The following is a 57,671-nucleotide window of genomic DNA, read 5'->3' as shown; positions in this document are numbered from 1 at the left end:
AACGCCAACTATTTTCCCTACCCAAGATGATATTTTCAGTCACAGTTAACTGAGGCACAAGCATGAAGTGTTGATATATCATACCGATGCCTAGTTTTATGGCTTCATTGGGAGAATTTATTTTTATTGCCTGATCTTGTAAATATATTTCTCCTGCATCCGGTTGATATAGACCACTAATAATATTCATTAAAGTGGTTTTACCAGCGCCATTTTCACCTAGAATTGCATGAATTTTACCAGCGTCAACACTCAGGCTAATATTATCATTAGCGACAAATGAATTAAAGCGTTTGCTAATATTTTCTAAACGTAAATACATTTAGGCTTTTTTGACACAACGTGTATTTTTACCAGCTTCCTGACAAGTTGCAAAAGTAATTTTTTGAGCAACAATTTCCTGTTTTATTTTTAAAGCATTTTGTTGTATATCTTCCGATACTGCTGCGCCAAATTTACCTAAAAATAATATATCTTCTCGTTCTAAACCAATAGTATATATCTGTCCTTTGAGTTGTTTTTGCTGCGCGATTTCGGCTAAATAGGCTATGGCTATATCTAATCTTTTAACTGCACTGGTTAACACTGCTTTGGGGGCAATATCTAACTGGTCTTTGGTATTGCCAAAGGCGTAAACTCCCTTGTCACTGGCTGCTTGTAAAACTGCGGGTGCGGCACTATCAAACCATTGATAAATGACATCAACACCGGAGGAAATTAAAGCTAATGTTGCTTCCTTTGCTTTAGCAACATCACTCCAATCACCTGTAAATGTTGAGACAATTTGTATATTGGAATTAACAGATTTTGCTCCTAATTCAAATCCTCTTAGTTCTTCCTGTGTGGCGGTAAATTCTTGTCCAGCAATATAAGCTAATTTATTTGATTTAGTTACAGACGCGCCAATGATGCCACATAAATAACTACCTTGTAAGTGGTCGATTCGCAAAGAGGCAATATTTTCGGCTTTGGTATTACCATTAACACCCACAAAAAATGTATTGGGAAATTGCGGCGCAACTTGTTCTATCGCTGCATCAAATTGTCCACCGTGGGCGAATACAAGATTATAACCCTTACGGGCAAAGTCTGTTAGTGCTTCTGTTTGGTCGGCTTGGGCGACTTGTTCCACATAGGCGACTTCTGCATTGAGCTTTTGTTTAGCTAAGTTTAGTCCTTCATAGCCAGACTGATTCCAAGCTTGGTCTGTGATAGCTCCAGGTAGGGCGATCGCTATTTTAAACCCTTCCGCTCCACTACTAGCCGTTGGCGTGGGAGTTTGATTACTACAAGCTTTTAGTAATAGGCTAGTAGTAAAAGTAGCTGCACCATATAATACAAATTTACGACGGCTAAAGTCTTGCTGCATATACTGCCTTTCAAGGTGTAGTCATTTTAGTAACTACCATACTTTAATATTGCCAGTAATATTTAGCAGATTTTAGTTGGTGGAACAACAGGCACTCCCACACTTACCAAATAACTGGCTATTTTAGTCTGAGAGGGACAAAAGTTTTTCGCGTTTTGGGCGAGAGGAGAAAGGCATAAAATAGTACTAAGTACTGGAGATAACACGCACAACTCGAAAACCATTAATTCTATTCTCGAAAACTAGGTCGTCGATGCGAGAAGCACAACGACAGTCCATAGCAATGTCTCTCCAAGAACCGCCACGTATCACTTTTGTACTACCAGTACCACTTTCTACCCATGCACTACCGTTATTCGGTGCGCCTTCATAGCTATCATGCCAATCATCCTCGCACCACTCCCACACATTTCCGTGCATATCATATAGTCCAAAATTATTCGCTACTTGAAAATATCCCACTGGTGTTGTTTGTCTTCTATATCCCCCTTTCACTCCGCCTTCATAAACATTTTCACCATTGTAATTAGCTAATTCTGTTGTGATTATTTCCCCAAAATGAAATGGTGTGCTTGTTCCCGCTCTACACGCATATTCCCATTCTGCTTCTGTCGGTAAGCGATATTCTCTCCCTGTTTTTCTGCTTAATCTTTCACAAAATTCTTTCGCTTCTTCCCATGTCACTGTTTCCACTGGTCTTGTCCATCTATCTATTCCCTGATAATCTTCTTTAAAGTTAGATAGGTCTGGGTCTAATTCCATGTCTATTTTTTCCCATTCCGCTACTACCCGCCACTGTGCTTGCGTTATTGGATATCTCCCCATGTAAAATTTACCCACCGTTACTTCATGTTGCGGTGATTCATACCTCAATCTTGCTTCCTCACTGTCTGGTGAACCCATGAGGAAAGTTCCCCCAGGAATGAGCATCATATCTAAGCCAATATCATTTCCTAATTCTTCGGTGTAATACTGTGCTGGTTTTTTTTGTCGCCGGATAATTCTTTGATTCATAACTTAACCAGTTCAATATCTATGACTCAACCTGATTTTTACTTTTCCTCTGCCTAGTAGTTCACCAACCCAAAATTGCTAGACTAAGGCAAGCGGGGGGAGTAAGGAGAGCAGGGGACGCAGGGGGAGAAAGAGATTTTTTTTGCTGCTATTAACCTTGCAAAGTTCTTTTGGCAGACTAAGAGAGGGAAAAAACAGGGTTAATTAGCCCATTAATATAAGTCTCTAAAAGTTTAATAAAAATCTTATATTAATAATTGCGTTCATTTATTTTTAATTGTTAATTGTTGCAGCATACTTGGCTACCAAAACCCCCAAATTTAACCTTATTGTCAGATGAAGTTCATCTCTGGCGCATTCCCCTTGACCAACCAGAATCACAGCTACAGGATTTAGCCGCTACCTTATCTAGTGACGAATTAGCCCGTGCAAACAGATTTTATTTTCCCGAACATCGCCGGCGTTTTACTGCTGGTCGTGGTATTCTCCGCAGTATCTTGGGGGGCTATTTGGGTGTGGAACCAGGGCAAGTTAAATTTGATTATGAATCCCGTGGTAAACCAATATTAGGCGATCGCTTTGCCGAGAGTGGTTTATTATTTAACTTGTCACACTCCCAGAACTTGGCCTTGTGTGCAGTCAATTACACGCGCCAAATCGGCATCGATTTAGAATATCTCCGCCCCACATCTGATTTAGAATCCCTTGCCAAAAGGTTCTTTTTACCGCGAGAATATGAATTATTGCGATCGCTACCCGATGAGCAAAAACAAAAAATTTTCTTTCGTTACTGGACTTGTAAAGAGGCTTATCTTAAAGCAACGGGTGACGGCATCGCTAAATTAGAGGAAATTGAAATAGCACTAACTCCCACAGAACCAGCTAAGTTACAGACAGCTCCAGCGTGGAGTCTCCTAGAGCTAGTGCCAGATGATAATTGTGTTGCTGCTGTTGCCGTGGCGGGTTTTGGCTGGCAGCCAAAATTCTGGCATTATTGATCTGATCAAAACCTCATTCCCTAAGCAACTGCGGAGTCATGAGCGATGAGACTCAACAGCTACATAGCCGTCTTTGACTCTATTTTCCGCCCGTTTTTGGTTGAAATCCACTACACCGAACCAACGATAAATTCTGTCCACCGAAGTGGGAGAAATTTGTCCCACAGCCAACATCAATTTTGTCAAACTTTCCGTGATGGGATTTTGATTGACAATTACTTCGGTTGTTTTATTTTTAATAGCTTTAACAACGGCATTAGCTACACTTTTGGGCGTAGAAATACCTGCTAATTTGGGCGCAGAGACACGAGTATCAACAGTCATCCCAGTTTGCGAGACATAGCCTGGACAAACCACCGAAATGTTGACACCAGTACCAACTAATTCCTGACGCATCGCATCAGTCCACATAATCAAACCTGCCTTGCTAGCTGAGTAAACGCTGTTGAAAGCAACGCCCTTTTTACCAGCTAAAGAAGCAATATTGACAATCCGACCACTACCGCGTTCCATCATGCTGGGTAGTAACAAACGTGTTAATTCCATAGCAGCCAATAGATTAGTGTTGAAGATTGATTGGATTTCCGCTAGAGAGTAATTCGCAAAAGTTCCGTTAATTTCGATGCCAGCATTGTTAATCAAGACATCAATAGGGCCGACAATATCTTGAGCCTGCTGGACAAGAGCCGATAATTGTGATGTGTTCCTCACATCAAAAGGAATAGCGATCGCTTTACCACCAGCAGCCTTAACCGCATTACACGTTTGGGCTAATCCTGATTGAGAACGAGAAACACAAACTACCGTTGCCTGTTCTTTCGCCAAAGCACGAGCAATGTAGACACCAAGACCGCGTGAAGCGCCGGTTAAAAGTACTGTCTTACCTGTAAGAGTTGTCATTGTAACCTGCTAGTCTCCAAATTCTGAGCCGCAGGATTTACGCATCGATATCTTGGGTAAACTCTGTGTAGCCTAATCCAGTATTTTCGGGACTGGGGACTAGTGACTGGGGACTAGGACAGCAAAGAAAAAATATCTTGCTTACAACCCATCACTTGTCACTTATCACTCCAAGCCACAACACAGACATTTGAGATCATCAAACTACCCACCCATCCACAACTAAATGCGATAAAGACAGCTACACTTCAAACTAGCTCATAGAACTTACGCGCGTAGACTGCACTTGCTTGACAAAAACCAGGATAACTCACTCATAACAGTGTTGATCGCCTATGTTGCAGAACAGGCATTCATTTATTTAAGTTAGGGATTTGTTCAATGAGGTTTAACCCGAATTCAACTCCATTTATAGCATTTATTTAAGGAGGGTAGTGTTATTGATAAACCTTATTTAATATCATGCAACAGGAAAAACCCAGTTTCTCAGCGAAACTGGGTTACACGCATGAAATAAACCATCTGTAGAGACGCGATTCATCGCGTCTTCTCCTCACGCCAAGGTTAAGAACCCGGTTTGAATCAAGTAAGCTGTGTAGGTCATGAATAATTTGCCATCAATGGGCGGACAACCTATAGATGTACCTGCTAGAGCTTTGAGGGTGTCTTGACAGCTAATGTGGGGTCTTTTGGCTTTGAGGTACAAATCGGGGATGGTGAGTTGTTCATCAGACCAGCGTTCTAGGAGGAAGGGACGCAAGGTGTATAAAGGATTATCTACAGAAGTGGCATTATTGATTAACTCTGCTTGCCATTCTTCGTAGGGAAGAGTTTTAATCTCGTAGCCAAAGGAACGTACCCAGTCAACTAAGACACTTAAGGATACTGGTTCTGGGTGTTGTAGGTGGAAAGCTTTACCTAGCGATTCCTTCTGCATAGATAGATGCACGATCGCTTTGCTGACATAATCTACAGGAGACATATCTAGCATATATTCTACATCGGGGAAGCATCCCATTTGCAGACAACCCTTAACCATCAAATTAATAAAGTCGTGGGTGTTACCGATACCAGTCTCACTATCTCCACCAATTAAGGGTGGTCTATGGATAGTAACAGGTAAACCGCGATCGCCTGCAATCTTCACCAACTTTTCTGCCACCCATTTGGTTTGGGAGTAACCAAGGAAAATCCCTTCCCAATGGCTAAAATCATCACTTTCCTTGACTACCTTACCAGCATAGACAGGTGATTCAAACACCGCCACGCTAGAAACATAATGCACAGGCTTGACTTTAATTTGGCAAGCCAATCTTAAAACTTCTTGAGTTCCCAACACATTCGCAGCCTTCAGGGCTGAGTAAGGGAAAACATAATTCAACAACGCGCCACTATGATAGATAGTGTCAATTTCCGCCGCCAAAGCTTGGAACTGTGTGGAACTTAAACCCAAAAGTGGTTCCGCTAAATCCCCAACAACAGGAATAATTCTCGACTCATATTCTTCCTGCCAAATTGCGTAACCTTCCAGATTGGTTTGGATTTTGGCTTTACCTGCTTGAGCATCAGCAGCGCGTACCAAACAATAGACATCAGCCTGAGTTTGTTGTAGCAATTCCCGAATTAAGAAAGCGCCTAAAAACCCAGTCCCACCAGTCAGAAACACTTTTTTCGGTTGAGTCACCGGAAAATCAACAGGAATCGCACCACCAGGATGAATTACTGGGTCAAGAACTACCTCAGCTTGTAAATCGAGGACTGGTGTACCATTACTGTGGTTAGCAGTAGCAGAATCTGTATTTTGTTCCTCAGATTGTTCTTCCAATTCTTCAGCTAAACGTTCAGACAACGATTCAATAGTGGGGTAATGCCACAACAACAAAGGTGATGGTTGAAATCCCAACAATTGCTCTAGTTTACTAACTAGTACCATTGCCTGTGCCGAATCCAAACCATAGCTTTCTAAATTGACAGTAGCATCGATTTCATCACCATCTACTCCCAACAATTCAGCTAGATTAGATATCATCCAAGCTTGAATATCTGCTGCACTATAATTTTGTTTTAGACTCATTATGAAATCTCCGAATTATTTAGTAAGTCAAGTTGCCTATAATCTTGGTGATTGGTAATTGGCGGTTTATCATGAATCTTTCAACCATTACCAATTACCATTTCTAGTAACGAACCGGATGATATTGACAGTAGGAATCAGGTATTTGCATTCCTTGAATTTTCAGACTTTGAATGCGATATAAAAACGCCGCACCAGTCATAATGTGATGAGCAACATCAACAACGTGCCGATTATTTGCTTCTGCCAAATAAGAACCACGCACCCAGTCATTAAACCCACCCATCGCCGGGCCGCACCAAATTTGATAATCTACTTCTCTGCCTTTTTCCCCAGCACTAGACCAACGGGAAGACAAACCTAAATACCAACGGAAAATCAACGCCATTTTTAATTTAGGATTATTAACTGCCTTACCCAATTTCTCAGGATTTTTCTGAGATAAATAAGCCGCAGTCCCTTCCCAAACCTCAGCAATTGTCTTGCGAAAAACTTGTTTTTCTAACTTCTCTCTCTCACCCAAAGGAATCGCTTCAATCGAGTCATAATTGCGGTACAATTCATACAACTTTTGCGCCCGCATAGCAAACATCGTCCCGCGTTTGAGGACTTGTAATTTCACTCCCATTTCAAACATATCGGCGGCGGGAGCCATAATTACATCAGCCATTTCCGCTTGCGCTAATAATTGCTTGGTATGGTCACAAGCACCAGATTCAATACAAGCTTGATTCACCGAACCAGTCACCACATAAGCAGCACCCATAATAAAGGCTGCTAAAGCTGATTCTGGTGTGGCAATTCCTCCGGCTGCACCGACTCTAATAGGTTGCGAGTAATTATATTGTCTTTGAATTTCATCCCGCAAAGCAATGATAGAAGGTAACAAACAAACCAAGGGACGATTATCTGTATGACCGCCAGAATCAGCTTCGACGGTAATATCATCAGCCATTGGTACATTAGCTGCCAGCTTTGCTTGCAACTCAGTAATTAAACCTTGTTCCAGCAATTCTTTAATAATTCTGGCTGGTGCAGGCTGCATAAATTTACTCGCAACTTCCCGGCGAGAAATTTTGGCAATGACTTTATTTTTAATTTGAATTTGATTGGCATCATCTAAACTTAATCCTGCCACGCGATAATAAACAATGTTGGCAGTTAAATCTAAAAATGCTGAAGCTTCTACAGTTGTCACCTCATATTTGAGGTATAAATCCACAGCCCGGCGTTCAATTGCCATATCATTGGGACTGTGAATTAAATTGAAGGCGTAAGGGCCATGAGGTAGCGCTTGTTGAATCCGATTAATAGCTACTTCTAAACGTTCTGGAGGTAAACCACCTGCACCAAAAGAACCGAGAATTTTCTCTCTACCTAAAGCAATGACCATTTCTTCCGAGGCAATACCACCAGCCATTGCTCCAGTCATATAGGCAGACTGTACGCCATAAAACGAGAGAAAACTGGGGTCGCCCAATTGTTGAATGCGGATAGATGAGAGAGATGTTAAAAGTTCTACTTGTCCTGTTGTTCCAAGTTCAGCAGCAGATAGATAACCGTCATTTGTGACACCAATTTTGCCAGCAACCTTCACAATATAACAAGGTTTATCTAAAGCCAATAGTTTATTTTTTATGGCTGTGTGTTCAAAAGATATGCAGTCTAAAGAACCTTTCCAAGCTAGATTTTGATATGAAGTATAAGCTAAAAAGCCTAAACCATTATCATATTTATTTATCAACGCATCAACAGTGGTCACGGTCGTTCCCTCGCACGATTAGCAATGAATTACTACCTATTGGTAATGGGTAATGGGTAATAGGTAATGGGGAGTAGAGAATGACCAATTATCTATTACCAAATTTCCCTCAAACTAAAACTCTTAAGTTGTCCTTGCTTTAACTTGCACATCTTTTCATTTTGGCTGTTAACAGTTGACGGTTAACAGTTAACTGCCAACTGTTAACAAACTATGCAAGTGACTATGTAATTTAAAGGCGTAATAGCTGACTAAACTAGTTCCCGTCGTTATTCAATAAATCTTCGGCACAAACCATTTGTAATTGAATAATTTCACTCATTTGCTGACTAAAATCTTGTCTGGCTTTTAAGAAGGCTGTGTGATTTTGCGTTATTTGCAAATTGTTCGCATTCAGTTTTTGATACTGAGCCTTATTTAAATCCAACATATTGATGATGGTCGCAAATTCGATATCGGTGGTGGTATTGGAGAGAAAATCTGGCGGTGTGGCTGGTTGAGTTGCAGTTAACTCAGACGATTTTAATGGTTCTTCTGGCTTTAAACCGTGTTCAATGATATTTTCTGCGGAAAACGGTTTTGGCTTTGGTAGACTTTTTTGATGAGATAAATACGTTGAATTAATACCTAAAGTATTACTAGGTGTTACTAAATTCTGCTGCTTTTTCTCCCTAATTTCTGCAAATAGCTGGAGGTTTTCTGGACTCAAGATTTTGCCACTGATGGAGTCACCACCCAAGGTTATGTTCCGTAGCATGACTTTATTTAAGTTGCTAGTTTCAATAACTGGGCTGTACAGTGGTGACAAATCCACATTCACCCGATGACTGACAAGTTTAGCTAAAGCTTTGACAAAAGAAGTATGGTCATCGATTCCCCGACGATTGAGGGAAACTGTGATGTGTTCTTTGTCTTCTAAAATTTTGTCAATCCAGCGAGAACAAACGCTACCAGGGCCAGCCTCAATAAAGATTTTTGCCCCGTCGTCGTAGATGCGGTTGACTAACTTGGGAAAATCTAGTTCTTGAGACAACCCAGTCGCCAGACTGTTAGCAACAATTCCAGTCTCCAGCTTTATCGGTTGATACTCAGCCGCAGAGTAGAAGGTGATATCAGCAATATCTTGGACTGGTAAACTGTTTAATTCAACAAACTCATCATACTCCGATCGCATGGCTTGACAGTGAATTACATGATCAAAGGGTGCTGTGAAAGAATTACAGCCAATAGTTTTAATCACCCTTTGACAAGCGGCTGGGTCGCCAGCAATTAATACTTCTTCCGGTGTATTAATTTGCGTCAGATATACGCGGGGTTCGTTTCGGATAGCATCCCGCACTTGGAGGGGACTAGCCATCAATACATAATTACCCCATAAATTATCACCTGAAGCCGCAGCAGCTTTTGGTAATCCCCAATACTCACGCACTGCATTTTTCGGCCCGGATAATCTATCACCAAATAAAGTTGATGAGTTAAAAGAGTTACTAACTTCCGAAAAGTTGCTCCAAATCCCTTGAGCAACCATCATACTGGTTTCACCCAAGCTGTAGCCAAACACATATTTGGGGTGGACTTGAAAATCATCCCGAATAATTGTCGTCAGCAATCTGGTGCAGAAAATTTCCGCCTCAAACATGGCTAAAGAATCACTCAAGAGTTTTTTCTCTAGCTGTTCTAACTGCCTAGTCGATAACTTATTCAAGCTTCTGGGGAAAACCAATCTTTCAATATCCGCCGCCCGCTTGTAGAGGCTTTTGACGAAGGAATTATCGTGGAGTTTGGGGAAGAGGCGGAAAAGATTACGCCCGATACCTATATAGGAATTCACCGCCGCCGGATACACGTAAGCTACTTCACCCTTTTTTCCCAAGGGTTGGGCTGTGAAATAACTACCTACAGGAGTTTGCCAATCTGTACCTTTATCGAAAGCAGCGTTAATGCCTTTCCGTGCAGATTCGATTTCTCGGAGCAGTTCTTTTTTGTTCCGCCCCGTAATTGATACCGCGTAGTTAGCTTGAGATTGCTGCTGGAAAGTAGTAAAAGCTAGGCTTGCACTACGAGAAAAATCAGCACTCTCCGCAATACTCTTTTGCAGCTTATCTAAAGCCTCTAATAGGCTTGTCCGGTCATCACCAGCCACCGGGAACAGCAAAAAGGGCATCTGTTCCAAATACTGATTCGGGCGTTCAGCTTGATTGGTTTCTTCCGACAAGATGACATGGGCATAACTACCATCACAGCCCATACCATTAATCGCCGCAATGCGTCGTGAGGCGTTCTTGCTCAAAAACCAAGGTCTAGATTCGGTGACTACATAGAAGGGACTACCCTCAAATACTTGGGGAGTCTTCACACCAGACCAATTAGGCGTAGCCGGAATATATCTGTAATACAGACACAAAGCAGTTTTAATTAAACTGGCAATTCCCGAAGCCACAAAAGTATGACCAATGTTCGCTTTGACACTGCCAATGGCACAGTGCAAGCCATCACCCACCGATGGATAAGCCTGAACTAAACCAGCGATTTCCGCCTCATCTTCCTGGGGAATCCCACTGGCGCAAACCTCCACATACTTGACTTGCTCAGGTGGTACACCCGCCATCTTTAAGGCTTGCTGACAGGCTTGATTAACACTTTCCCCATCTACTTTTGTATGGGATTGTCCAATACTAATAGCATCAATTACAGCATAAATGCGATCGCCATTTTCTATCGCTTGCTGATGACGCTTGAGAACAACTGCACCCGCACCTTCTCCCACCGTCCAACCATTGGCTTTTTGGTCATAGCTGAGAGTATTTATCCCCGTATTAATTGGTGCTGCTTGACTGCGTAATAATACGTTTTCCACGCCGCCAGCCAAATCTACCGCACCCACAACCACTGCATCTACTTCTTGAGTCATCAACAGCATTTGGGCAACTTCCACCGCCTTAAAAGCTGAACTTTCTACAGCCGTGAGAGTGAAAGAAGGGCCGGTGAAATTCCACAAAGAGGAAATCCGACTAGCCATGATATTGGTGATGTAGCTTAAATACTCACCAATTTCCACTTGATGGTGAACGCTGTCTTTAACGATACTTTCCAGTTGGGAAACTTGTGGTGATGGTAAGGTAATTTCCGCCGCGTTCAAACCATCTTTAACTTGCCAAGATGAATCCCAGCGTTGTTGTAGCTTGTGTACAGACAATTCAGCTTCAGCCGCAATAATTACAGCGACATTGCCACCTTCAGGAATTTTCGCATCTTTCAGGGCGCGATCGGCCACTGTCAACAGTAGCAATTGTTGAGGGTTGAGTTTTTCGACTTCGTTGGGAGGAATCTTATAAGCGAGAGTATCTAAGTCAAAATCTTTGATATAAGCACCTACAGGGGCTTTAGCATCAGTTAAACCATACTCTTGGAGTAAGTCTTTCTGCTCGTCAATGCCATACCATCTTTTCGGCGGTAGGGTAATGAAATGCTGCTTACCATCATAAATACTGCGTTCAAAAGCGTCTAAGCCATTGCACTCACCAAAGAAGGCATCCATACCTACAATGGCGATTTTTGCTGTGTTGTTATTTTCTGCTGCAAACATGACTTTACTATTAGCCTGTCAAGGTTGAATGGAGAATTAATGGCGTTGTTGATTGGTGGGATGATTTTTGTCTCACGCATTCGCCCTTGGCGTTCCCGAAGGGTAGGCGCAAAGACGCAAAGAGTTTAAGAAGATGTAGGGTGCGTCAGTGCAATAAGACTTAAACATACCCAGAAATTATTCATACTGACGCACCCTCTAAACTCATTAGCAATGCCTATTTTTTGGTGTTCCCTCAGATGGCTACAAATCTGTTGTTTTTTCCAAAATTAGATGGGAGTTTGTACCACCAAAACCGAAAGCACTTAAAGCCGCGTGTTTAGTTCCGGTATTGTTAGGCCAGGCTGTGGGAGTCCGAACAATGTTTTGGGGAGAAATGACATTGTTATCAGTAGCTATGGGGTCATTGACATTAATCGTGGGTGGAATCACACCATAATTCATGCTGTAAATGGCCTTCGTCAAACTCACCATCCCCGCCGCAACTAACAAGTGACCCACATTAGCTTTGGTTGAACCTATTAATGGTGCGGCTTCATGTGCGCCAAAAAAGGTTTCGATGGAATTAAATTCCGTCGTATCTCCTAACAAAGTGCCGGTAGCGTGACACTCCATATAATCTATAGCTTTAGGGTCAAGTTGGGCTTCTTTATAGGCTCTCTCAAAGGCTGTAACTTGTCCTTTGGTGTTGGGACTGAGCAAATGCTTACCTTTCCCATCATTAGAAAGCCCATTACCGCAAACTGTAGCCAAAATTTTATCCCCATCTCTCACAGCATCGCTATACCGTTTCAGCATTACCATACCAATGCCTTCGGATGTAACTAAGCCCCTGGATGATTTATCTAAAGGAGAACTAATGCCATTTTCTGGATAGCCTTGAATCCCAGAGAACAACATCCGCAAAAATAGAGGGTCTGAGCAACTAATAGCACCAGCTAACATCACATCAGCCTTACCTGTCCACAGATAGTGAGATGCCAACTTGATAGTATAAAAAGCAGAAGAACAAGCCGCATCGATACAGAAATGAGTACCTGATAGAGAAAAAGCCTGAGCAACTAATGCGGCTGGTAAACCAGATATCATCGCATTATGTAGAGATGGTTTAGTTGCTGTGGGTAAAGCAGCCAGATGGAAATCTTGATTTTGTAAAAGTTCGGCAACAGCAGGCTCTATAGTTTGTCGATAAATAGGTGTAACCAGTTGAGTAGAAAGCTTAGTTGGGAAAGAGAGAGTACCTAAAATGACTCCACATTTAGAGAGGACATCTTGATTTCCCCAATAACCACTATGTTTTATTGCTTGTTTAGCCGCATATAGCGACCATTTGAAGGTATTATCCAAGCTTTCCACATATTCTGATGGCAGATTGTATTCACTAGCATCAAATTGGAAGTTTTGAATAAATCCACCTTTGAGAAAATAAAATTTTTCCGGCTTGCCTTTTACTGGGTCGTAAAATATTGTGGGATCTACACCCATTTGGTCAACAGTTACAGATGATGTCGAATCTTTCTGCTCGGTGAGATTCTGCCAAAATTGCTCAGGATTGTTAGCATCAGGAAAGAGGCATGATAAGCCAATGATGGCGATTTTTTCCACTACTGATATCCTCGTTAGGGTATAACGAATTACGAATTCTTGGATTTACTAAGCCCCGTTGGGGTGGGTGTAGGGGTGTAGGGGTATAGGGGTGTAGAGAAAAAAGACGCTTCCTCTACACCCTTATATCTTTAAGACCCCTAATGAAGCTATTCCCCAAACTTAATAGAATAACCTGCTTTGATTTTTGTCCGCGCAGTTTGGCGTAGCTATACTTACTCATACAAATAGTAGGAAGTAAGAAAGAAACCTGTTTGGATTCTGGGCAGTTTTGGCAAAAATCAAATCGCAGTCTTATAGGATTTACGGTACTTTACAGACAAGCAAAGATATGCGGCTGATTTCGTTTCGGCCTACTATAGCAATCCTAAATCATTTAGGATGTTTTGAGGGTTTTATTTTAAGAATTGGGGAGTGTGTAAGGGTTGATGATTTTTATCACGCAGAGGCGCAGAGAGGATTAAGAATTTGATAATTTTAGCGCATCAAATTCATCCCCTGCTTCCTACACCTCTGGCTTTGGTTAGTGTAAATTCATCGGTGCAATGATGGCTTTTGCTTGGTAAATACGGAAGTAGATTTTTCCTTCTCGGTCATGGAGGATGATATCGGCTGTGACACCAGATGGTGTTTTGTGTTCAATTTCGCAAGAAACATAAAATGGTTTGTTGCGAGGGATGGCTCGAAACTGTTCTGATTTGGTGATTTGTCCTGGTAAGCATACTTCTTGATGTACATGACTCAACCATAGCCATAGGGGTTGTGTACTCAAATCTGTGGCGTAAGGATTGTGCCATTTGACGGGGAATTGTCCTTGAGTTTCTAGGGGAATTTCTGCCCAACAACATTCAACGGTAATTTTCTGGGAATTGATATTTAAAACTCTGGTGATTTGTTGGAAAGAGATGCCATGAAATAGGGATAAACCGCCCTTTTGATAAAAATCTTTACCGATCGCTCCAATGGTATGATCTTCAGTCATATCGAGAGATTCATACACTGGCGCTGCTGGTAACTCTCGCACTATGGTGATGTGAGCGCTGAAATGATAATGAATTTTCCCTTCAGGTGTCTTGCTAAGTACCTTGGTCTTAAATTCGATGGATTCAGAACCATGTTTAGCAACTTCTTGTATTTCTAAAATATGTTCGCTAGCTACCTTGTCATTGAAAGTAATACCCTTCAAAATTTTAAAATCTTGACAACGGAAATACCTGTAACCGGGATAACACTCCTCACAAGCATTAATCATCCAAGACATCCCACAGGTAGCGGGTAATACTGGAGTACCAGCAATCACATGGTCTAGGAGAAAGGGATTAGCCTCTACAGTCATGCGGCGACGGATGCGATAGCTGCGTAACTGGGGGTCAATGTTTCCCGGCGCAGGAATAATGGGGCTACCAATGACCACTTGTGTAGAATCATGGTGACTAGGATGTAATTCATTCACCAGCATCTTTGTTCCCACATCCACAGGGATAATATCAATTCCCCGTTCTGCAAAGGCTTTTTTCAGTTCTGGTGTCACCATCCCACTATCCCAACCGCCCCAATTGATAGCCACAACGTGACACTGGGGATAGTTTTGCTTAATTAAATGGGCAGACTTATTGAGAATTTCATTAGCGATCGCATAATCCGATTGCCCCATATTCCCATAAAAACCAGCCACTGAAGAAAACAACACCAAATGTTCTAACTGATTAGCATCCACACAAGACAGCAGATTTTCTAACCCTTGCACCTTCGCCGTATAAACCTTCTCAAAATCCTGGTCTGTCTTCTTCTCAATCAACTTATCCGCCAAATTACCCGCACCGTGGATAATACCCGTAATTTTCCCCACATCCGCTAACTTCTGCCGTAACTCAGCCACATTAGTCACATCAACATCAATATATTCTACCTGTGACCCCGTCGCCGCGATCGCCTCCAAAGTCGCCTTAATTTCTCGACTAGAAACAATCTTGTGATAAACCTTCTGCACACTCATTGGCGTAGGCTTTTCCCCTTGCGCCAACAAATGCTGCATAATCGCCTTTTTTAAAACCGACTCCTCAACACAATCACGAGCAAAATCCGGCTCATTTTCAATAACTTCCGACCGACCAAGGAGAATAAAACGACAAGGCTGGTGCTGCGCCAATTCAATCACACACTGCGCCGTAATGCCCTTCGCACCACCACTTACAACAAAAACCGAAGCAGGACGAACTTGAGTGAGTGTAGTCATATAATTGAGTTGTAAAAGTATCTCATTTATCTCTCTGCTCCTCTGCGTGAGGTAAAAAAGTATATTTTTCAACGCAGAGGAACGCGGAGGTAAGCGCTGAGGAACGCGGAGTAATTAACTGATGAGGGTGACGCGTCCTTGGGAACCGTAAGCGACTTCAGGGATATAAAGGTTGGAGTCGTGTAGTTCGTCGAGAATAAACTGTGCTGACTGCTGAGGGTTCAACGCGGGGCTTAAGTCAATCCCTCTGGTGAAGACATTTGGCCATTCCCATCTGAGAGTTTTCACTAGTCCAAACAAACCGCCAGCGATCGCCCCAAAATTGGTGTTATGCTCTAAGCCAAAGGCTCCATCCAATTGAGTCACTGCCACAAAACAACTACGCTCATAACGTCCGGCTTCCGTCAGGGATTTCTTCAAGTGTTTCGCCATAAAGAAGACGTGCTTGACAATTGACTTTTCTTGTGATATATAAATCCCCAAATTTTGGAACACCGGGTGGATGTGGATGAAAGCGCCAATCTTGCCGTAGTTTGAGGCGATCGCTGATAATTTGTGTTGGAGTAGTTCTTCACTCATATCTGCGAGGGTGACACGGTTCACATTGGCGGGTAAGGGCGATTGCTGGGGAACCAGGGATTGGGGGAAGCTTAAGACTACAACTTTCCAACCACGCTCTGTCAGAGATTGCGCTACTTGGGAGGTGGTGAGGGAACCATCATCGGTAATTAAACAGATGTGTCCCTCTGGTAAAGAAAAGTCCAAGCTATCCGGTGTTGGCAGGTATTTGAGTTTGGCTGGACGGCGTGGGACGTTCCCGATTATACTGACTGGCTGCCAGTCCCGCTCAGACTGAGACTTTTTTTTTCACCTCCCGCCAGCTTCTGGAGGTAGTCAACAATTTGCCGAATGGTGCGGAGGTCGCCTAATTCCTCAATGTTGGGCTTGGGTAGGTTGGGGTAAGTTTCTTGCATTGCTCCCAGGATTTCTACCCGTTTGATGGAGTCAATCCCCAGGTCTGCTTCCATGTCCATATCGAGTTCTAGCATTTCCACTGGGTAGCCAGTCTTATCGCTAGTAATGTTGAGTAGGGTTTGCGCTAAGTCTGCGTAGTCGGTGGTGTCTGCGACTGCTTCCGGCTCTGGTGTTGCAGGAATAGCGACTGGCTCAGGTGCAATGGGTGTAGGAGCAACTACAGGTTCCGGTGCAGCTATACTTGCAGTAACTACTGGTGCTGGTATCTCGGCTGCTTGTTGCGCTTGCTGAATTGCTATGCCTACAGATTGGCTAATAGCGGTGTTAGCTTTGAGATAATCAACAATCTGCCCGATGGTGCGTTTTTCTGCCAGTTCTTCTAAGTTGGGCTTGGGTAGGTCGGGATACACTTCTTGTAATCCCCCTAAGATTTCTACCCGCTTGATGGAGTCAATCCCTAAATCTGCCTCCATGTCCATTTCCAGTTCCAGCATCTCTACTGGATAACCAGTCTTATCACTGATAATTGCTAGGAGGTTCTTATCCAAGTCAGCAACATCAATGGCTGGTGCGGCTACAGGTGCAGGTGCGGAAGTAAATTCTACAACTTGGTTGACTACGGGTGCAGCTACGGGTGCTTCAATTACTGGCTCAGGCTCAATGGTAGAGACGACAGAAGCGGTTGCTGCAACTACAGGTTCAGACTGAATTTGCCAAGCTGTGGGTGCGAGGGTAACTGGTGCATCAACAATGTTGAAGCCATTTTTGACCACAGACTCAGGTTGAGGCTCAACGATTTTTGCTGTGGGAGTTACGGGTGCTTCAATGGTGAAAGCAGGAGTTTCCTTGACTGGTGTCTCAATGACTGGCGTATTCACTTGACCAGACAACACCATTGAATATTGTTGTTGAATCAGTTCAAAAAAGTTTCTAGCATAAGCCACCTGTTCTTGGAGGTATTTCTCATGGATGCGGAGGGTTTCACCTTGTTGGGAGTGAAACTGCATCATGCTGCGATCCAAGCTTTCCATCACCACTAGTTTTAGCTGTGCAGCTTCTTGGGAAGATTTGGCGTTTGCAAACAAGGCGTTTTGTTGCTGCATCAGTTGGAAGAACGCTTTGGTATATTCCATCTGATGGTTGAGGTAAGTACCGTGAACTTGGAGGTTCTCAGTTTGGTTTTTTTGGAACTGAGTTGTCAGGTACTCTAAGCTTTCTAGCACTCGCTTGTAGTTGTCCAGTTTTTCTGGTGTTTGCATCTTCTTTTCTTCGACTAGTTTGGGTGAAACGATCGCAGAATTCATTTCAGGTTTGGCAGGGGTAATACTAGTAGAGTTATTTAAAATCTTGGGTAGTTCGGCGATTTTGCCATGTCCGTTACCGTTAGTCTCTTTGACTGGTGTTACAGGTTCAGAGATGACAGGGGGAACTGTGACAGTAGGTGCAGAGGGTAGGGAGACTTTGAACCCATCGTTCATTGCGTCTTCCCATGCCTTTTTGGTTTTTTCTGACCTGTAGTTGATACCCCGTAAGGTGACATTCAGACCTTTCTTTGTCTCGGCTGGGGGTAGTGCAGGTGGTGCTTGGTATGGGTCGAGGTTGTGCAACTGCATCCCAATCACACGCATTTGTACGGCTGCTTCCCGCAAAGAGCGATCGCTGTTCTTCTGGGTGCTGGGGTTCAAGGAGACGGTGATGTGGGGGCGATCGCCAAGGATATCTTTCACCAAGTTGGTGAGAATCCGCTTCGGCCCAAACTCTACGAAGCAATGACCGCCAGCAGCGTAGATATTTTCAATTTCCTGCTTGAACAACACCGAGTTAGCCAGGTGGGTTTCCAGGATTTTTTGAATCGCTTGGGGGTCTTTGGGATAAGGCTTACCTGTAACGTTGGTGAATACAGGGATTTTTGGCTCGTTGAATTGGACTGATTTTGTGGCGATCGCAAAGGATTTTTGGGCGAAAGCAATCAGTGAGGTGTGGAAGGCGGCGGAGACTGGTAAGGGTACAGCCGCGTAACCTTGGGCTTGTAGAGCTTGACGGACTTTTGCGATTTCGCCTGTCGGCCCTGCCAAGACAATCTGGGTGGGAGAATTGTAATTAGCAATGCTAACTTGAGGGAACTGCTTGAGGATTGGTTCAATTTTGTTGAGGTCTTCCTTCACCGCCAGCATTGTCCCTGCATCATGGTCTGGGTCTTCTGGCGCAGCCATTGCTTGACCCCTAGCTTTCACTAGGTACATATAATCTGCGTCACTCAACACACCCGCAGCCCACAAAGCGGTGATTTCCCCGAAGCTGTGTCCGGCTACAAAGTCAGACTTAAACCCAGCTTGCTTGAGGATAGAATACAACCCGGCGCTAAATGCCCCAATTGCTGGCTGTGCGTATTCTGTGCGTTGCAGTGCAGCAACTTGAGCATTTTTCTGGGCTTCATCAAACACAGGATTGGGGAAAACAATCTCAGATAGGGGGCGGAGGTTATCTTTGAGTAACAACCCATCCATGTAACCGAACAGACGGCGCAAGGTGGGGAAGTTCATCACCAGTTCCCGTCCCATTTCCAGGTATTGAGAACCTTGACCGGAGAACAGGGAGACAACTTTACCGTTTAATTCCATACCGGAAGCACGGTAGTAAATACCTTGGGGATGTTCCCAGTTAGCTGCTCCTGCTTTGTGTTTCAGCCAGTCAATGCTGGTTTGCATGAACTTGCAAGCTTCTTGCATATTTTCAGCGACAAAGCCTAATCTAGCTGCATTTTGGGGAATTTCGACTGATTGACAATCTTGTACCAATTGGGAATAGTGCTTGTTACCACCCGCAGATTGCAACTTACCTAAAACTTCCTCACACTGTTTGAGGAGTTCCGCCGGGTTTGCAGCAAACAGTAAGATTTCGCTGGCGCTGTTGTGTAAGCGGTAAGGGCGATTTTGTTCGGCTTCGTGTTCTTCGAGAACTACGTGGTAGTTTGTCCCACCAAAACCGAAGGAACTCACCCCAGCCCTTCTTGGTGCTTCTCCTTCTGGGCGAATCCAAGGTCTGGTTTCGGTGTTGAGGTAAAAAGCGGATTCTGTGATGTTGAGCTTGGGGTTAGGCTCAGTAATATTAATTGTCGCTGGTAATACTTTATGGTGCAGTGCCAAGGCTGTTTTAATCAAGCTTGCTGCACCAGCCGCCGCTTTGGTGTGACCGATTTGGGACTTTACACTACCCAAAGCAATATGCTGCTTTTTCTTGTCGTGTTCGCCAAAGTAATCTCTTAAAGAACCGAACTCGGTGGGGTCGCCAGCCATTGTCCCAGTACCGTGGGCTTCCATCAGACCAACGGTTGCGGGAGAGAAGCCCGCATCTTCATAAGCGCGACGTAGGGCGTTGACTTGTCCTTCCTTGCGGGGAGCATATATGCTCTTGTAACGACCATCGCTAGAAGTACCGATCCCTTTAATAGTTGCATAAATGCGATCGCCATCACGTTCTGCATCTTCCAAACGCTTCAGCACCAGCATACAGATACCTTCACCCAACATCATCCCGTCGGATTTTGCATCGAAGGGTTTGACGTTATCACTAGGAGATACGGCTGGGGTTTTGCTAAAGGAGATATAAGCCATGATGGTGTTATCTGTGTCTACACCACCAGTCAGCATCATATCGGCACGATGTTCCACTAGTTCGCTAATGGCCATCTTCAAAGCACCGAAGGAACTAGCGCAAGCTGCATCCACGACGCAGTTCATCCCGCCAAAGTTCAAGCGGTTGGCGATACGTCCAGCAACGACGTTAGCCAGCATACCGGGGAAGGCGTTCTCATCCCACTTGACGTAAGCACTTTTGATTTTATCGACGATTTTCTTGGTGTCTTCGTCGGAAAGTCCACTGTTTTTGAGGACTTTTTCCCAAATTGGATATTCTAACCGTGCAGACAATGGCATACCCAATTGCTTGGCCATAGCCACACCCAAGATTACCCCCACCAAATCGCGGTTAAATTCGCGAGATTCGCCGTAACCAGCATCTTCCATCGCTTCTTTCGCAACTACTAAACTTAATAGTTGGGAAACATCGGTTACTTCCAAGATGCTGGGAGGAATGCCAAATTCCATTGGGTTAAAATCAACCTCAGGAATAAAGCCACCCCGTTTACAATAGGTTTTATCTTCGGTGGTTCTGGGGTTGGGGTCGTAGTAATCTTCAACGCTCCAGTGAGTGGCAGGAACATCAGTGATACAATCAATTTTGTTAACTATGTTTTGCCAATACTCCCGTAAATTTCTCGCTTCGGGGAGTAGAGAAGCCATACCAATAATGGCAATAGGATTATGTTGTAGCTGTCTATTAATTTTGTTGATTGACATTGGTTTTTCTGATTTCATTTTCTTTTCCTCAATACACCTCAACAAAGCCTTTTCGCAGTTATTTATTTGGGCTTCTAACTCCGCTAAGGCTGTATCAATTGGATTAGCAGACATAGGACATATACTGTTCTGGAGTACTGTGGAATTTGCAGCTACAGTAATTTCTGTTGCTCAGTTAAAATAAGTGATTCGTTCTTGTTAGCAACTAGCTATCCTATGTGCGTTGGCACAGCGTGTATCAATTCAAAATTCAAAATTCAAAATTCAAAATTTAGAATTTAAAAACCAATCTTCTCTCAGGTTTTTGAGTTTGAATTTATGACTGAATTTTTGCGAATTGCTATTGCTGTAGGTCAGGCTAAATGCTTTTTTGAAACACCACACTATACATACTGGTCATTCAACCCTGTTAATTTGGAGGGTATAGGGATCTGAGGGTTTTAACTGTTAACTGTTAACTGTTAACTGTTAACTGATTTATACCCCTATACCCATAATCAAAAGAATGTTATCCAACGCTTGACTCTTGATATTGTGGCAATAGGTCAATCACGTTGTTGAAACTGGTAAAATAATCTTGGATAACGGTAGCTGCTTGACCAGTAAATTCGATCCATTCGTAATGGTAGAGATTTTGAGCAATTGTATCCCACTGGAACGATGGCAACTGAGGAGTAGCTATTAGGACAGAAACGCTTTTTTCTCCCAAACTAGTTTGATTTTCTAGCTTCACCGCAGCCACGTAGCTGGTATTAATGACAACGTTCTGTATCTTGATGAATGCCATAGCCAGTTTCAGCGTCCAGGATAATATATGTTATGGGATTTGACCCAGAAAAGTTGACAAGTTCGTTACAGAAGAAACATCACCTCGAATCCGAATTCACACCATTATTTAAACGAATAATCAAGCATATAAAAGGTGATGGTGATGCAGTACTGAGAAGGCAGGAGGCGGTAAGCAGGAGGCAGAAGGAAAAGAAAATTCTTTAGATTTTTCAATTGAGTAGTTATTTCTGCCATGCTCACTAGATTTAGTTTTTGCTGTTACACGGGGGATTAAATAACTAATTTGCCTTGCCGCTTTTTTACGTTGAATTAATACAAAGAATAGCACAGTTCATAGAAACTAAATCATTTGTTTAAATTATTTTTATAAAAAAAATAGTGGTTTGTTGATGAAAATTACAATTTAGACATAGTAAGAAAGTATAACTAAGAACCAATAAATACAAACAGTTAATTTGCTTGATCCAAGCAGTAAGGTTAACTATATCTTGCTTCGCAGAGGATTTAAGCTATTCATCACATCAGTAATCATTCTGGCAATAAATAAATTTAATGACTTAAATCCATAGATTACTTTTTCAGCATAACGACATAATTAAGATGTGATTTTTGAGGGCTTTTTAATATAAATGACCCATAAATAGGAATAAGTATTTATCAAGCAAATATTGATTTTATTGATTGTACAGAATAAACATATAAAAGGCTTGTTAGGAATTACCTAAATTGCATCTATCTAAATTAGTATTTGGTAAACAAGCTACAGAATAAATTTTAATCCGTAATAGCTTGTGGCAATACCAAATTAATGCTTTCATTTTCATCTATCTTGATGTATGGATGAGTGATTATGCTTTTTTAATTTTGGTTTCACTAGCAACTGATTTTATAGCTTTTTTACTAGTCCATTTTTGCCACCTGCCAATTCCCCGACTAACTAATTCTGCATTACTGTCGCCAATAAAACAAATTCTTCCCATCCTTTCACAAGTAACTAAAATCTCACCATGTCCTATAAATGGAGCAATCACAAAATGATTGGGATTGGTGTACAAATTGATCAAATAGTTAACAATTCCTTCAACACCTTCAATATTAATTGGCGTTTGCGGTTTAGCTATTACCTGATGAGAAAAAATTCCTACATAAAGGTTGCCTAGTAATAATTCATATTGAAAGGGCATTTGACTACGCTTGTAAAATTCATAAATATGCCCCTCCGAACGGATAACTGCCACTACTTTGGCTTCATCTACCAAGTAATTATGCTCCCAGGTGGGTGAGAGGGTAGCGATCGCCAGCGCTGCATCTGAAGGCAACAAATCACGAAATTTCGCCTTGGCTGTATCGCCACAATACACTAAATGTCTGCCTAATATCCATTCATCCCCAGTGTGAGTAATTGGTTCACTGGCGGCTGGTTCTGCTTGGCGTTGCGTTTTCTTCGCTGCTAACTTCGCTTCCTTTTGGGCGATCGCACTTTTATAAGCCAATAACTGCGCTGCTTTTTGCTTTACCTTTAACTCTTCGATTAACTTTGCTTGTCGTTCCGCCTCTTCTTGATCACCCCTAGCCTGGGCTAACTCCCAAGCCTGCTGTGCTTCCTCAGCCAAATTCCGCTCCTGCGTCCCTGCTCTCGCCACCTGTAACAGCGCTGTGGGACTATCCGCAATGGCTGTACCCTTAATTAGTTGTTTGACTTCCGGATGAATACTTTTGGCAATTTGCTTACCATGCTGAAAGGTGCGTTCTGAGTAACCAGCTTCCTTTGCTAGCTCAATCGTTCTCTTGGGAGGTGGTGAAATCATTTCACTACCTTTAAATGTATGTTGGTTATCCCCAACCTTCGCCCGCAGTCCCATACGTGCTAGAATTTGGTCACGTTCCAACCACAACTCTGAACGCTCTAAAGGTTCTAACTCATTGCGAATCAAATTCTCATCAATTTCGGCTAACCTGGCTTGGTCAGCATCATCATAATTAACAATATTGCACTCAATGGCCTCTAGCCCCAACAACTTACAAGCTGTCAGCCGATGTAGTCCAGCAATCAAGGTGAGGCGTTGATCCACTGTAATGGGGTTCAATAAACCATTCGTCTTGATTGAATCCTTCAATTCATCAACTTTTTCACCCTTGACCGGACGGCGGTTGCGACCGATTTTAATTTGGTCTATGGGTACTGTAGGCATAGTTACTATTTTTCAGTGCAGTCAATTATCACACCAAGCAATTACGACTAAGATACACCTAATAAGTTTCATCAGTATCTAGAAATGATGATTTTCCCCCCAGAATCCATGAGAATGTCTTATACTACACAGCTAGGGCAAGAATAATGCGTCGATAATACAGTGGTCAATCAGCCAGTATCAGCGCCATTCTTGACAGTAGAGTCTTTTGCTAGATATTCACAGGCGATCGCTGATCAAAAGAGCATAAATACCTTTGTTGTGTCCTCTCTGTTCTCAGGACGCAAACGCTTTACTTTTAAATACAGACCAGCCCATTCACACAGCGTCTCGCAGAGAAGGTAAACGCAGCAAAAAGTTTGAGCGGAGAATTACTCCGGATTAGGGACTGGAATTTTTACTCAGCAATGCCACTACATTAACAGCATTTTCAAGACAGTCTCTCACAAGAAAATCTCACCACCAAACATGAAAAAGTTTTACCCCTACACTCCTACACCCTGTTTTCAAAAAACCATTTAAGAAAAGAGCCTTTGGTGAATTGCCAATGAGTAGCAGTTTACCAATATAGCCATCTGGGCTATCTCCTCAATAATTACAATTAGAAAATGGAATGAAAATATGGCAGTAAATAAAGAACGCCAATTATTTATCAAACCCCAAGGTCGGTGGCGGTTGATTTTGGCAGCATCCCTCACCTTGGCGGCTGGGCTAATATCCCTTTATAGTTTGTCCTCCAATAGATTTTCCGCACCAGTCAAGACCCCCGCGAATACTCCCAAAGCGGCACCAGTGAGAGTTGCTGTTACCGCTTTAGGGCGCTTGCAACCACAGGGTCAAATCACTACTTTATCTGCTCCCAGTTCCACCAACGGTATCCGTGTAGATAGACTGCTGGTGAAAGAAGGTGACGAAGTACAAGCAGGACAAGTATTGGCATATCTGGAAGACTATAGCCGTGCGACCGCAGCCTTAGAACAAGCCTTAGATAAACTGCAAATTGCCAAAATCAAACTTGCACAAGTAAAAGCAGGTGCTAAACCTGGAGACATTGATGCTCAAAAAGCGACAGTTGCTCGTTTAGAGTCACAATTAAAAGGAGAAGTTGCTACCCAACAAGCAACAATCAATCGCATCAAAGCTGAACTCAACAACGCCCAAACCGAAAACGATCGCTATCAAAAATTGTTCAAAGAAGGTGCTGTTTCTGCATCTGTATTCGATAGTAAAGCTTTACAATTGAAAACTGTCGAACAACAACTCACAGAAGCCAAAGCCTCCCTCAGTCGCTCTCAAAACACCCTAGCTGACCAAATCAAAGAAGCTAAAGCTACACTCAGCAGTGTCAAAGAAGTACGGGCTGTAGATGTAGACTTAGCCCAAATGGAAGTGAGAAGCGCTGTAACGGCAGTTAAACAAGCCAAAGCTGACCAGGAGTTAACTTACATTAAAGCTCCTATTGATGGCAGAATTTTAAAAACTCATGCCAAAACAGGCGAAGTTATCCCCAGCAGTGGATTTGCTGATATTGGTAAAACATCGCAGATGTATGTAATTGCCGAAGTTTATCAGACTGACATTCAAAAAGTGCGTGTAGGTCAAAAAGCAACAATTACCAGCACAGCATTTTCTGGCAAACTCCAAGGAACTGTTAGAGAAATTGGTTGGCAAGTTGATAAGCAAAGCATTTTCAGTCTCAACCCCAGATCAGATACCGACCGGAGAATCATTGAGGTTAAAGTCTCCATTGATAATCCCGCAGATAGCGAACGGGTAGGACGTTTGACCAACTTACAAGTTGATGTAGCGATTCAAATTTAATTGTCATTAGTCAACTGACAACTATCAACTATCAACTGTCAACTGACAAAATCAATATGAATTTTAAAATTCCTTTAGCATGGCTACAGCTAGTCCAACAGAAAATTCGTTTTCTTATAGCTGTAGCTGGCATTGCTTTTATTGTCTTACTGATGTTTGTGCAACTTGGTTTCCAAGATGCGCTTTACTCTAGTGCTACCGCAGTCCATCAAAATTTACGCGGTGACCTATTCTTAGTCAGTTCACAATATAAATCTTTGACAGCAAGCCAAAGTTTTTCTCGGACTCGATTGTATCAAGCTTTAGGGTTCGATGGGGTAGAATCAGTTAGCCCCATGTATTTGCAGTTTGCAAAATTAAAAAATCCGGAAACTGGAGAGAAATATTCAATTTATGTAATTGGTTTTGACCCTGGTCAGCCAGTCATGAATATTCCAGAAGTGGAAGAAAATTTAGACAAGCTCAAAATCCCTGATGTCATGCTTTTTGACAGAGATTCCCGGCCAGAATTTGGCCCAATCGCTGCCAATTTTAACAAAGGAGATACAGAGCAGACAATTGAAATTTTCCCCTTCGATGCGCCTATTGGCTACAAAGTTAGAGTAGGCGGACTATTCAGTTTAGGCCCTTCTTTTGGCGTTGATGGTAACTTAATTGTCAGCGATTCCACGTTTCTCCGCATCAATCCTAATACCCGCCCCGCAGAGAAAATTGATATTGGTGCAATCACTCTTAAACCAGGTGCTGATCAAGAGAAAATTGTTGCTAATTTGGAAGCTAATTTACCAAATGATGTGAGAGTTTTTACTCGTAAAGGCTTTATCGATTTTGAAAAACAATATTGGTCAGTCAGAACACCAATTGGTTTTATTTTGAACATAATGCTAACAATGGCTTCTGTTGTGGGTGTGGTGATTGTTTATCAAATTCTCTACAGTAATATTGCCACCCAATTTATTGCTTACGCCACCTTAAAAGCTATTGGCTATCCTAACATTTATCTCTTAAATGTGGTATTTCAGCAGGCTTTAATCTTGGCATTATTAGCTTACATCCCAGGATTTTTATTTGCAGTAGGCTTATATGATTTTGCGATGACAGCTACTAAATTACCAATTGTGATGACAGCAAATAATGCTCTCATCGTCTTTGTATCAGTAGTCTTAATGTGCATCACTTCCGGCGCATTGGCTATTAACAAACTTCGTTCTGCTGACCCGGCTGATATTTTTTAGGGAGTAGAGAGTAATTTCTCTCCTGGGTTGAGAATGGAAATTTTAGTAAAACAATAACTCTGTATTATGGATTTGCAAAATAAAACTCTGCTGATTACTGGAATTGATGAATTTATCGGTTTGCGTGCAGCTGAGTTGGCGATAGCACAGGGAATGAAAGTGCGTGGACTGCAAAGTTCTACTAATAAAGATAAAGCACAAAAATTAGGCGCTGAGGTGATTGTTGGTAGTATAACTGATGCAGCGATCGCCCAAAAAGCCTGTCAAGGAGTAGACGTTGTTCTACATACAGCGCAATTGTCCGAAGAAGCAGGCCCCCTCAAGGATTTTCGGGAAATTAATGTGGCTGGTGCAGTCAATATGGCTAAGGCTGCCAAAAATGCTGGTGTGAAATGCTTTGTGCATCTTTCCAGCGTTATGGTGTATGGGTTTAATTATAGCGATCGCATCACCGAATCCGGCCCACTTTCTAGTGATAACAATCCCTATTGTCAAACCAAAATCGAAGCTGAAACCGAACTTTTACCCTTAAATTCTCCACCCGATTTTGGCTTAATTATCATTCGTGCTGGAGATATTTACGGGCCGGGAAGTATTCCTTGGATAGTCAGGCCAATATTGATGATGCGGCAAAAATTATTTGCTTATGCTAACGAAGGTCAAGGAGTTATCAATCATGTTTATATCGATAACTTAATTGATGCCATCTTTTTAGCAGTAGCAAAAGATGCGTATGGTGAAATATTTAATATCACCGACGGCGAAGAAACTTCTTGGAAGGAATACTTCATGCGCCTAGCTGCAATGGAAGGTGCATCTGCTCCCATGTCTATCCCAAAAGATGAAATGAAGTTGTTTTTAAAACTGCGAAATCAGGGACAAAAACTATTTCGCAAAAAAGCTGATATTCTGCCAGAATCAGTGGATTTCATGACTCGTCCCCATGCCTATTCCATTGCTAAAGCCCAAAGACTATTAGACTATAAACCAAAAGTTGACCTAGAAAAAGGCTTAAGTCAAACAAAAAACTGGTTGCAAAATACCGATATTCAAAAGCTAGTTAAATAGGTTTCTGGATAGATTAGAAAACTGGTAGTGGTGAGCAAAATAATTAGCTGCTCATTTCTCTGACTGCATTTTTCTAGAATTAACCATCTCAAATAATCTGAGGAATAGCAAGTATGTTGAATATTTCACGTTTGCGCTACTTTTTATTAGCTGCTGTATTAAGTCTCGTCTCCCTAAAAGTGGCGAACGCAGAAACTACAACTAAGTTAACTGTCGTAGTCAATGGGATACGCCAACAAAAAGGCGCAATATGCTTCCGGGTGTACGCCAGCGAGAAAGGCTTTCCCATGAGTGATACTAGCGAAATTCAAAGTGGCTGTACAAGAATTACAGGTAAGAGCGTAAGCAAAAGTTTCTACGGCTTGAAACCAGGTAAATATGCGGTGGCGATCGTCCATGATGAAAATGGCAATCGCAAATTAGATACAGACTTTTTTGGTATTCCCAAAGAAGGCTTTGGAATTTCTAATAATCCCATCGTTTCTATCCAAACAGGGACACCAGCATTTAGTAAGTCAAGTTTTACAGTCACAAAAAGCACCAGCGTTAATATTTCCGTTAAATATTCACTTGATCCATAAGGAGTAGAGATTGGGGATTGGGGAATAGATGTTTACTCCTCACTCCCCCATATCTTGACCATTACACAAGCAAGACAAAATTTGCCGGAGACAAAGATGTGATGAAAGAGTTGGCAATTTTCTTGTCTAAGTCTTTGCTGGGGTGGTTAGTTATTCAGATGTGTCTTTCATTCATATTTTTGCTGTATGTGCGGACATGGCGGTCTAAAAACATACCTGATGAGCAGTTACCAAAAGCGGCGGTAATTATTTGTTTACGGGGAGCCGACCCTTTTTTACCCAACTGCTTAGAAGCACTGTTACAGCAAAATTATCCAAATTATGATTTAAAGGTAGTTGTTGATAGTCAGGATGACCCTGCTTGGAAGATTGCTAGTGATAGCATCGATAAATTAGCCGCAACTAACGCTCAAATCAACCATTTGCGAGTTATCCGCCACAACTGTAGTCTTAAGTGCAGTTCTCTAATTCAAGCTATTTCCGATTTGGATGATTCTTATGAGGTAGTTGCTTTAGCAGATGCAGATACAATCGTTCATCCTCATTGGTTGCGGGAATTAGTTAGCCCTCTGGGTGACCCCAAAATTGGGGCGACGACTGGTAATCGCTGGTATGTTCCTACTAACCGCTATTGGGGTTCTTTGGTACGTTACACCGGGAATATAGCTACCGTTGTGCAGATGTACCTATTTGGTATTCCCTGGGGTGGGACTCTAGCGGTGAAAACAGAGGTGTTGCGTCAAACAGGACTGCTGGAAAAGTGGGCGCAATCCTTTGGCGAGGATTTAATGATGCCCAATGTGCTGAAAAAGCACGGTTTACGGGTTAAATTTGTGCCTTCTTTGATTATGGTCAATCGTGAAGAGTGCGATTTATTAGGAATTATCGAATATCTCCAGCGCTTTCTGCTTTATTCTCGCCTCTATCATCCCCAGTGGCTAGCTATAGTTAGTGAAGCTGTTTCTAGCATTTTGTTCCCCACTTTAAGCATTATTGTGTTTCTGTTGTCTTTGGGTGATGCTCAATGGGATGTAGCAGGTTTATTGTTAAATTCCTACAGCATTTATACTCTGGGATTGCTCTTACTCATGCTGGTGATGGAGATAGGACTACAACCAGTAATTTGCGCTCAAGGTCAGCCAGGGACACAGTTATCAGTTGCGAGGATGGGCAAAATGTTACTGGCAATTCCCCTAACACAATGGGTGTATGGGTTAGCAATGCTATCTTCTGTGTGGATATCAACTGTTAAATGGCGGGGCATTATTTATCGGATTCATAGCCATGACGATATCCGCCTAGTTGAGTATCATGCCTATGATTTTTTGGATCAACCCATTGATAGCAAAATATCTTTGTGAAGAATAGCAATAGGGGTATAGGGGTATAGGGGTTTAGATATTCAAAAACCTCACACCCTTACACCCTTACACCCTTACACCCTCACACCCCTATACCCTTACACCCTACTAAATTGTGTAGAGGTAATCAATAAATGGATGAATTGGCGATCTCAATATCAAAGTTATTGGTGATTTGGTTAGTTGTTCAGGTGGGCTTGGTACTCAGATTTTTGTGGTCTTTGAATGTACGCTCCCATAGCTTACCTGATGAGAAGTTACCAAAAACGGCAGTATTGTTATATTTGCGGGGGGCAGATCGGTTTTTAGCTGATTGTTTGCGATCGCTGCTCAAGCAAAACTATCCACGCTATGATGTAAAGCTGATCGTCGATAGTGAACAAGACCCAGCTTGGCAAGTTGTCCAGGAGACTATCAAAGAAATCGGTGCAAATAATTTTCAAATTAATTATTTGCGGACTATCAGCCAAACTTGTAGCCTCAAATGCAGTTCCTTAGTGCAAGCTGTTTCAGAATTAGATGATTCTTATCAGGTAGTGGCTTTAGTAGATGCTGATACTATCGTTCATGCCAATTGGTTACGAGAATTAGTTAGTCCTCTGACAAATCCGACGGTAGGAGTAACTACAGGTAATCATTGGTATGTACCTACAGGCACCTATTGGGGGACTGTGGTTCGGTACATTGGCAATATTTCGGCGATCGTCCAGATGTGCCTATACGGCATTCCTTGGGGTGGAAGTTTAGCGATAAAAACAGAAGTGCTGCACCGAACAGGGTTGTTAGAGAGGTGGGAACACACCCTGAGCGAGGATACGATGCTATCTAGCGTCATGGCTAAATATAATCTTCAGGTGAAGTTTGTACCTTCTCTGATTATGGTCAATCCACAAGAGTGTGATTTACCAAATTTAAAATACTCGTTTCAGCGCCAACTACTTTCTTTTCGACTTTATCATCCTTGGTGGTGGGTGTTAGTAGGTGAAGCGGTTTTGACAATAGGGCTACCTCAGCTTCTCTTGTTTGTGTGGTTTATCTCATTCTTTAGTGGGCAAGGAGATACAGCCATTTTTGCTTTGAGCTGGTATGCCATTTATATATTGGCATTAACTATGCTCATACTGTTTTTAGAGTTGGGTGTACAACCAATCATACGTTCACAAGGTAAACCTGTGACTCAATTGTCAGCCTCTCTCATCTTGAGAATAGTCATGGGAATACCCCTTACACACTGGGTTTATGGCTGGGCGATGATAGCCTCTCTACGGATGCAAACAGTTAATTGGTGCGGTGTCACCTATGAAGTTAACGGGCCTGTGAATATTCGCCTAGCTGATTATCGTCCTTATCAACCATTGAATTAACCCATAACTCCCGCCAAATTTGTTGGTGAGGAAAATTCAGGTATGGGTGTAAGGGGAAGATAACTGTTGATTGTTGACTAATAACTAATAGGGTGTTTTCAAATACCAAATTTCCCTAAGAAATACAGAAATTTACTAAAATTATGCAAAAATCAAAGCTTCGCATTGCGCTGTTTAGCGGATTGTATGCACCTTTCTTAACTGGAGTCTCAGTTGCGGTACACCAGAGGGTTCATTGGTTGTTAAAACAAGGTCATGAAGTATTACTTGTTCACCCGCAAATTAACGACAAGTTCCCCAAAAATGTGGGAAGCCGCCCAATGGCAGGACTAGAAGAACTAAAACCTTTCCCTAATTTTTCTTCCTTCGCATTTCCCACACAGCCACTGATATTTTATAAGTCTCTTCCCCAACCTTTAAGCTATCGCCATTGGAGTGATAGTAAGTTACTTTCAGACTTCCAACCAGATATTATCGTAGTGGAAGAAGCAGCACAAATGCGGGGTTTATACTCAGGTTTGTTGCAGGGTTATGGTCGTCCTGTAGGTGTGAAATATGCTAAACGCACCCATACCCCCATTATTTCTGTCTTCCACACAGATATTGTTGCCTATATCAAATATTACTTTGGTGATATCTTCTTTAGCTTGGTGCGCCCTCTGATTCCACTTTTAGTAAAACAGTTTAGTGACAATTATGACTTGAATGTGTTTCCTTCACGAGAACAACTCAAGAAATACCACAACTTAAAATGTCAGCGTAGCGAATACGTGCCTTATCAAGGAATTGATTGCGAAAAATTTCATCCCCGCAACATCATTCACAACCCAATTCCCAACGATGGTAGACCGACTCTATTATTTGTAGGACGCATCACCGCCGAGAAAAATGTCACGCAACTCATAGATATGTATCCCCTGATTGCTGCCAAAATTCCTGATGTGCATTTGGTAATTATTGGTAGTGGGCCTCTAGATGAAGAAATCCGCAGACGCGTCCAAAAATTTCCTTCTGGTATTACCTTCTGGGGTGAGTCTCACGGTACAGAACTTTTAGGTTGGTTCGCCCGCGCCGATGTTTTTGTCAATCCTTCTGTAACAGAAAACTTCTGCACCACAACCAACGAAGCCTTAGCCTCTGGTACTCCAGTAGTTGCGGCGATCGCACCATCAACTTCAGAACAAGTTTTCCCTGGTATGAATGGTCTTTTAGCAGAAGCGAATAATCCCAAAGATTTTGCTCAAAAAATAATTACCATTTTGGAAAATCCTGAACTCAAATCTGCCTTGAGTGAACAAGCCCGTCCTTCCATAATAGGTTACGATTGGTCAGCCTGTATGGAAAAGTTTGAAAGCAAACTGTATGAATTAGTACAATCTTCCGACAAGCAAGAAGTAACTTCCGTGTAATAAGCTAACGCGTACCTAACTACTAATAAGAGTAATAAGGGCTGTTAACTGTTAACTGTTAACTGTTAACGGTCAACAGTCAACAGCACTCATGATGGATTGTGCAACTTAAATACTGTTAATTTGCTGTGTAAAATAAGCTTCTTGATGTTTTAATTGTTGCGCCAGTTCTAAACCTTTTTGAAATGCTGCGAGTGCGGCTGAGGAGTCTTTACGCTCTAAATATAATTTCCCTATTTGGTCGTAAGCTTCCATTAGACCGTAAAAGTTGACGGCTCGTGTTTGTATTTCTACAAGAATTTCGCTGGCTTGCAAAGCTTCATCTAGTTGTCCTTGAGAACGGTACAGAGAAATTAATTTCTGTACAGCTTCCGCCGCACTAGGATACTGTTGCAATTGCCATGCAGTTATATAAGCTTCTTGGTAGTTTTTAAAAGCTGCTTCTAGTAAAGCAGGATTTTCTCGCGCTAAAGTTTCATAATTAGCGGCGATCGCTAGCTGTAAGGTTGGCAACTGAGTAAAATTATTATTCTGGGCATAAATAGCTTTTATCTTGTTTAAAACATCAATAGATTTTTGTGCTTGCTTAGACTGTTGATAAATATAAGCTAGCTTTTGCAAGTATGTGAACTCCTGATTTTGATTTTCCCCTCCAGAGGTAGCTAATCTGAGCAATTCCTCATAGGCGGTAGCGGCTTGGGGATAATCAAACCAATTGAGGTTTAGTTCTCCTATCGTTGTGAGAGTATTTACCTGGGCAACTAAATCTTGTTTTTCTCGAACTGTGGCTAAAACTTCGTTGTAAACTGTAATGGCGTTTTTTAGCGATCGCGTTTTCTGATAGGCTTCGCCCAAAGCTTGTAGTAGTGGTAAGTCAACACTGTGCTGTACATTTTCGTTTCGCGGTTGTGCCTGTTTTTGAATTGCTTGTAATCGTTGAGTGATGTATTGTAGCTCTTGGCGATCGTTTTGATTCCACGCAATCTCACCAACCCGCGACAGCGCCTTGACTTCAGCGACAGCCCCTAAATAACGACGCAAACGTAGTTCACGGTTCCAAATTTCAAACGCCCCTAAATTATCCCCAGCTTGCAACTTCGCTGTTGCTTGTTGGTTTAACTCATCTAACGCCGCCTCCAACTTTTGTTTTTCTGCAACAGTTAACTGCTGTTTATCGCGCAAAGTTGGTACAAGCGGATCAGGTGTAGTAATTTCCAATGGGCTAGGAGGAAACCTGTCTGCTTGTTGAGGATCGTTACTCCTGGCTAGAGTTACAGAATTGGTAAGTTGCCAAATAATAACAGTCGTAATGAGGAGACTTAAGCGCCTTAGCATAAGGATTTTACAATTTTGTGGGTATGAAGGTGAGTAACGGATAATGGGTATGAGTTGCTGCCTAATAACTTTAACTGCAAATTCATTAGACGCATCAACCTGAAATAAATATCCCCAATTCCTAATTCCCAGCCTCCAATCCCCATTAAGCTTTAAAATACTCTCAGATATTTTTAAGCAATCTGATGTAATGACTCACTCTACAGACATAGCCACCTTAGCACGCTGGATGGCAGCCGACTTTAGCAATCAAGCACAAGCTTTTGAAAACCCACCTTTCTACGCCCATATTCGTGTGTGTATGCGCCCCCTACCGTGGGAAGTATTGTCTGGAGTAGGTTTTTTCGTTGAACAAGCTTATGATTATATGCTCAATGATCCCTATCGTTTGCGGGTACTCAAGCTAATGATTGTAGGCGATCGCATCCATATTGAAAATTATACAGTTAAGCAAGAAGAAAATTTTTACGGTGCATCCCGCGACCTTAATCGTCTGCAAACTTTAACTAGCGAATCTTTGGAAAAATTACCAGGCTGTAACATGATTGTTGAGTGGACTGGTAACAGCTTTAAAGGTACGGTAGAACCAGGAAAAGGTTGTATTGTTGTTCGCAAAGGTCAAAAGACCTACTTAGATAGCGAATTTGAAATTAACGAAGAGAAATTCATCAGTCTTGATAGAGGGCGAGATTTAGAAACAGATGCACACATCTGGGGTTCTGTTGCTGGCCCGTTCTATTTTGTACGTTTGCATAATTTTGCCGATGAGGTCAAAATAAGTGCCGAGTGATATTAGCTGTAGTGGGATGTTGAGCAGGTTTCTAGGTTTTTAGTATAACTTGGTAATATTCTGCGTCCTTCTACGCTTACTCTATCTTTTAAAAAAGTTATAAAATTTCTGCCAGGTACTTAGTAAGATACTGTTACCGTCGGCTCTATGGGGAGGGAATAAGGCACTCGCTCAATTTTAGTTGTCCATGTGCCATCGGCGTATAGTTTCAACAAACGAAAACCTGGTAGTTCTTGGTTAATTGCAAAAGTAGTGCTTTGGGACTGGAACTGATAGCAAGTTGAGGGAGATCCCAAGTAGTGAACATTGTGGCGCTGACGCCGAAATTCCTGGTGAATATGACCAAATAAGACTAGCTTGACCTGTGGGTAACGATCAATCACAGCAAACAACTCCTGAGAATTCTGGAGACAGCTACGATCTATCCATGCGGAATTCACTGATAAAGGAGGATGATGTAATGCTATTAACGTGGGATTATTAGGTAGCATTTTTAACTCAGAATCCAGCCAATCTAGGGTAGTAGCTGAGAGATAACCATACACACAATCAGTAACACTAGAGTTAAGCAATATAAAATTCCAATTTCCCCGTTGAAAAGACTTACGTCGGGAAACCATGCCTAGATTTAATATTTTATCCATTGCGATCGCACAGTCATGATTTCCTGGGAGCCAATAAGTAGCTATTTGCAGTGAATTTAAATAGTGTTGTAGGTTTTCATAAGATTCTGGTGTCCCGTCATCAGATAAATCTCCTGTCATCAGCAGCAAGTCTAGCTCTGGTCGTAGTTCCTCTAGCCGCTTCATCACAGCTAAAAAAGACTCTGTTGTAGATATTCCTTGTAGCCTTTGGCTTTCTGAAGCCAACAGATGTATGTCTGTTATTTGAGCAATTGAGATGGGTAACTTTTCGTTCATTTTTACGTTTAGCCACTTATACGTATTGATACAAGATTTTCCCTAGTAACATGAAATGAGTAGTAAATTCATTTTTTAACTTATCAATGAAGCAATAGGCTATCTCATCTCAGGTAAATCATTTACGGCTTGCTACTATATCTAAGTCAATAAATATAAGTAAGCTCTAGTTCTTTTTTATACTTTTATGGATTATTTCAGATTTTCATCTATCTTAAGGAGTAAATTATATTTTTTTTGTATTTTACGACACTCATAACTCATAAATAAAAGTGTAAATGCTTCTCTTTTATAAGACTAGTTTATAACTTATATTTTTTTAACTTAACACTCACTATGCTTTGAAAACTCCACTAGCAATAGCAAAATTTTTGCAACTTGGGGATGCAAAACAAAGCAAACCTATGCTATGATAGTTGACTGTAGAGTGCGGCGGCATAGCCAAGTGGTAAGGCAGAGGTCTGCAAAACCTCCATCCCCCGGTTCAAATCCGGGTGCCGCCTTAAGGCTTCTAACTTTTTAGAAGTCCTAAGATATAACAAAACTGAACATTTGAGAGTCAGCAGAAGAAAATCGCTCCCAGCATTACCGGAACCGTGCGTAAAATTTGAAAAATTTACCTGCTATACACGGTTCTGAGTGTGTTGCTGTTAGGTTTATTGGGTATGCCTTGGTGGGAAGCTCTCAACTACGCTATGACTACTATTTCTACAGGTGGTTTTGCAATTACTAGCGAGGGCTTGACTGTATATGCACCAATTGTACAGTTAGCGGCGATCGCCATCATGATTACTGGAGCAACTAGCTTTTCGGTACACGCAAAGCTGTTGAGTCAGCATCGACTATCTATCCTTTGGCGAGATCCTCAACATCGGATGCTATGGCTACTATTGGTATTGGAATATTATTGCTACTGGAATATTACTCGGTTACAGGCTCACTGAAATGGCTCGACAGTTTATTTCAATGAGTTTCAGCCTTAACAACCTGTGGTTTTAATACGGTTAAGATCCAAGATTGGAGTCCTATCACCAGATTGTTGATGAGTTTGGGAATGATTTTTGGTGCTGGTTCTACCTGTGGTGGACTAAAACTTAGTCGTATTGTGACTTTATATAAAGCTGTCGTTTGGCACTTACAGCAGATATTTCTCAAACCAGACGAACAAATTAAGTACAAACTTGATGGACAGGAAGTTACAGAAATTGAAGCTCACCGTCAAATTAGAACAGCTACGGTTTTAGCAACACTCTGGTTAGGATTTTTGGGAGTTGGAGTTTTGCTTTTGCTCCAAGTTGTTGAAGCGCAATATACAGTTCCCGATGTCATTTTAGAGTCTGCTTCTGCAATGGGAACTTCAGGCTTATCTGTAGGAATTACCAATCCGAATTTGCATTGGATAGGCAAATTAATCTTAATTTTGTTTATGTGGATGGGGAGAGTAGAAATTATTCCGGTAATGGTACTGTTTGCTTTTGTTTTCCGTCCATTACAGCAAATAATTAGAATTAAAAAATCGCGTTAAAACTCATATAAAATTTGGGTTTATTTCTGCTCTCTTCCCTGCTAAATGTTTTGTATAATTATATTTTTTTTAAACATAGAGATTTTGCACTTGCTGACTGCCTGATTACAGCAGCCAGCATTTTTAATGACTTATGCAGTTGCCATTGACATTCGCCGACAAGATTCGGCACAGCGACGACACATATCAGTGCAAGCTTTCATTTGAGCATCATCACCGAAGCGATCGCAATTCTGAGCGCAACGCTCACAAACTTCTGCACAAGTACCGCAGGTACGAGTATGAAGTTCAGAAGTCCGCAGCATAAAATTGGCACTAGTTTCACAAATTTCAGCGCAATCAAGCAGTAACCTAATATGAGATGCTTCTGTATGATTACCACCTTTTTGTAAGCAGTAAGTCACGGTATTTAAGCAGATGCTATGGCAATCTAAGCAATTTTGGATGCACTCCTGCACCTCTTGGTTAATTTGATTCAAGGACAGTTGTTGTATAGCCAAGATTTTTACCTCTCTACTTACTAAATTGTAGGCATAATTGCCTTTAGACTTACCTTAGACATCTAAAGGCATAACTGCCCCTACCAATAGGAGTAAAGAGTAATTATGACTTATGAAATAGCATAATTTCATGATGATTTCATTTTTGTGGGTATATTTATTTGCTGCTCAAGAATCTAGCTACTCCCCATTATTTTATTAGATGAGTTCAACTACCATAGCTTCTGCTTTAGACATCCTAGTAAAATTCAAGACTCTGTTTCGTAGTGGCAAATAGTGGTTACACCATTGTTAAAAAATGGTAGAAATAGCCGATTTTTGCTTGAGATTGATATTGAGAGTTTATCTCTTTCTTAAGGGTGAGAAAAAACCATGAAAATATCGATACCATAAAAATTAAGTACGTAGGCTATTTAGTTTATAACCAAGTTTATTCGTTGTGGAATTTACCATCGAATAACTAACTTATCTACAGTTTTTCTACTTTATTAAATAAATAAAAAATTGCTCATATTTTTTAATAGCTAAACACACTAGCTATTTTGTTGTGAAAGATAAACATCATTCGTTAGGAGTATTCACCATGAAAGCAGTTGTTTTTCACGGAATCGGGGATATCCGATTAGATAACGTACCAGAACCAAAGATTAAAGAGCCAACAGATGCCATTATTCGACTGACTTCTAGCGCAATTTGCGGCACAGATTTACACATGATTCGGGGAACATTCACAGGCATGAAACCCGGTACCATTCTGGGACATGAAGGCGTTGGTATTGTTGAAGAACTTGGTTCTAACGTGCGGAATTTGCAAGTGGGCGATCGCGTTGTCGTTCCCTCGACAATTGCTTGTGGCTACTGTTCTTACTGTCGTTCAGGTTATCATGCTCAATGTGATAACGCCAACCCCCACGGACATAACGCTGGGACAGCTTTCTTCGGAGGCCCAGAAGCAGCAGGCCCATTCGATGGATTGCAGGCAGAATATGCTCGGATTCCTTATGCTAATGCAGGGTTAGTCAAGCTACCAAAAGAAGTTACAGACGACCAAGCAATTCTGCTGTCTGATATCTTTCCTACGGCATACTTTGGAGCTGATATTGCAGAGATCACACCAGGTGACACAGTCGCTATCTTTGGTTGTGGCCCTGTTGGCCAGTTTGCCATTGTCAGCGCCAGACTTTTCGGTGCAGGACGCATCATTGCAGTAGATACAATTCCCTCGCGCTTGGAAATGGCGCGTGATCTGGGTGCAGAAGTGATCGATTATAATGCCGAAGACCCAATTGAGGCGATTCGTGAACTGACTGGGGGAATTGGTGTGGATAGAGTGATTGAAGCAGTTGGTGTAGATGCCAATGCGCCTGATAGTGGCCCAGCAGCCAAAAAAGCACGACAAGAAGCTCAACAATTTCAGCAGCAGTTACAACAAATTGCCCCTGAAACGAATCCCCAAAATGGCAATTGGCATCCTGGTAATGCTCCTTCTCAAGCATTAGAATGGTCAATTCAAGCATTAGCTAAAGCTGGAACCCTCTCGATTATTGGAGTTTATCCCCCAACTCACAATTTCTTTCCCATTGGTACAGCAATGAACAAAAATCTCACTATCAACATGGGGAATTGTAATCACCGCAAGTATATTCCTCTGTTGGTGGATTTAGTTCGTAATGGCACAGTAGACCCCACAAAAGTCTTAACCCAAGTGGAACCGCTTATGTCAGTTATCGACGCTTACAAAGCATTTGACCAACGGCAACCAGGCTGGGTGAAGGTGGAGTTGGTGCCAGGAGCAGCTTTAGCTAATGTTTAGAGTCTTTTTCCATCTCGTCTTGTGAACTAAAAAAATTTACATCAGCAAGTAAGTTGATTTGCTGATAGTTAACCCTCTTTCATCACTCTCGGTAAATAAAAATCTAAAACCCTTATTTTTCAAGACTTTTATAAATTTGGGCGTAGGTTGGGTTGAGGAACAAAACCCAACATCTAAAGACTTTAGTATTGCTAGGGTTCACTCCGTTCAACCTAACCTACATTTATTTTTTTATGCTCAAAGTGAAAGTGATAGAAGAGGGTTAATCTATGGTTTGGGTGGAATGAGCATTAATTGTAGGTAGATTGTCTAAGAATACTAGAATTAAACCTGTCAGAAGGGGCCAGATAAGGGTGGTATATTCTTGCTATTGCGTAATGCTTGCCAGGTTAGTTTTCCTACCCTACCATCACCAACCAATCTTTGCGATCGCTGAAATGCTGCTACGGCTCTAGCGGTTCTCAGACCGTAGATACCATCAAGCGCTCCATTATAAAATCCTAAAGATTGCAGAACAGCTTGCACATCTCTTACCGCCTGTCCACGAGATCCTGGTCTTAAAAAAGGAGCATTCAAAAGAGTGTATCTTGAGAGCCTACCTGCTCTTTGAACATTACTATTTACTTGCGCGTTAGCAGGCGCAAAACCCAAGGTCAACATCCCCATAAACAATGCAGAAATTAAACCCAATGCTAGAATTCTTGAGCGAATAAATCGATGTTTCATAAATTTATATTCCTCTATAAGTCAAATTATCAAATTGCTCTGTCTAAATTCCTCCTATTTTTCAGGTTTTCTGCGTATGTTCTGAAGTAAGGATCATTGAGTTCGTAAAAGTAAGGCTCCATTGTGTAATTGTAGGTAGCTGGAGTCCCAAACATTCCCATTGTGCCTGGCGTTGCTAATGGTACTAAAGGTCGATAAATCCCTCTAACTCGCTCTTCGTAATCATTATCGATTGCTAAACCTTCGCTAAATTCCGGTAAATTTTCTACTTGCTCTTTAGTTAGCCCAGGTACCAACAAACGTTTATTTTCATAGTTCAGGCGCGCTAAACCAATAGGAAGCAACACCTTTTTACCAAACACCCAAAAGCCTGTATCAATGATGAAATAACGAAAATGCCCGTCATCTTCATCAACTAATATGTTGTCAACATTACCAATTTTATCATTGTCAGCGTAAACATCAAAATCCTTAATGTCATTACCACCAAAAATTTCATTGATGTAGTTAGGGTTATATTCATCGAGTTTATACAAAGCCATGTTTTTACCTCCTAAAAAATCTGTTGAAATCGATTAATACCTAACTTCAATAACTAATAAAAATAAAAGAGCAATAATTTGACATAAGCTGATTTAAGGTTAGTTGAAATACTCAGAATGGGTGAACATTCCTTGCCAGCGAACTTGCTCAAATATTTCTAAATCTAAGCATCGTCCCTGATTGACAACTTCATCGCCGTCCACCCAAACTTGCTGCGGTTCAAACCCGTGGAGATATAATTGAACACTCGTGTAAGGAAAAACGTAATCTCCCTGTTGTTTCCAAATCAGTTCTAAGAAGTCTTGATTGTGCGTTAAGTAAAAACGATCGCACCGCGATTCACCATAACCATCACCCTCATCACTGTAAACCTGACCTTGACTAGTTAAGAATGCGGACGGATAGAGATGAAGAATCAATTGATTATTTTCCTCCATTGGTAAGATGCTTCCTGCTTTGACCAATATCGGTATTTGTTCTAGAGGTGCTTTTAATTTGACCTGCTTTTCTCCCTCTAGGAGTTCATCATTCCAAAAGTTATACCAATTTCCCTTAGGTAATATAATTGTTCTTGAGGTTGCGCCTTCTTCGGCGATCGCCGCAACTAACAGGGCATCACCCAACAAAAAGGCATCATCTATATCCCAAAGGTGAGGATTGTCCTGATCTGCCCAGAATAAAGGACGTACTAGAGGATGTCCGGTTTGAGTGGATTCCCAAGCTAAGGTGTAAAAATAGGGCATCAAACGATACCGTAATTGTAAGAATTGCCGCACAATACCCAGCGTTGGTTCACCAAAACTCCAAGGTGTACGAGGCTTAGTATTATTGGCAGAATGGGTGCGGCAAAATGGCATGAAGCAGGATACCTGAAACCAGCGTAAGTATAATTCTGCACTCGGATGACCCTTGAATCCACCAATATCAGAACCACTGTAAGCAATTCCCGATAATCCCAGGTTTAAAACTGTGGGAATAGTTTGGCGTAATCCTTCCCAACTGGTGATAATATCTCCCGTCCAAGTCCAGGCATAACGTTGTAAACCTGCCCAACCAGAGCGCGAAACAATGAAAGGTCGTCGTTGAGGTTGGTACTCACATAAGGCTTGGTATCCAGCCTCAGCTTGAAGTAATCCATAAAAATTATGCGCTTCGCGGTGGTCGCCACCTCTACCTTCCATTGAATGCCAAGTTGCATGGGGTGGTAGTGAAGGGTCGCCCCAAAGTACAAACACACCTGGTTCATTCATATCATGCCAAAATCCAGTAATGCCCAGGTCAAGCAGATACTCATACTGTCTACTCCACCAGTGACGGGCTTGGGGATTGGTAAAATCAGGGAAAGCAGATAAACCTGCCCAAACAGAAGCGATCGCAGGTTTACCATTTGGCAATTTACAAAAGACATCCTGAGCGCGTCCTTCCTCAAACAGTTTGTTTTTTCTGGATGCTCGAACACCAGGGTTAATAATAGTAATTAACCTTATTCCCTTAGCTGCCAATTCTGCGGCTAACTCAGGAAGATGAGGAAAGCGATCGGGGTCAATGGTAAAGGCACGAAAATTATCTAAAACATCAATATCTAGGTGCAATGCACTTACGGGAATGTTGTATGTTTCAAACCCCTTTACAACTTCCCGCAGTGCGGCTTCTCGTTCGTACCCCCAACGCGACTGATGATAACCAAAAGTCCAGCGTGGTGGTAGAGGTGGGCGACCTGTTAATTCTGTGTATCGCTCCAACAATTGAGGCAAAGAACCCGCACTAAAGTAATAGCGCAACATCCCGCCTTCAAACTCGGCTCTAGCTAAGTTTGAGAAACTAAAGTTGGCAGGAAAGGAATTTTCATAGAAAATTAAGTAGCTACCTTCTTCATGCAGACCTAAATAGACTGGAATGCAAAGATACAGGGGGTCAGTTCCCGTCCCATATATGCCTCCTGCATCATAGTTCCACATTCTGTATGTCCTAGTTTCCTCTTCATTGCCGCAGGTGCGGAGATTTAACGGAGCTGCTCTTTCCCCCAAGCCATAAATATGTTCTTCTGGTCGCAGTTTGGCTTGATGTATCCAAGCTTCTTCTTTTCCTAGATGTGATAGCTTTGTTTGCCGTTGAGGGGGTAATTCCTCCCGTAATGTCAGTCTTAAGCTGTTCTGAAATTTCAGACTACCATCAACGTTAACAATCACCTTTAGCTGTGAACTAGAAATTGTCCAACACTTTTCCGTCTCTTGAAATGTCGTCTCTACCTCTGGCCAAGCATTGCGGGAAATACCATAAGCAATAGGTAATATCCCTGGTTTCCACTCAACACGCACTAAATCAGCACTCAAAAAACAAATTTCCAACTCAAAGTGCTGGAAGTTGAATTGTCCACCGCTTTTAGTGGCTTCAGCTTTGTAAACTTCTCCAGTTTCCTCAACAGCTTCTAAGGTTTGAGGCTTAAGAAACTGACGCTCTAACCAATCTCGTTGTAAGGGATATAACAGCGACCCGAAGAACCGACGCAGTTTGATTGTTCGCAGGTTGAGCAATGTTTTGTTGAGGATATCCATAAATTAGGAGTCCCAATTGAGAATGATTTACATCTGAAAAGATGGAGTTTTAACTATGAGTCGATTCAAAGGCGTACAGAAAGAATTTCCTATTGGGGAATCGCTGAGGGATAAACCTCTGTTGCAACTAACACAGGTTTATTGCGGTATTCTGCTTCCAGTGTCCTCTGCAAAGTCAAATCCCAGTTCAGATCGTAATCCCGCTCCAATTCAGCTACAACAAACGGACGCAACACCCCTGTAACTGCAACTTTCTCACCTTCATTGACAGTTCCTTTCGGAGTCCCGGCGCGTATCACTAACAAATCCTCTCCACCAAATAACTTATCTTCATCCAAGGTAAACGAACTGGTATTTCTAATATTTTCCACTTCACCTGTCACCGCTAGGGTTTTGCCATAATAAAGACTGGGGTTTGTGGTAAGTTCACCAGGTTTAGGAGCAAGTGCCAGTGATTGAGCGATAATTGCAGGTTGACTTTCGTAATCTCTATACAAGTTGGCATCTAAACCCAAGTTGTAATCTCGATTAATATCTGCAATTACAAACTTACGAACTGGGCCTGTTGCTTGAATTGGTGTGTTTGGGTCAGTAGGTAAGGTAAAAGTCTTACCAGAAGCATTCACCACTAAAATTGGTTCAGCACCAAAAAATTCCTTATCGCTGACTGTAAAAGTTGATGGGCCTAATGTTCTGATAGGCGTACTTCTAACGGTTACAGTTCGACCGATGAGTTGGTTTGTATTTTCTGTGACTTCCTCTGTAGTAACGTTGTTTTCTGGTACTGCGGCTTCTCGCTCTAAGTTGTTGGTACAAGCTCCTAGTAAAGCTGTGGAGATTGCTAGAGTAATAACTCCTTTGGAACTCCACTTATTTCTGACGAAGTTGATCATTGCAAAATCTCCATTCAATTTGATTAATATCAAGTTCAGATGACTAATTATTCAAAGCTCCCCACATTTTTGCCTCAATCTTAATGATGATTTTGTCCCTTAGCTTGATATATCTTTTTACAATCACAAAGCTTTTGATTGTTGGTAGTCAGCTTTTCCAAACATTAAAAATTAATGGGTGAACTACATTAATTTAAAAATACCTGACCATTCCTTTGAATTCTCAAGACACCTTGATTATTATCGAAATTGGTTGTTTCATCTAACGAGACTGAAAGCACCCCTTGGGAGGTAGACATCGGCATTACTTTTAGCAGTCCACCATCTTCACGTACCAAAGTAATAGTGACAGGCGTTGGTAAATTTCTCAGAATAAACTCTTGTCCACCTGTAATATAGCGAGGCTGTGTATGACCAATTGCTTGATAAGAAATACCAGCATTAGTGTTATTTTTTAGCTTTACATCGACAGTACCTGCTGTTGGTGTAATAGTGGCAATCGCACTTTGCCGACTTTCAGGGACAGGTGGCTGTATGGGTCGTACACCTGTACGCCGAGGAACCACCAATATAGTTGGTTGACCTAATGTTTGCCCTTGCTGTTGTAATCTTAAAGTTGCAGCATTCGGCGGACATCCGGGTGGAACCATAACTCGATTACGATGTGGTTCTTCGTAAAAAATACTGGGACAAGGATTAACTGTGGGCATTTGTGGTTGTGCTACTGCTGATTGAGAAATTGTAGACAAGCCAATTAGTAAACTTCCAAAGGCTGTTCCTGTTAATCCCATTTTTTTCAAACCAGAATGATTGAGATTGTACATAAATACCTCCTTGACAATTTCATTTGGTTACTTCTTTATTTAAAATAAGAACAGTTATATCTAGTGACAAAAAAAACTAAAAATGCTTATGTTTACCTAAATTTAATTCATGTAATTATAAGCATATTAAATAGAATTGCGACATAAATACCAACTGTGATTTGATGTTAAGTCTTAACATTGTTAAATATAAATATATCTTAAAACTTAAATTTGACCAATATTCACTAATAAACTAAAAGATAAAGGTGGAAAACTAGTGGAAAATATATATTTTCCGAATAAATTAATACTTAAGAGTGAGCTTACTAAGACTATAGATATACTAGTTTTCCATCAAATATGCCATTATATCTAGGCAGGAATATTAATAATTGAAGCCCATGATAACTGAACTTAAAACAGTCTTGCTGATTTATTCATTTACTTTATTTCAAGGCTGCTGCTACTTGAGCAGCAAGTTTTTGAGGGTTAAATGGTTTACTGATTATGCCTCTAGCTCCCAGTTGGGTAAATAAACGCTGGTCAGATGTGCGTCCTCTGGCCGTTAGTAAAATCACAGGTATATGTTTAGTGATTTGATTAGCCTGGAGTTTTTGAAGAGTTGTCAAACCATCCATATCAGGCATCATGATATCTAAAAGGATGGCATCAGGTTGAGATGACTCAGCTAAAAGTAATCCTTGATGACCTGAAGTAGCAGTCAACACATTCCAACCCCCCATGATTTCTAGACAAGTCTGAATCAATTGGCGGATGTCATCTTCGTCATCAATAACTAAAATTTGTTTACTATTCATCGTGGTTATTTTCCTCGCTCATCGGAATTATGATTGTGAAGTGAGGGGAAATATTGAAAATCACCATACTCTGAAGAGAAGATTAATTTTTTAAGATAAAAGTTGAAAGTGGAAAACTTGTGCAGAACTTGAATAAACCAATGGCATTACCGAAGTAATCTAAAATGCGGAAATTGACGCGATGGGCTTTTCCCAATCTTTGGCGAAGGTCTTTGACTGACCAGAGGTCATCGCAACCACAAAGCCATAGTATTGCTTTCTTCAGCGTTTTGCTGGCTCTTATACTGACATTACTTCTGTGGCAGATCCAGAGGCTCAATTCCATTTACCCACCGTTTTTAGCTGCTGTCATGGTGAGTTCCTGGTATGGAGGCTTCAACTCAGGATTGTTGGCAACTTTTTTGTCTGCTGTAGTCTGCTCCTACTTTCTCTTACACCCTTTTTATTCTCTGGCTGTCAGTGGATTTAGTGTAGTGGGGTTGCTTCAGTTTGTGTTAGTCGGATTATTGATTAGCTCACTTAATTCTGCACTGCGCCAGGCGCGATCGCAAGCTCAGATGAATGCACGAGTAGCCCAACAAAATTATGAGCGTCTACTTCAAAGCCAGTATAATCTACGTCGAAGTGAGGAACGTTATCGGCTGCTAGTAGAAGGAGTCACTAATTACGCAATTTTCATGCTCGATTCCAACGCTAACTTTACTACTTGGAATATTGGCGCAGAACGTATTTTAGGTTATCAAGAAGCAGAGATTATTGGTCAACCTTTTGAGCTAATTTTTGCGCCCGAAGCTATTGAGCGTGGACAACCACAACAAGTATTAAAGCAAGCCTTAACAGAAGGTTTTTCTAGGGAGAATCGCTGGCACATTCGTAAAGATGGCACATTTTTCTGGGCGCATTGTCTGATCACACCTTTACGAGATGAAAATGGCAATCTGCGCGGCTTCTCTAAAATTATGCAAGATATTACTGAACGCAAACAAGCTGAAGAAGAAAAAGAGCAATTACTACTGCGAGAACAAGCCGCACGCGCTGAAGCAGAAGCCGCAAACCGTTCCAAAGACGACTTTTTAGCCATAGTGTCCCATGAACTACGCACCCCCATGACCGCAATTATCGGTTGGGCTGGAATGCTGCAAACGGGTGCGCTAGATGAAGCGAGAGCCAGTCTTGCTCTTGAGACAATTGAGCGCAACGCTAATTTGCAAATGCAACTGATTGAAGACTTGCTTGATATTTCACGTATTGTTAGGGGAGAACTTTCGCTCTCCATTGATTTGGTTGATTTAGTAGAAGTAATTACAGATGCTATAGAAGTTGTACAATCACTCGCAGATAATAAGGGTATTCAAATTAAATCTAGACCTGATACTTCCATAGACAAAATTTGGGGTGACTCAGACCGCTTGCTACAGGTTGTGTTAAATCTACTCACCAATGCGATCAAATTTACACCCAACGGCGGACGCATTGAGGTGTGTTTGTCAAAGGAATTGGGGACTGGTGACTGGGGATTGGGAAACAGGGGGGACGAAACTAATGTTTCATGCCCGATTCCTCACTATGCTCAAATTCAAGTAATTGATACGGGTCAGGGTATTAGTGCTGATTTTCTACCTCATATATTTGAACGCTTTCGTCAAGCAGATAGTAGCCATACTCGGTCAAATAAAGGACTAGGTTTAGGACTAGCGATCGCACGTCATCTGGTAGAACTGCATGGTGGTACAATCCAAGCCCAAAGCCAGGGAATAGGACAAGGAGCCACATTTACGGTCAAATTGCCCATTACAGAAGAAAGCAGAGGAGTAAATACCATTCAACATAATCACCATTGTTAACAGTCTGAGTAAAATGTCTGGTAAATTCTCAGCAATTTAGTCATTGAGTAGGCGATCGGTTTCAAATTATGCCTGACAAGAAATAGTTGTTTTTCAATTAGCCATAACATCATCCAAATGCTTATTTCTTCTTTGGCTGAGGGCGAGGAAAATTAGAAGGTGGCTTGAATTTCTCGACTGGTACATCGTGAAGCGCCTTCTGCATAAAATCACGCCAAATGGGAGCAACCATACCTCCGCCTGTTGCACCCCTAGCTAATTGTCCGTTATCATCTCTACCTACCCAAATGGCTGTTGTTAACTGTGGTACTGTACCTATGAACCAGATATCTCTTTCTGAAGAGGTTGTACCAGTTTTGCCAGCAACTGGACGGTTTAAAGCCGCACCTCTACCGGTTCCCTCCTTCACTGCTGATTGCAACACATCTAAAATGGCGGCCGATGCCCAAGGGTCAAGAACCTGACGAGGCTTAGGGGTATTATCTAATAATAAATCACCACTACTATTAGTCACACGGGTAATGAGTGTTGGAGAAGAGTACCAACCATAATTAGCAAAAGTTGCATAGGCACTAGCCATCTCTAGTGGCGTAACACCAATCGCGCCTAATGGTAAAGAACTTACAGGTTCCATTTGACTAGTAATTCCCAAGGTACGGCAAGTTTTGATCACATTATTCATTCCTACAGATTTACCAAGCTTCACCGTAGGGACGTTGCGAGAAAGTGCTAAAGCAGTACGAATTGGCATTGCACCCTTAAAGGTATTATCGTAGTTGCGTGGAGAGTAAGTTTTATCCCCGTCAGGATAGCTGACTGGAGAATCTAGTACCTTTGTATCGGGCGTAAACTTGCCACTGGCAAAAGCAGTATAGTAGACGAACGACTTAAAAGCAGACCCAGGTTGACGCTGGGCTTGAGTTGCACGGTTAAATTCGCTCTTTTGCGAATCAACACCACCTACTAAGGTTTTGACAAATTGAGTACGTGGGTCTATTGCTACTAAAGCAATTTGATTGTTTTTTAACCCTCGTTCTTTAAGAGTTTTGTGCCATTTTTTTACAGTTTCTTCTGCAATTATTTGTAAATCACTAGATACTGTTGTTTGCACCCGCATTCCACCTTTGAGTACAGCATCACGCCCAAATTTTTCAATTAATTCCTGTGATACGGCATTAGTGACATAAGGAAAAACACTAGCTTTAAAAGATTTAATTTTGCCTAATTGAATCTGTTGTCGAAGAGCATCATCATATTCTTGTTTCGTAATCCATTTTAATTCCCGCATCCTTCTCAAGACTTGCCTTTGCTTTTGTCTAGCTAAATTCATGTCCACAAAAGGACTAAATTTTTCTGGAGCTTGGATAAGGCCAGCCATCAAAGCTGACTCAGCCAAAGTTAAATCTTGTGCTGATTTATTGAAGTAAGACTGGGCTGCTGTTTGCACACCATAGTTATTATGACCCCAGTAAACTTGATTAAGATACAGTTCTAAAATTTGATCTTTATTGAGAATACGCTCTAGGCGAATTGCTAATACAGCCTCTGCTATTTTGCGGCTTAAAGCGCGATCGCGAGATAAAAACAGATTTTTTACCAACTGCATAGTGATGGTAGAACCACCCTCTTTCACAGTACCTGATGCCCAATTAACTAACGCAGCACGTCCTATACCTCCGGGGTCGATACCGTGATGATTGTAAAAATAACTATCTTCAATAGCTAAGACTGCTCTTTTTAGATGTGGAGAAATTTGATCTAAGGACACAAATTTTCTATTAGCCTCTCCATGCAACCCTACCAAAAGCTTACCTTTGATGTCGTATATATATGTTGTTTCTGCTGGTACAAAATTGCGTATTTGTCTAAGCTGTGGCAAATTATAGAAACTAATAAATAAGCCAACTAACCCTCCTGTCACAATAGAAATTGCCAACATATTAATTGATAAGAGAGTACCACCTGTAACTAAACCTACTTTTCTCCAAAACTCAAAATTAGGTGAAGGCTGAATTAGTAGTTGTTCCTGTTCAATATTTTCTGATGAAGACACGATAGTTATATTTATTTACAAGGGTGAATTAAATCTTTAAACTATCAATTACACGGTTGCTCTTAAAATATTATGTTTTTGATATGACATATTCATTCATAAAAAATCTGACTTTATGATGTTATTAAAGATTGCAAATCAAGTTAAAATATTTTCTCCATTTTTAGTGATTCATAAGAGGTATGCTATTAGTAATCATTTTTCTATGATAAAATATAATTAATTATTACAACCAATTTAAAAAGACAATTCTCTAACATAAGTTATAAAAAATGGAATCAAAAGTAAGATATTTGCTCTATGCCCAACAATATTTACTGCTGCTTTCTTAGAAACCGAAGTTGTGATCGCTATTGATGTAAAAAAGGGTGTAGCGAATGATGCCCAAAATAATCATGACAACACTTAATGCCACAGCCCATGCGGATAGTTGCAATGGGTGAGGCTGTCGGCATTCACTTAATTTTAGGTGAGTTGCTGAATTCAGGAGCTACAGGCTGGGTGCATCCCCTGCTTGCCTCAATTGATCCCACTGTTATGCAACGCGATTTTAGGTTATATCTAGCTTGGTTGAAATTAAATTTGGTGCTACAAAACTACAAGTAGCCCATATAGTTCTTATTTTTTATTCGGCCGAGGGCGAGGAAAATTAGAAGGTCGCTTGAAGTTCTCGACTGGTAAGTTTTTAAGCGCATTTTGCATAAAATCGCGCCATATAGGAGCAACCGTGCCACCACCTGTTGCGCCGTAACCTAATCTTTTGTTATCGTCTCTTCCTACCCAGATCGCAGTTGTCAATTGTGGTACAGTACCCACAAACCAAACATCCCTTTCTGATGAAGTTGTGCCTGTCTTACCAGCCGCCGGACGACCTATAGCCGCCGCTCTACCTGTACCGTTATTAATTACAGACTGCATCACATCAATCACAGATGCAGATGCCCAAGGATTTAAAACTAAACGAGGCTTAGGTGTATTGTCTATCAAAACATTGCCATTACTATCACTGACACGCATGATTAATGTAGTCGGTGATTGCCAGCCATAATTTGCCAAAGTAGCGTAGGCACTAGCCATTTCCACAGGCGTTACACCAATTGCACCTAAAGGCAAAGAAGTTACAGGTTCCATCGGACTTGTAATACCTAAAGTCCGAGAAGTTTCAATAACTCTATTTAGACCTACAGCTTTGCCAAGTTTGATTGCCGGAATATTCCGAGATAGTGATAAAGCTGTGCGAATTGGTATTGCTCCCATAAAACTATTATCGTAGTTGCGTGGAGAGTACCAACCATTGCCATCACGATACCTGACTGGAGTATCCTGCACTATTGTATTAGGTGTGAATTTGCCGCTAGCGAAAGCAGCATAGTAAACAAACGGCTTAAAAGCAGACCCTGGCTGACGGCGTGCTTGAGTTGCTCGGTTGAACTCGCTAGTTTTAGCATCCACGCCACCAACTAAAGCTTTAATAAAATGGGTACGCGGGTCAATAGCTACTAAAGCTATTTGATTATTTCTTAGCCCTTGACGTTTTAGCCTTTGATGCCAACGCTTGACCGTTTTGTTGGCCATCATTTGGAATTGAGCATCAATGGTTGTTTGCACCCGCAGTCCACCTTTAAGCAGGACATCACGTCCGAACCTTCTCACCAACTCTTGCGCTACGCTATTAGTTATATAAGGTGCAGCACTACCTTCTAAAGTTCTCTTGTTATTCAGTTGAATCTTTTGCTTAAGAGCCTGATTATAATCCTGCTGGCTAATCCAGTTTAATTCCAGCATTCTCAACAGCACTTCTTTCTGCTTTTGTTTTGCTAATTCCAGGTTAATAAACGGGCTGAAATTTTCTGGTGCAGGAAGTAATCCTGCCATCATAGCTGATTCAGCTAAGTTTAAATTTGCGGCTGACTTATTAAAGTAATAACGCGCAGCCATTTGGACACCATAATTGTTATCACCCCAATAAACTTGATTGAGATACAGATCCAATATCTCATCCTTACTGAGAACTTGTTCTAAACGAATTGCCAGCACTGCTTCTGCTATTTTCCGTGTAAAGGTACGCTCTTGAGATAAAAACAAGTTTTTCACCAATTGCATGGTGAGAGTAGAGCCACCTTCCTGCACTTCCCCAGCTTCTAAGTTAACCACTAAAGCACGCCCTATTCCAACAGGATCGATACCGTGGTGATGGTAAAAAGAAGTATCCTCGCTGGCTAATACTGCTCGTTTCAGGTGAGGAGAAATTTTCTTTAAAGGGACTACTTCACGATTAACTTCCCCATGAATACTTGCCAATAGCCTGCCTTTAATGTCATAGATATAAGTTGTTTCAGCAGGTACAAAATTCCTGATTGTTCTAACGCTTGGTAAATCACGGAAACTAATAGCTAAACCAAGCAGTCCCCCAGCTAGTACAGAACTTGTCAGCGTGGTGATTGATAAAAGGGTACAGCCGGTAATTTGACCCACCCCTTTCCAAAACTCTAAACTAGGCGAAGTCCGGATTTGCGGCTGCTTATCTTCAAAAGTCCTTAATGAAGACACGGCAATTTTATTTCCTCGTTGAACTGCAATTCATTCAGCAAAGCCAAGCAACTAATTTTTGGCTACTGATAATAATTTGATAGTTATGAAGGTTGATATATTCTTAGCGAACATAACTTAATCCACTTATGAATTATAAAGATTACTGAGTAGTATATCTTCTACTTAGAGGCAGAATTTTGTGACACCGTAAGCTTCGATTAAATACAAAATATCCTTCAGCAGCATTGGCTCTACCTGATGCGTGGAGAGACAAGCAAGACTCGTTTTTCTGCTATAAAGCTGATACGGAGTTATTTCTATACCAAGGAGTATTGACAACTGAGCATATGATGCGCGATCGCCTTTTGCGTTCTAGCGTGAGTTTATGCAGATGGTCTTTTCTGGAAAGCTCTTGGCGCTGATTACTGTACTATCTTTCAGCCTAAGCATTGCTTTTGATAGATGCCTTGTACAACTAAAACGGGGATAACCTAAGTTATAGAGATTTAATGATGGCGCTTAGGGTTTCGTCTAGAAATGACTACTTTTCATGAGAATTCTTTTAGTTGAAGACGATGATCTGCTGGCTCAAGCTATGGCAACAACTCTGACTAAACAACATTATGCAGTTGATATTGCTGCTGATGGTGAAGTTGCTTGGGAATTGGTGAGTGTTTGTAACTATGAACTAATTTTGTTAGATGTTGTTCTACCGAAACTGGATGGTATCAGTCTTTGTCGACAATTACGGCAAGCAGGCTATCAAATGCTGATTCTGCTGTTAACAGCAAAAGATTCTCAAACTGATAAAATTCTAGGTTTAGATACCGGAGCAGATGATTATGTAGTCAAACCATTTGATTTTCAAGAGTTATCAGCTCGTATTCGTGCTTTATTACGTCGAGGAAATACTTCTTTACCTCCTGTTTTAGCATGGGGAAGCTTACGCCTTGACCCTAGTAGTTGTGAGGTAACTTATGCAGACAAGCCACTAAATTTAACAGCCAAAGAATTTAGTATTTTAGAGCTTTTCTTACGCAACAACCAACGTACTTTTAGCCGGGGTGCAATTGTAGAAAAACTTTGGAGTGCGGAAAAAGATCCACCAGAAGAAAACACGATTAAATCTCATATCAAAAGTTTACGACAGAAATTACAAGCAGCAGGTGCTAACTACGCTTTTATCGAAACTGTTTACGGGATGGGTTATCGCTTGAAAGCTTTAGCTCATGAAGCAAATTGTCTGATAACTGAGCCAGAAATAAATTTAACACAGCAGCAAATTCTACTCACAGCCATTGCTCAAGAGCGAGAAAATTTCAAAGCAAAGGTTGGTTCACGGATTGCATTTTTTAAAGAAGCGGTGAATGCTTTAAGAAAAGGTACGCTTGACCTGCAAATGCAGCAAGAGGCAGAGCAAGAAGCTCACAAATTGGTTGGTTCGTTGGGGAGTTTTGGTTTTCCACACGCTTCATTATTAGCTAAAAAAATAGAAGATTTATTTCAGAATCAAAATTTGATCACCCAAGCCAAATGTTTTTATTTAGATAAACTGCTAACGGCGTTGCCCAGGAATCTAGAAAAAACTTCCTTGGAGCAACATCAAAATCTGCTATTGGTGATTAGCAATGATCAGCAAGTTTTTAACGGATTGCTAGATGAAGCTGTAAACCTGGGAATAAAAGTTAAAATTACTCATGATATTGCAGGTAGTAGAACTATAATTGCATCTTTAAATCCTGATGTGGTAATACTGGATATTGATATTGAAGAAGATAGTCTAAGTTTACTAAGAGAATTATCTCAGCTATCGCCTCAAATACCGATTTTAATACTTACTAATCAAAATAATTTTATTAAGCGTGTAGAAGTTGCCCGTGCTGGCGGCTGTGCTTTTTTGCCAAAATATCTGCCTTCTAGCCAAATTTTTGAGTCAGTTATTCAAGTATTACCACAAACTGGGATTACTAAAACGAAAATCATGATTGTAGATGATAATCTCCATTTATTAAATTTTCTACATCGATATCTAGAAGCTTTAGGAATTACCGTAAAAGCTCTTAAAGAGCCGCAATATTTTTGGGATACTCTGATAGAATTTTCTCCTGATTTGCTAATTCTAGATTTAGAAATACCGCATATTAATGGGATTGAACTTTGCCAGGTAGTACGTAATGATCCTTACTGGCAATTTTTACCAGTGCTGTTTCTCGTTAATAATTTTAATGTCAATACCTTTGAAAAAATATTTGCTGTTGGGGCTGATGATTGGGTAAATAAGTCTGTCATAGACTCACGACTAGTTGCCCAGATTTTGCAGCATCTGGAGCGAATGTCACTGAGGAAGTTATCTGCAACTAGGTATTTTAATTATAGTTACTAAACAGGTTTTGTATCTAATTTTAAAACTTTCGATGATCAGCTTGCAGGAATTTTTGAATTGTTAAAAATATAAACTCATGAGCCAGTTAACCTCAATAGAAATCAATATAGCCTTGATGACCCTGGGTGGACTAGTGCTAGCTCTTGGGCTGTTATCTGGCTGGCTCAAAGAGCGATTGTTTCTTTCAGATCCTCTTATAGCTTTGGTAGTTGGAGTTTTATTGAGTCCATCTGTGTTTGGCTTAATTGACCTTGCTCACTGGGGTAAACCAGAGATAATTTTAGAACAGGGAGCAAGATTAGCGATCGCAATTCAAGTGATGGGGGTAGCGTTGCGCCTACCAAAAGCCTACCCTTTCACACATTGGCACATTCTAGCGGTACTGTTAGGGTTGTTGATGCCTTTGATGTGGTTAATTAGTGGACTATTGGTATATCTGCTATTAGGTCTACCTTTTTGGGTATCTATGTTGGTTGGGGCTGTGATTACTCCTACCGATCCGGTTGTTTCTACTTCCGTTGTCACGGGGAAAATCGCCGAGCAGAACCTACCCGAACGCATTCGCTACGGTATCTTTGCTGAGTCTGCTGCAAATGATGGATTGGCTTATCCGTTTGTGCTTTTACCGATTCTGATCTTGACCAAACCACCACAAGAAGCTCTAATTCACTGGCTCACTAAAATTTTACTGTGGGAAGTAGGAGCAGCTGTGTTGATGGGATTGCTGATTGGCTACCTAGCAGGGTGGCTTTTGCAATGGGCTGAAACCAAACAAACCATAGAGAAGCAGTCTTTTCTAGCTTATACCGTAGCTCTTTCATTAGCTGTATTGGGTCTTGTGAAATTAATTGGTAGTGATGGTATTTTGGCAGTTTTTGCGGCGGGAATCGCATTTGATATGGTTGTGGGCGGCCGTGACAGAGCTGAAGAAGAGAACGTACAGGAAGCAGTAGACCGCTTTTTTACTTTGTATATTTTCGTGCTATTGGGTCTATATATACCTTGGCAGCAATGGTTAGAGTTAGGTTGGAAAGGTCTGCTATTGGCTGTAGCGGTTCTGTTACTGCGCCGACTACCAGTCGTGCTTTTACTGCGTCCCCTTCTTGGTCAGTTGCGAAGAATACAGGATGCTCTGTTTTTAGGGTGGTTCGGCCCTATTGGTGTAGCAGCAATTTTTTATGCTTTCCTTTCACTGCGTCAGACAGGTATAGAAGCAACCTGGACTATAGGTAGTCTAGTCATTTGTGCTTCCATCTTGGCTCACGGTTTTACAGCTGTACCCTTGGCTAAACTCTACGCCAAGCAGCAAAGGTAATCATGTATTTTGAACACAGCTTTCAATACTCACCTCTTTTGCTCAGATTAACTCTTTCATAAAAGTCCTAAATTCTATTCCCATATAGATATATTGCTACTATTCAAAAATCAGTCTTTCAGAAGCTTCTTTAGCAAAATGATATAGGTATTTTGAAGTAATTAGAATCAGCACAATAGCTGGTAATTATAAAAATGGGGGCTACATTGTGCGATTGGGACAGTTAATCGGCTTTCTTGCTTTTGTTATATCTCTTTATATTTTGTGGCAGACTCGGCAAATTCTTTTGGTAGTATTTGCATCTATAGTATTAGCAACAGTCCTCAATCAACTAGTAACTTTTTTACAAAAATTCCGGCTCAGACGGGGCCCAGCCGTTGCTATATCAGTTGCTCTTTTAGTAGCTGTTTTAGCCGTATTCTTTGCACTAATTGTCCCACGTCTGGTTGAGCAATTGCAACAATTCGATGATATTATGCCACTGGCAGTAGAAAGATTGCGATTGTGGAACAATTGGTTACAAAATATAATTCCTAACCAACTATTAGAAAGTATTCAAGGAATTAGGTATCTGACTCAAGGTTTACAAGATTGGTTAAATCGGTTGATAGACAACTTTTTTAGATTGGTCAGTAGCTCGCTTTCAATTATTTTAGGTTTGTTGCTTTTCGTGGCTCTTACCATCATGTTATTAGCCGATCCATCGCCCTATCAGCAGGGGTTTATCATGCTATTTCCTGCTTTTTATCGTCGGCGAGTTGATGACATTCTCAATAAATGTGCAGTCTCGTTAACTGGTTGGATAAAAGGCACACTCCTAACTATGCTGGTCATTGCAACATTAAGCTATATTGGATTATTGATTTTGGGCATACCATTGCCATTAGTTAATGCAATTTTGGCAGGATTATTAGAATTTATTCCCAATGTTGGCCCTACCTTGAGTGTGATTCCACCTGCACTATTAGCATTAAGTGAAGCACCTTGGAAAATCCTTGCTGTTATAGCTTTGTATTTCGGAATTCAGCAAGTTGAAAGTTTAGTTATATTACCTTTAGTAATGAAAAGCCAAGCATCACTTTTGCCTGCTGTTACTTTAGTAGCGGTGGTCTTTTTTGGCAGTTTTTTTGGTTTTCTAGGTGTATTTCTCGCTGTACCACTAGTAATTGTGTTGCAAATTTGGATCAAAGAGATTTTGGTAGAGGATGTCCTAAATCACTGGCAAAAAAATGATACTTAGAAGTATATATCTTGCCTGAATAGGCTTCTTTTAAATTGCTTGAAGATTAGGCAGTTTAAATGTGAGTCCCATGTTGTCAATCATGTGCCTCTAGATAGCTATTTGCCCACTGTCTCAACGCCCAAAGACTAGTTAAAGCAGCTAATCCAGCCCCAAGAGAGTCCATCACTAAATCAATAATTGTGTCATCTAAACTTTCAATTACTTCAGTGCTAAGAACTTTCCCCGCAGACCATTCTGCAATTTCCCATAAAGCACCAATAGCAATGCCAAAACTGGTAATTGTTACCAGATACAAAAGTGTATGATTCCGAAATAGATTTAACATTGGACTATAAACTAAAAAACTGAGAGCTAAGGTAATTGCAAAGGTCGTATAAGCA

Annotated in this window: 41 protein-coding genes, 1 tRNA gene and 1 pseudogene (2 of these 43 only partly in view); 18 read left to right on the top strand and 25 right to left on the bottom strand. The window is 41.4% G+C overall.

From position 1 onward, the window contains the following. The 3 genes from ACN222_RS26760 to ACN222_RS26750 form a co-directional block, all read right to left on the bottom strand. Positions 1 to 322: the 5' portion of an ABC transporter ATP-binding protein gene (locus ACN222_RS26760; protein ID WP_010999486.1), read on the bottom strand. It extends 1,154 nt beyond the left edge of the window; only the first 322 of its 1,476 coding nucleotides appear in the window; its start codon is at positions 320 to 322; the stop codon falls past the left edge of the window. Beyond that, positions 323 to 1,369, bottom strand: coding sequence for a BMP family protein (locus ACN222_RS26755; RefSeq protein ID WP_010999485.1), 1,047 nt, complete (start codon positions 1,367 to 1,369; stop codon positions 323 to 325). A 186-nt stretch (positions 1,370 to 1,555) separates the two neighbouring features. Beyond that, entirely contained in the window at positions 1,556 to 2,383 is an 828-nt protein-coding gene (locus ACN222_RS26750; protein WP_010999484.1) for a formylglycine-generating enzyme family protein, read from the bottom strand. Between the two features lie 284 nt (positions 2,384 to 2,667). On the opposite strand from ACN222_RS26750, the gene hetI reads away from it, so the two are divergent. Further along, positions 2,668 to 3,381 carry a 4'-phosphopantetheinyl transferase HetI gene (gene hetI, locus ACN222_RS26745; RefSeq protein ID WP_044522635.1) on the top strand — a complete coding sequence of 238 codons (714 nt, stop codon included), beginning with the start codon at positions 2,668 to 2,670 and terminating at the stop codon, positions 3,379 to 3,381. Between the two features lie 36 nt (positions 3,382 to 3,417). On the opposite strand, the gene ACN222_RS26740 is transcribed toward hetI, so the two are convergent. The 10 genes from ACN222_RS26740 to ACN222_RS26695 all read right to left on the bottom strand — a co-directional run bounded on the left by ACN222_RS26740 (position 3,418) and on the right by ACN222_RS26695 (position 23,858). Then, entirely contained in the window at positions 3,418 to 4,281 is an 864-nt protein-coding gene (locus ACN222_RS26740; protein WP_010999482.1) for an SDR family NAD(P)-dependent oxidoreductase, read from the bottom strand. Between the two features lie 553 nt (positions 4,282 to 4,834). Further along, entirely contained in the window at positions 4,835 to 6,355 is a 1,521-nt protein-coding gene (locus ACN222_RS26735; protein WP_010999481.1) for a thioester reductase domain-containing protein, read from the bottom strand. Between the two features lie 103 nt (positions 6,356 to 6,458). Beyond that, positions 6,459 to 8,117 (bottom strand): PfaD family polyunsaturated fatty acid/polyketide biosynthesis protein, encoded by a 1,659-nt coding sequence (locus ACN222_RS26730; protein WP_044522614.1) that lies wholly within the window; start codon positions 8,115 to 8,117, stop codon positions 6,459 to 6,461. 256 nt (positions 8,118 to 8,373) lie between these two features. Then, positions 8,374 to 11,703, bottom strand: coding sequence for a PfaB family protein (locus ACN222_RS26725; RefSeq protein WP_010999479.1), 3,330 nt, complete (start codon positions 11,701 to 11,703; stop codon positions 8,374 to 8,376). 243 nt (positions 11,704 to 11,946) lie between these two features. Continuing rightward, the gene (locus ACN222_RS26720; RefSeq protein ID WP_010999478.1) at positions 11,947 to 13,308 is read right to left on the bottom strand and encodes a polyketide synthase; all 1,362 of its coding nucleotides are present in this window, start codon (positions 13,306 to 13,308) and stop codon (positions 11,947 to 11,949) included. A 523-nt stretch (positions 13,309 to 13,831) separates the two neighbouring features. Further along, positions 13,832 to 15,544: an SDR family NAD(P)-dependent oxidoreductase gene (locus tag ACN222_RS26715; RefSeq protein ID WP_010999477.1), complete on the bottom strand. Its 1,713-nt coding sequence runs from the start codon at positions 15,542 to 15,544 to the stop codon at positions 13,832 to 13,834. A 114-nt stretch (positions 15,545 to 15,658) separates the two neighbouring features. Further along, on the bottom strand, positions 15,659 to 16,309 hold the full coding sequence (locus ACN222_RS26710) for a polyketide synthase (RefSeq protein WP_395939675.1): 651 nt from the start codon (positions 16,307 to 16,309) through the stop codon (positions 15,659 to 15,661). A gap of 56 nt (positions 16,310 to 16,365) precedes the next feature. Next, on the bottom strand, positions 16,366 to 20,991 hold the full coding sequence (locus ACN222_RS26705) for a beta-ketoacyl synthase N-terminal-like domain-containing protein (RefSeq protein WP_395939676.1): 4,626 nt from the start codon (positions 20,989 to 20,991) through the stop codon (positions 16,366 to 16,368). A 394-nt stretch (positions 20,992 to 21,385) separates the two neighbouring features. Then, positions 21,386 to 21,664 (bottom strand): hypothetical protein, encoded by a 279-nt coding sequence (locus ACN222_RS26700; RefSeq protein WP_010999474.1) that lies wholly within the window; start codon positions 21,662 to 21,664, stop codon positions 21,386 to 21,388. A gap of 850 nt (positions 21,665 to 22,514) precedes the next feature. Beyond that, positions 22,515 to 23,858 (bottom strand): ParB/RepB/Spo0J family partition protein, encoded by a 1,344-nt coding sequence (locus ACN222_RS26695; RefSeq protein ID WP_010999472.1) that lies wholly within the window; start codon positions 23,856 to 23,858, stop codon positions 22,515 to 22,517. Between the two features lie 621 nt (positions 23,859 to 24,479). Between ACN222_RS26695 and ACN222_RS26690 the strand changes: the two genes are divergently transcribed. The 7 genes from ACN222_RS26690 to ACN222_RS26660 all read left to right on the top strand — a co-directional run bounded on the left by ACN222_RS26690 (position 24,480) and on the right by ACN222_RS26660 (position 32,697). After that, the gene (locus tag ACN222_RS26690) at positions 24,480 to 25,679 is read left to right on the top strand and encodes an ABC exporter membrane fusion protein (RefSeq protein WP_010999471.1); all 1,200 of its coding nucleotides are present in this window, start codon (positions 24,480 to 24,482) and stop codon (positions 25,677 to 25,679) included. A 56-nt stretch (positions 25,680 to 25,735) separates the two neighbouring features. Further along, positions 25,736 to 26,914, top strand: a complete 1,179-nt coding sequence (gene devC, locus ACN222_RS26685; RefSeq protein WP_010999470.1) for an ABC transporter permease DevC — start codon at positions 25,736 to 25,738, stop codon at positions 26,912 to 26,914. 66 nt (positions 26,915 to 26,980) lie between these two features. Then, positions 26,981 to 27,982: an NAD-dependent epimerase/dehydratase family protein gene (locus ACN222_RS26680; protein ID WP_010999469.1), complete on the top strand. Its 1,002-nt coding sequence runs from the start codon at positions 26,981 to 26,983 to the stop codon at positions 27,980 to 27,982. A 113-nt stretch (positions 27,983 to 28,095) separates the two neighbouring features. Further along, complete coding sequence (locus tag ACN222_RS26675; RefSeq protein WP_010999468.1) at positions 28,096 to 28,563, top strand: DUF2141 domain-containing protein; 468 nt, start codon at positions 28,096 to 28,098, stop codon at positions 28,561 to 28,563. Between the two features lie 101 nt (positions 28,564 to 28,664). Continuing rightward, positions 28,665 to 29,924 carry a glycosyltransferase gene (locus ACN222_RS26670; RefSeq protein WP_044522608.1) on the top strand — a complete coding sequence of 420 codons (1,260 nt, stop codon included), beginning with the start codon at positions 28,665 to 28,667 and terminating at the stop codon, positions 29,922 to 29,924. A gap of 134 nt (positions 29,925 to 30,058) precedes the next feature. Continuing rightward, positions 30,059 to 31,288: a glycosyltransferase gene (locus ACN222_RS26665; protein WP_010999466.1), complete on the top strand. Its 1,230-nt coding sequence runs from the start codon at positions 30,059 to 30,061 to the stop codon at positions 31,286 to 31,288. Positions 31,289 to 31,431: 143 nt separating this feature from the next. Continuing rightward, complete coding sequence (locus ACN222_RS26660; RefSeq protein WP_010999465.1) at positions 31,432 to 32,697, top strand: glycosyltransferase; 1,266 nt, start codon at positions 31,432 to 31,434, stop codon at positions 32,695 to 32,697. A 108-nt stretch (positions 32,698 to 32,805) separates the two neighbouring features. On the opposite strand, the gene ACN222_RS26655 is transcribed toward ACN222_RS26660, so the two are convergent. Beyond that, positions 32,806 to 34,032, bottom strand: a complete 1,227-nt coding sequence (locus ACN222_RS26655) for a tetratricopeptide repeat protein (RefSeq protein ID WP_010999464.1) — start codon at positions 34,030 to 34,032, stop codon at positions 32,806 to 32,808. Between the two features lie 190 nt (positions 34,033 to 34,222). On the opposite strand from ACN222_RS26655, the gene ACN222_RS26650 reads away from it, so the two are divergent. Then, positions 34,223 to 34,822, top strand: coding sequence for a chromophore lyase CpcT/CpeT (locus ACN222_RS26650; protein WP_010999463.1), 600 nt, complete (start codon positions 34,223 to 34,225; stop codon positions 34,820 to 34,822). Positions 34,823 to 34,941: 119 nt separating this feature from the next. Here ACN222_RS26650 and cpdA read toward each other — a convergent pair whose 3' ends face one another. Next, the gene (gene cpdA, locus ACN222_RS26645; RefSeq protein WP_010999462.1) at positions 34,942 to 35,742 is read right to left on the bottom strand and encodes a 3',5'-cyclic-AMP phosphodiesterase; all 801 of its coding nucleotides are present in this window, start codon (positions 35,740 to 35,742) and stop codon (positions 34,942 to 34,944) included. A gap of 431 nt (positions 35,743 to 36,173) precedes the next feature. Here cpdA and ACN222_RS26640 point away from each other — a divergent pair. The 3 genes and pseudogenes from ACN222_RS26640 to ACN222_RS26630 form a co-directional block, all read left to right on the top strand. Then, a tRNA-Cys gene (locus ACN222_RS26640) sits at positions 36,174 to 36,245 on the top strand. 111 nt (positions 36,246 to 36,356) lie between these two features. Then, on the top strand, positions 36,357 to 36,686 hold the full coding sequence (locus ACN222_RS26635) for a potassium transporter TrkG (RefSeq protein WP_323790859.1): 330 nt from the start codon (positions 36,357 to 36,359) through the stop codon (positions 36,684 to 36,686). A 38-nt stretch (positions 36,687 to 36,724) separates the two neighbouring features. Then, positions 36,725 to 37,267: pseudogene (locus ACN222_RS26630) on the top strand (potassium transporter TrkG); the annotation flags it as partial. 131 nt (positions 37,268 to 37,398) lie between these two features. Here the strand turns inward: ACN222_RS26630 and ACN222_RS26625 are convergent. Beyond that, on the bottom strand, positions 37,399 to 37,767 hold the full coding sequence (locus ACN222_RS26625; protein ID WP_044522603.1) for a four-helix bundle copper-binding protein: 369 nt from the start codon (positions 37,765 to 37,767) through the stop codon (positions 37,399 to 37,401). A gap of 583 nt (positions 37,768 to 38,350) precedes the next feature. On the opposite strand from ACN222_RS26625, the gene ACN222_RS26620 reads away from it, so the two are divergent. After that, entirely contained in the window at positions 38,351 to 39,580 is a 1,230-nt protein-coding gene (locus ACN222_RS26620; RefSeq protein ID WP_010999458.1) for a zinc-dependent alcohol dehydrogenase, read from the top strand. 333 nt (positions 39,581 to 39,913) lie between these two features. Here the strand turns inward: ACN222_RS26620 and ACN222_RS26615 are convergent, their stop codons facing one another. The 6 genes from ACN222_RS26615 to ACN222_RS26590 form a co-directional block, all read right to left on the bottom strand. Continuing rightward, positions 39,914 to 40,306, bottom strand: a complete 393-nt coding sequence (locus ACN222_RS26615) for a peptidoglycan-binding domain-containing protein (RefSeq protein ID WP_010999457.1) — start codon at positions 40,304 to 40,306, stop codon at positions 39,914 to 39,916. Positions 40,307 to 40,335: 29 nt separating this feature from the next. Continuing rightward, entirely contained in the window at positions 40,336 to 40,848 is a 513-nt protein-coding gene (locus ACN222_RS26610; RefSeq protein ID WP_010999456.1) for a PRC-barrel domain-containing protein, read from the bottom strand. Between the two features lie 99 nt (positions 40,849 to 40,947). Further along, the gene (locus tag ACN222_RS26605) at positions 40,948 to 43,404 is read right to left on the bottom strand and encodes a TIM-barrel domain-containing protein (protein ID WP_010999455.1); all 2,457 of its coding nucleotides are present in this window, start codon (positions 43,402 to 43,404) and stop codon (positions 40,948 to 40,950) included. An 89-nt stretch (positions 43,405 to 43,493) separates the two neighbouring features. Further along, complete coding sequence (locus ACN222_RS26600) at positions 43,494 to 44,297, bottom strand: hypothetical protein (RefSeq protein WP_010999454.1); 804 nt, start codon at positions 44,295 to 44,297, stop codon at positions 43,494 to 43,496. Positions 44,298 to 44,485: 188 nt separating this feature from the next. After that, positions 44,486 to 45,121 carry a hypothetical protein gene (locus ACN222_RS26595; protein ID WP_010999453.1) on the bottom strand — a complete coding sequence of 212 codons (636 nt, stop codon included), beginning with the start codon at positions 45,119 to 45,121 and terminating at the stop codon, positions 44,486 to 44,488. Positions 45,122 to 45,549: 428 nt separating this feature from the next. Continuing rightward, entirely contained in the window at positions 45,550 to 45,921 is a 372-nt protein-coding gene (locus tag ACN222_RS26590; RefSeq protein WP_010999452.1) for a response regulator, read from the bottom strand. Positions 45,922 to 46,085: 164 nt separating this feature from the next. Here ACN222_RS26590 and ACN222_RS26585 point away from each other — a divergent pair, with 164 nt between their 5' ends. After that, complete coding sequence (locus ACN222_RS26585) at positions 46,086 to 47,765, top strand: ATP-binding protein (RefSeq protein ID WP_010999451.1); 1,680 nt, start codon at positions 46,086 to 46,088, stop codon at positions 47,763 to 47,765. Between the two features lie 121 nt (positions 47,766 to 47,886). Here the strand turns inward: ACN222_RS26585 and ACN222_RS26580 are convergent, their stop codons facing one another. Then, positions 47,887 to 49,818, bottom strand: coding sequence for a transglycosylase domain-containing protein (locus tag ACN222_RS26580; RefSeq protein ID WP_010999450.1), 1,932 nt, complete (start codon positions 49,816 to 49,818; stop codon positions 47,887 to 47,889). Positions 49,819 to 50,226: 408 nt separating this feature from the next. On the opposite strand from ACN222_RS26580, the gene ACN222_RS26575 reads away from it, so the two are divergent. Further along, entirely contained in the window at positions 50,227 to 50,424 is a 198-nt protein-coding gene (locus ACN222_RS26575; RefSeq protein ID WP_010999449.1) for a hypothetical protein, read from the top strand. 12 nt (positions 50,425 to 50,436) lie between these two features. Here ACN222_RS26575 and ACN222_RS26570 read toward each other — a convergent pair whose 3' ends face one another. Continuing rightward, the gene (locus tag ACN222_RS26570; RefSeq protein WP_010999448.1) at positions 50,437 to 52,368 is read right to left on the bottom strand and encodes a transglycosylase domain-containing protein; all 1,932 of its coding nucleotides are present in this window, start codon (positions 52,366 to 52,368) and stop codon (positions 50,437 to 50,439) included. A 532-nt stretch (positions 52,369 to 52,900) separates the two neighbouring features. Here ACN222_RS26570 and ACN222_RS26565 point away from each other — a divergent pair. The 3 genes from ACN222_RS26565 to ACN222_RS26555 all read left to right on the top strand — a co-directional run bounded on the left by ACN222_RS26565 (position 52,901) and on the right by ACN222_RS26555 (position 57,288). Next, entirely contained in the window at positions 52,901 to 54,733 is a 1,833-nt protein-coding gene (locus ACN222_RS26565; RefSeq protein WP_010999447.1) for a response regulator, read from the top strand. A 76-nt stretch (positions 54,734 to 54,809) separates the two neighbouring features. Then, entirely contained in the window at positions 54,810 to 56,048 is a 1,239-nt protein-coding gene (locus tag ACN222_RS26560; protein WP_010999446.1) for a cation:proton antiporter, read from the top strand. Between the two features lie 208 nt (positions 56,049 to 56,256). Beyond that, positions 56,257 to 57,288: an AI-2E family transporter gene (locus ACN222_RS26555; protein WP_010999445.1), complete on the top strand. Its 1,032-nt coding sequence runs from the start codon at positions 56,257 to 56,259 to the stop codon at positions 57,286 to 57,288. Between the two features lie 76 nt (positions 57,289 to 57,364). Here the strand turns inward: ACN222_RS26555 and ACN222_RS26550 are convergent, their stop codons facing one another. Then, positions 57,365 to 57,671, bottom strand: the 3' portion of a protein-coding gene (locus ACN222_RS26550; protein WP_010999444.1) for a hypothetical protein. The gene runs 272 nt beyond the window's last position; 307 of the gene's 579 nt are visible here — the last part of the coding sequence; the start codon falls outside the window, past its right edge; its stop codon occupies positions 57,365 to 57,367.

It is taken from the genome of Anabaena sp. FACHB-595 (assembly GCF_048568275.1).
Taxonomy (GTDB): Bacteria; Cyanobacteriota; Cyanobacteriia; order Cyanobacteriales; family Nostocaceae; genus Trichormus.
Note: the sequence above shows the minus strand (reverse complement) of the source record. Positions and strands in the feature narration are given on the sequence as shown.

Coding starts and splice junctions, on each gene's coding strand:
- ACN222_RS26695 (WP_010999472.1), bottom strand. CDS start 23,858: ATGCCTACAGTACCCATAGACCAAATTAAAATCGGTCGCAACCGCCGT.
- ACN222_RS26610 (WP_010999456.1), bottom strand. CDS start 40,848: ATGGCTTTGTATAAACTCGATGAATATAACCCTAACTACATCAATGAA.
- ACN222_RS26735 (WP_010999481.1), bottom strand. CDS start 6,355: ATGAGTCTAAAACAAAATTATAGTGCAGCAGATATTCAAGCTTGGATG.
- ACN222_RS26755 (WP_010999485.1), bottom strand. CDS start 1,369: ATGCAGCAAGACTTTAGCCGTCGTAAATTTGTATTATATGGTGCAGCT.
- ACN222_RS26565 (WP_010999447.1), top strand. CDS start 52,901: ATGAGAATTCTTTTAGTTGAAGACGATGATCTGCTGGCTCAAGCTATG.
- ACN222_RS26705 (WP_395939676.1), bottom strand. CDS start 20,991: ATGTCTGCTAATCCAATTGATACAGCCTTAGCGGAGTTAGAAGCCCAA.
- ACN222_RS26650 (WP_010999463.1), top strand. CDS start 34,223: ATGACTCACTCTACAGACATAGCCACCTTAGCACGCTGGATGGCAGCC.
- ACN222_RS26600 (WP_010999454.1), bottom strand. CDS start 44,297: ATGATCAACTTCGTCAGAAATAAGTGGAGTTCCAAAGGAGTTATTACT.
- ACN222_RS26725 (WP_010999479.1), bottom strand. CDS start 11,703: ATGTTTGCAGCAGAAAATAACAACACAGCAAAAATCGCCATTGTAGGT.
- ACN222_RS26595 (WP_010999453.1), bottom strand. CDS start 45,121: ATGTACAATCTCAATCATTCTGGTTTGAAAAAAATGGGATTAACAGGA.
- ACN222_RS26670 (WP_044522608.1), top strand. CDS start 28,665: ATGAAAGAGTTGGCAATTTTCTTGTCTAAGTCTTTGCTGGGGTGGTTA.
- ACN222_RS26560 (WP_010999446.1), top strand. CDS start 54,810: ATGAGCCAGTTAACCTCAATAGAAATCAATATAGCCTTGATGACCCTG.
- devC (WP_010999470.1), top strand. CDS start 25,736: ATGAATTTTAAAATTCCTTTAGCATGGCTACAGCTAGTCCAACAGAAA.
- ACN222_RS26715 (WP_010999477.1), bottom strand. CDS start 15,544: ATGACTACACTCACTCAAGTTCGTCCTGCTTCGGTTTTTGTTGTAAGT.
- ACN222_RS26585 (WP_010999451.1), top strand. CDS start 46,086: ATGCGGAAATTGACGCGATGGGCTTTTCCCAATCTTTGGCGAAGGTCT.
- ACN222_RS26665 (WP_010999466.1), top strand. CDS start 30,059: ATGGATGAATTGGCGATCTCAATATCAAAGTTATTGGTGATTTGGTTA.
- ACN222_RS26615 (WP_010999457.1), bottom strand. CDS start 40,306: ATGAAACATCGATTTATTCGCTCAAGAATTCTAGCATTGGGTTTAATT.
- cpdA (WP_010999462.1), bottom strand. CDS start 35,742: ATGAACGAAAAGTTACCCATCTCAATTGCTCAAATAACAGACATACAT.
- ACN222_RS26605 (WP_010999455.1), bottom strand. CDS start 43,404: ATGGATATCCTCAACAAAACATTGCTCAACCTGCGAACAATCAAACTG.
- ACN222_RS26700 (WP_010999474.1), bottom strand. CDS start 21,664: ATGGCATTCATCAAGATACAGAACGTTGTCATTAATACCAGCTACGTG.
- ACN222_RS26675 (WP_010999468.1), top strand. CDS start 28,096: ATGTTGAATATTTCACGTTTGCGCTACTTTTTATTAGCTGCTGTATTA.
- ACN222_RS26750 (WP_010999484.1), bottom strand. CDS start 2,383: ATGAATCAAAGAATTATCCGGCGACAAAAAAAACCAGCACAGTATTAC.
- ACN222_RS26740 (WP_010999482.1), bottom strand. CDS start 4,281: ATGACAACTCTTACAGGTAAGACAGTACTTTTAACCGGCGCTTCACGC.
- ACN222_RS26575 (WP_010999449.1), top strand. CDS start 50,227: ATGCCACAGCCCATGCGGATAGTTGCAATGGGTGAGGCTGTCGGCATT.
- ACN222_RS26655 (WP_010999464.1), bottom strand. CDS start 34,032: ATGCTAAGGCGCTTAAGTCTCCTCATTACGACTGTTATTATTTGGCAA.
- ACN222_RS26680 (WP_010999469.1), top strand. CDS start 26,981: ATGGATTTGCAAAATAAAACTCTGCTGATTACTGGAATTGATGAATTT.
- ACN222_RS26690 (WP_010999471.1), top strand. CDS start 24,480: ATGGCAGTAAATAAAGAACGCCAATTATTTATCAAACCCCAAGGTCGG.
- ACN222_RS26660 (WP_010999465.1), top strand. CDS start 31,432: ATGCAAAAATCAAAGCTTCGCATTGCGCTGTTTAGCGGATTGTATGCA.
- ACN222_RS26590 (WP_010999452.1), bottom strand. CDS start 45,921: ATGAATAGTAAACAAATTTTAGTTATTGATGACGAAGATGACATCCGC.
- ACN222_RS26620 (WP_010999458.1), top strand. CDS start 38,351: ATGAAAGCAGTTGTTTTTCACGGAATCGGGGATATCCGATTAGATAAC.